This window comes from Streptomyces sp. NRRL F-5126, from assembly GCF_000721265.1.
Taxonomy (GTDB): domain Bacteria; phylum Actinomycetota; class Actinomycetes; order Streptomycetales; family Streptomycetaceae; genus Streptomyces.
Genome location: NZ_JOFZ01000012.1, coordinates 568540 through 625277, shown reverse-complemented (window position 1 = coordinate 625277; position 56738 = coordinate 568540). Strand labels below are relative to the sequence as shown.

Sequence of the window (56738 nt, the reverse complement as noted above, 5' to 3'; positions counted from 1 at the left end):
GAGCAGCTCGATCGCCCGGGTCTCCGGTCCCGGAGTGGTCGCGCTGCTGCTGACTTGGCTCTCGGCGGCGGCGACGATGGGCATCGACGCCGTGTCCTACTTCGTCTCCGCCGCGCTCTGCTTCTCCATCCGCAAGAACGAGGCCAAGCCGGACCACCCGGAGGGGGAGAAGAGGAGGAGCATCCTCAAGGACATCTCCGCCGGACTGCGGTTCGTCTTCCGCGAGAAGCATCTGCGTCCGATGCTGCTGTCGCAGGCGATCTTCATGCTCTTCGTCCCGGGAATTCAGGCGCTCTACGCCGCCTATGCCTACCGCGACCTGCACGTCTCGGCGAGCGGAGTCGCCTTCGTCCTCATGCTGTCCGGGCCCGGTGCCATCATCGGCTCGATACTCGGGCCAACGATCATCAAGAGGTTCGGACTCGGGCGCATGTGCGTCATCGCCGCGCTCGGCGGAAACACGTCGTACCTGTTCATACCCCTGGCGGTGAAGCCGCTGTGGCTGACGATCGCCATGCTGGGCTTCGGCCAGTTCCTTTACGGCTTCACGATGCCCTTGGGCGTGATCAGCATGACGACGCTGCGTCAGGCGTTCACGCCGAACCACATGCAGGGCCGGATAGCCGCGGCATTCCGCTGCTTCAGCATGGGAATCGCGCCGTTCTCGGCGCTCGCCGGCGGGTTCCTCGGGGCGGCGATCGGTCTCCGGACGACCATCCTCATCGATGCCGTAGGCGCTCTCATCCCGATCGTCCTGCTCTTCCTGTCGCCGCTGCCCGGGGTACGGAAGGTGTCGGACACGCGAGCCGCGGCGGTAGGGAAGGACACTGAGCGTGCAGCACATCGTTGAATTCTCCGAGGGCGGGACACCGGCTTCCGAGGCCGCGGAGGCTTGCGTGGACGCTCTGATCCGCGCACGAACCCGCGAGACGCCGGACGCCACCGCGATCATCGCGCCGGACGGGACGTTCAGCTACCGGCAGCTGGACGGGACCAGCGACAGGGTCGCGGCGGCGCTGGCCCGGCACGGCGTCGGCCGGGGCGACCGGGTGGCCATCCGCATGGGGCGATCCGCCCGGCTGATCACCACCTGGCTGGCGGTGCTCAAGCTCGGTGCCGCCTACCTGCCGATCGCGCCAGGCGACCCCCGCGAACGCGTGGAAGAGCTGCTGGCCGACGCTCGGCCGGCACTGGTGGCGTGCGACCACGCGCCGGAAGAAGTGGCCGCGACGACGGACGTCACGTTGCTCGAGATCGATGAATCCGTTCTGGGGTTCGCCGGGGATTGTCCACAGCGGAACGCCGACCCGAGCGATCTTGCGTATCTCATGTACACCTCGGGCTCCACCGGAAAACCCAAAGCGGTCATGGTCGAGCACAGGAGCATCAGTAACCTGGTGCTCGATCAGGATTATGTCCGCATCGCGCGGAACGACATCGTCCTGCATCGGGCCACTCCTGCCTTCGACGCGGCCACGTTCGAGATCTGGGGCGCGTTGCTGAACGGTGCGACGCTGGTCGTCGCACCTCAGGATCCGATCGGCGTGGACGACACCGCCCAACTGGTGTCCGATCACGGAGTCAGCATCATGTTCCTCACGACGGCCGTCTTCCATCAGCAGGTCGATGAGCGGGTCGACACCTTCCGCAATGTGCGGACAGCGATCGCGGGCGGTGAGGCGCTGTCCCCGGTTCATGCGGAACGGCTCCAAAAGGCCTTTCCCAGGTGCGTTGTCGTCAACGGCTACGGGCCCACGGAGGCTACGACGTTCACCGCGTGCCACCGGGTCGGGCAGGACGAGGACCTGGCGGCCTCCGTGCCCATCGGGATGCCGTTGCGGAACGTGCGGGTGCATCTGATCGACGAGAGCGGCATGCCCGTCGCGGACGGCAGTCCCGGGGAGCTGTGCGTCAGCGGCGCCGGCCTGGCCCGGGGTTACTGGCGAAGGCCGAGACTGACGGCGGAACGATTCATCCCGAACCCGTTCGACGAGGGGGAGAAGCCGGGCAGCCGCTTGTACCGCACCGGGGACCTGGCACAACGACTGCCTGGTGGCGAACTCGTTTTCCTCGGCCGCCTTGACGACCAGTTCAAGCTGCGCGGGATGCGTATCGAGCCTGAGGAGATCGAGCGGGTCCTCACGCGCTCGCCCGAGGTGCGGCGTGCCGCCGTCCTCGTCCGGAGAAGAGCGGAAGGTGACAATCTGACGGCTTTTCTGGTGCCGCGGGAGCCGTCGCTCGGAATCGATCGCCGAAGGCTCCGCCGCCTGGCTTCGCAATGTCTGCCAGGCCATATGGTGCCTGCCCAGTTCGTGATGGTAGATGACATTCCCGTCACCGGGCGCGGCAAGATCGACCGGGAATTCCTGGCCTCGATCCTTCGTGCGGCCGGCTGACTCGGCTGTGGGGAGTCCTTCGGTGAGCAATCCCTTCGAGAAGGAAGACGAGCTGTATCTCGTTCTCGTCAATGCCGAGAACGAGCATTCCCTGTGGCCCCAGCGGCTGCCGATTCCCGCCGGCTGGCTGTGCGCGCATCCCGCGGACGGTCGTCAGGCCTGCCTCGACTATGTCCGATCGCACTGGTTGGACCTGTATCCGACAGGAAGGACATGACGGAAGTGAACGCTTCCCCGGCAGTGGCGGAGGCCGAATGGTCCGGCTTGATGGCGGGCGTCGACGAGGGAACGCTCATCGGCAAGGCGCACCCAGGGGAGCGCGCCGAGCCGGGCCGTGCCATCCGGCGTGACCTACGGCCTGATAACGCGATGTCCCTGCACGACGCGCTCGTGAGCCGGGACCTGTCCGTGCAGACGGCTGCGAGCGGCGCCTGGGCTGTCGTGCTCGGACTCTTCGGGTCGGATCGTAGTGCGATTTTCGGAGTGCCTTCCTCGTGTGAGCCAGGCGCGACGGTCCCGGTCCGTTCGGACCTGAGCCGCCACCACACCCTGGCGGACCTGCTCGACAGCCTTCACCTCCAGCGCGCCATGACGTCGCCCCACGACCACATCGGCTTGGCGGCGATCAAGCGTCTGCTGCCCGTGGACGGCCCGCTGTTCGACACGGCGGTCATGGACATCGAAGACGTCGGGGTGAACGAAGACGTCGCGGAGACGCCGCTCACGCTCCCGCCGGGACTCGGCGTGGTGCTGTCGGTGACGCTCGCCCCTGAGGCGTCCGTCGTGATCTCCTTCGACCTGCGTTCAGTGAGCGCGGACATCGCCTCCGCACTCGCCGACGTCACAGTCCGCGTGCTCACCGCCATGGCGCACGACATGCGGTGCCCGCTCACGGCGCTTGATCTTGCTGGACCGGAGCAGGGACGCCGCGCACTGGTCACGGGGTGGAACGAGACGACGGTCGAGATTCCGGATCGCTGCTTGCACGAGTTGTTCGAGGAAGGGTCGGCACGGTGGCCGGAAGCGGTCGCGGTGATCTGCGCCGACGAGCGGATCACTTATGGCGAGCTCAACGCGCAAGCCAACCGGCTGGCCCGGTTCCTGCGCGGACTTGGTGTCCGCCCGGACGAGGTCGTCGGCGTGCACTTCGAGCGCGATGTCGGCATGGTGATCGCCATGCTCGCGGTCTGCAAGGCAGGCGGCGCGTACACCTTGCTGGATCCGGCGTTCCCGCAGGAGCGGCTGCGGACGGTCCTGTCCACCGCCGGGACCCGCGTTGTCGTCACGCGGGCGGGCCTTGCCCCCACGCTCGACGCCGGGAACGCCGGGTACCGCGTCGTGCGTGTCGACGCGCCGGACGAGGCTCGCGCGATCGCGGCCGAGCCGGCAGCGGATCTCGGCCGCACGGCCGGCCCCGGAAGCGTCGCCGCCGTGATGTTCACATCAGGTTCCACGGGGACGCCGAAGGGCGTCGCCTCGCCGCACCGTGCGCTGGTGGGTACCTACCTCGGCCAGAGCTATCCCCGTCTGGGACCGGAAGCGGTCTTCCTGCAGGCCGCCCCCGTCTCGTGGGACGCCTTCGCGCTCGAACTATGGGGCCCGCTGCTGCACGGGGGACGCAGCATCCTGCTGCCCACGCGGCAGGCCGATCCCGCGGCCATCGCGCGGCAGGTCGCCGAGCACGGCGTCAACAGGCTGAGGCTGTCCGCCAGTCTGTTCAACTTCCTCGTGGACGAATATCCGGAAGCCTTCCAAGGCGTCGAGCTCGCGTTCACCGCGGGCGAGGCCGCCTCGGTGTCCCACGTGGCTAAGATCATGGCCGCCTACCCGCGGCTGCGTGTGGCGAACGCTTACGGTCCGGCCGAGAGCATGGGCTTCAGCGCGACCCACGAGGTGCGGCCCGCGGACCTCCGCGCGGCTGCCATCCCCGTCGGGCGTCCCGTCGCCAACAAGCGGCTGTACATCCTGGACGAGGCCCTGCGGCCGGTCCCTTCCGCGGTGACCGGGGAGATCTACCTGGCCGGCGTCGGCTTGGCGCGCGGGTACGCCGGGCAGCCCGCGTTGTCGGCCGAGCGGTTCGTGGCATGCCCGTTCGGCAAGCCCGGCGAGCGGATGTACCGGACCGGAGACCTGGCCCGCTGGACGGGACAGGGGCAGGTCGAGTACGTCGGCCGCGCGGATCACCAGGTCAAACTGCGCGGGTTCCGGGTGGAGCCGGGCGAGGTCGAGGCGGTGCTGGCGCGAGCGCCGGGGGTGGCGGCCGCCGCGGTGGTCATCCGTGAGGACCGGCCGGGCGACAGACGGCTGGTCGCCTATGCGGTGCCGGTGCGGGCAGGCGCAGTGACGCCGGACGCGCTGAGGGCGCTCGCCCGCGCGGCGTTGCCGGACTACCTGGTGCCGGCGGCGATGCTGGTGCTCGAAGCGCTGCCGCGGACCGCGAACGGGAAGCTGGATCGCCAGTCACTGCCGGCGCCGGATTACCGGCGGGCAGGCGGTGGCCGGGCCGCGGCCGGCGCGAGCGAGCGGTTGCTGTGCGAGGTCTTCGCCGAGGTGCTGGGAATGCCGGAGGTGGGAGTGGATGACAACTTCTTCGACCTCGGCGGTCACTCCCTCCTCGCGGCTCGCGTCATCAGCCGCGTGCGCGAGGCCCTCGGCCGTGAGCTGAGCCTGGCCGGCGTCTTCGACCACCCCAGCGCCGCGGCCCTCGCCATCGTCCTCGACGCGAGTCGGGAGAGCGACCGTCCTCGGTTGGGGCCGGCGGAGCGGCGTGAGGTGATGCCGCTGTCGTACGCCCAGGAGCGCATGTGGCTGGTGGGCGAGATGGAGGGGCCCAGCGCGACGTACAACACCCCGCACGTCTTCCGGTTGCGTGGGGAAGTCGAGCCGGAAATGCTGCGGGCGGCGCTTGACGACGTGGTACGGCGGCACGAAGTGCTGCGCACGGTCTACCTGCCGTCCGTTGACGGCCCCCTCCAGCGGGTCCTGCCCGCGGACGCGGTCGCGCCGGTGCTGGAGTTCTCCGAAACGACCGTGGCGGAGATGGAGGCCGATCTGGCCCGGGCGGCGTGTCACGTGTTCGACGTCGGCTCTGACCTGCCGCTGCGCTGCTGGCTGTTCCGGCTGTCGGCCCGGGAACATGTGCTGCTGGTGCTCTTGCACCACATAGCCAGTGACGGGTGGTCGATCGGGCCGCTGCTGACCGACCTGAGTGCGGCCTGCGCGGCCCGTTTCGCAGGCCGAGCCCCGGACTGGGCGCCGCTCTCGGTTCAGTACGCTGATTACGCGGTGTGGCAGCGGGCACTGCTCGGTGAGCAGACCGCGCAGGGGTCGCTTCTCGCGCAGCAGCTCTCCTACTGGCGCAAGGCGCTGGAGGGCGCTCCGCACGATCTGGCCCTGCCCACTGACCGGGCGCGTCCGCAGGTGTCCTCCTATCAGGGGGAGACCGTGCGGTTCCGCGTGGACGCGGCGTCGCACGCGCGGCTGCTCGACTGCGCGAGGGCCGGCGGCGCCACCTTGTTCATGGTCCTGCACGCGGGTCTGGCCGCGCTGCTGCACCGGCTCGGTGCGGGGGACGACCTGCCGATCGGCTCTGCAGTGGCCGGGCGCGGCGACGAGGCACTTGACCGGCTCGTCGGGTTTTTCGTCAACACGCTGGTGCTGCGCACGGATGTCTCGGGCGACCCGACTTTCGCGGAGCTGCTCCGCCGCGTCCGAGACACCGACCTGGCCGCCTTCGCGCAGCAGGACGCCCCTTTCCAGAAGGTGGTCGAGCACCTCAACCCCGAGCGCACACTCGGCCGGCACCCTCTGTTCCAGGTCATGCTCCTCCTGCAGAACAACGCCCGCGCCGCCCTGCGCATCCCCGGAGTCCACGCGGTGGTCGAGGAACGGGCCGAGCTCAACGCCAAGTTCGACCTTTCATTCCTGCTGACCGAGGAGTTCGGCGCTGACGGCAGCCCGGCCGGCCTGTACGCCACCCTCGAGTACGCGACCGACCTGTTCGACCCAGCCACGGCCGCGTTGGTCGCGGACACCTACGTCCGTACCCTCCGCGACCTCGTCGCCGACCCGCACCGGCCCATCAGCGGACTTGCGCCGGCACCCTTCCGTCGCCCCGGCGGAGGCAGGCGGAGACCTCCTCGTACCACAGCCGGCGCGAGGCGAGGATGACTGGTCCATACGGCACGGGGCGGTTGGCGCGGCCCCGGGTGTCCCGCGAGGCCCTTCCGGCAGGCGCACCGCACGAGCGTCCCCGGCCGCGCCGCGCCCTCAGCGCGCGGTGAAGGCGTACGTCGTCGTCGAGGTGTGGCGCTCGCCCGGGCGCAGGATCGTGGAGGGGAACTCCGGCCGGTTCGGGGCGTCCGGGTAGCCCTGCGTCTCCAGCGCCACGCCCGAACCCGGCGAGTAGGGCACCGGCGGGGCGAAGCCGTCCGACGTGTACAGCTGGATGCCGGGCTCCGTGGTCGTGATCGTCAGCAGCCTGCCCGTCTCCGGCGCGTACAGCTCCGCCGCCGGGCCGCCGCCGTCCAGCACGAAGTTGTGGTCGTGGCCGCCGTCGAGCTCGCGCGCCTCGCGGAAGTCGTGGTGCGTGCCGGCCACCGGCGCCGTGCCGCCCGTCGGGATGTGCGCCGCGTCCACCGGGGTCATGCGGGAGGCGCCGAGCCGCAGCGTGTGGCGGCCGACGGCGGGCCCCGACTTCGCGCCGTTCAGGTTCCAGTACGTGTGGTTCGTCAGGTTCACCGGCGTCGGGGCGTCCGCCACCGCGTCGTAGCGGAGAGTGAGCGCGCCCGCCGCGTCCAGCGTGTACGTGACGGCCACGTCGAGGCGTCCGGGGAAGCCCTGCTCGCCCGCCTCGCTGACCCGTGACATCCGCACGCCGTCCGGCACTTGCTCAGCCCGCCACACCCTGCGGTCGAACCCCTCGGGGCCGCCGTGCAGGCAGTTGGGGCCGTCGTTGGCCGGCAGTTCGTACCTGACGCCGTCGAGCGTGAACGAGGCGCCCGCGATCCGGTTCGCGTACCGACCGACCAGCGCACCCAGGTACGGCTTGGGGCACGCCGCGTACTCGGCGGCGGAACCGAGGCCGAGCACCACGTCCGCCACCTCACCCGACCGGTCGGGCACCTCGACCGACCGCACGATCGCGCCGTACGTCAGCAGCCGCACGCGCGTACCGCCGCGCTCCAGCGTCCAGCACTCCACGTCGCCGCCCCCGGGCACCGCGCCCGCCGCTTCCCGCTCCACACTCGTCACGGTCGGGCAGCCTACGTGGTCGGCCGCGCCGCCGTGACACGGGCGTACGCGATCCTCGCCAGCGTGGCCTGCCCCTGTTTGCTCGGATGGAAGAAGTCGAAGGGGCTGAGCGACTTCGCCGAGAAGCGGTAGCCGAACACCGCGCCCCCGTCGTAGCGGCACCGCCGATCGTGCGCGCACACGTCGCGCAGCACGCCGTTGTACGCCACGATCCGGTCGTACACCGTCTGCCTGCGCTGCCTGGCCGCCGCGTCGTCGCTCTGCGCGTCCCCGAGCATCGACGCGCAGATCCCGAGCTTCCACACCTCGCGTCCCAGCGGGTTCGCGCGCCCCGTGGCCCACAGCCGCCGCAGGTCGGGCACGCTCGACACGTACACCTGCGACGACGGCGACACCGCGCGCAGCTTGCGCATCGCCGTCTCGAACGACGTACGGAACGACGCGACGGACGTCATACCGTCCACCGAACTCCGGCACGCGTCGTTCGCGCCCGCCGCCACCGTCACGAGACCCGGCCTGTGCACCGCGACCCGCGCCATCTGGGCGGGCAGCGCCGCCATCGTCGCGCCGGAGCGCGCCGCGTTCCAGCTGTGGTCCCTGACATGCGCGGGGCCGAGCAGCCGCAGCGCGAGGCTGTCCACCGAGGGGTCGGTCCCTGTGGACCACGACACCGACGGGCAGTCACGCAGCAGCCCGCACGCGTCGAACCCGCGCGTGATGGAGTCGCCGACCGCCGCGACGGACGCGGGGTCGCGGTCCCAGCCGGTGGCCGCCGCCGCCGTGCGGGACGGCGAGGGCGACGGGGAGGGCGACTTGGAGGACGAGGACGAGGACGTGGACGACGACGGGGGACGCGAGGTCCCGCGCGCGTCCTGGCCGTGGTGCGGGGAGCCGCAGCCGCCGGCCGCGAGCAGCGCCGCCACAGCGGCCGCGGCGCCCACACCGCGCGCCGCCGTCCGCCTGCCCCGTCGCACGCCTCGACACCTCATGGAAACACCGCCTTTCCCGGTTGTCGGCCGGGCGAAACCGCCACTGGCCTATGCGCACTCCCGGTCCCGCACGGGCGAGTGAAAGCTTCGCGTGAATCGGGCACCGGACCGACGGTACGTCACCCTCACAGCCCCTTCGCGCGGTAACTTTTCCACGTCGAACCAGCGGCACTCGGCGGACCGCGGCTCCGGTAGGTTGCATCACGTCACATGCTGTCCCATTTGCGGAGTTCTGCTTTCGATGATGTTTACTGAGGCCGCTGGGAAGGCGAACCTCGTCCCAGACTGGAGGTCCCGGTGACGACACGTGGAGTCCTGTACGTGCACTCCGCACCGCGCGCGATGTGCCCGCACGTCGAGTGGGCGGTCGGCGGCGTGCTCGGCGTCCGTGTCCAGCTCGACTGGGTCAGGCAGCCGGCTGCCCCGGGCACCTGGCGCGCCGAGTTCTCCTGGAAGGGGCGGGCCGGCACGGCGTCCGAACTTGCCTCGGCGCTGCGCGGCTGGCAGATGCTCAGATTCGAGGTCACCGCCGAGCCGAGCCACGCGGCCGAGGGCGAGCGCTACAGCGCCACCCCTGACCTCGGCATCTTCCACGCCGCCACCGGCGTGCACGGCGACATCCTGGTGCCCGAGGACCGGCTGCGGGCCGCACTCGGCCGCTCCGGGCGCGACGAGAGCGCGCTGCGGGACGAGATCGCGACGCTGCTCGGCAAGCCGTGGGACGACGAGCTCGAACCCTTCCGCTACGCGGGCGAGGGCGCGCCGGTGCGCTGGCTCCACCAGGTCGTCTGACCGGCACACCCCGCCGGAAGGCGACCGCGCGGCGCCGCGCCGTACCGTGGGGCCATGGCTGATCACAAGAGCGTCGCCCTGCTCGGCACCGGAATCATGGGGGCCGCCATGGCCCGCAACCTGCTGCGAACCGGCCACACCCTGCGCGTGTGGAACCGCACCCGGGCCAAGGCCGAGCCACTCGCCGCCGACGGTGCACAGGTCTTCGGCACGGCGGCCGAGGCGGTCGCCGGGGCTGCCACCGTCATCACCATGCTCTTCGACGGCACCGCCGTCCTCGACACCATGCGCGAGGCTGCGCCCGGCCTCACGAGCGGCGCCGTCTGGCTCCAGTCCACGACGGTCGGCGTGGACGACGTGCCGCGGCTCGCCGCGTTCGGCGCCGAGCACGGCCTCCTCTTCGTCGACGGCCCGGTCCTCGGCACGAAGGCGCCGGCCGAGGCGGGCAGGCTCACGAACCTCGCCGCGGGACCCGACCGTGCGCGGGACGCGCTCGTCTCGGTGCACGACGCGATCGGGCAGCGCACGGTGTGGGCGGGCGACGACGGCTCCACGGCGGCGGCGACGCGCCTCAAGCTCGTCTGCAACAACTGGACGCTCGCGCTGACGCACGCCACCGGCGAGTCCGTCGCCCTCGCCAAGGGGCTCGGCATCGACCCGCAGTCGTTCCTCGACACCATCGAGGGCGGCCTCATGGACTGCGGCTACGTGCACCTCAAGGCCGACGCCATCGCCAGGGACGACTTCGCGCCCAGCTTCGCGCTCTCCAACGCCGCGAAGGACACCCGCCTGATCCTCGCCGCCGCGCAGGCGGCCGGCGTGCGGATGGACGTCACGGAGGCGGGCGCCGAGCGGTTCCGCCGGGCCGAGGCGACGGGCCACGGCGACGAGGACATGGCGGCCGGCTACTTCGCCAGCTTCGACGACTGACGCACGAGGGCCCCGCCTCCACGCGGGAGGCGGGGCCCGGAAGCGCGGGCGCGCGGGTGGGTCAGAGCGTGCGCAGCGCCAGGACCACGTTGTGGCCGCCGAAGCCGAACGAGTCGTTGACCGCCGAGATCGTGCCCTCGGGCAGCTTCCTCGGCTCGTCGCGCACGATGTCCGCGTCGACCTCGTCGTCCAGCTCGGTGACGTTGATGGTCGGCGGCGCCGTCCGGTGGTAGAGGGCGAGGATCGTGGCGACCGTCTCGATGCCGCCCGCGCCACCCAGCAGGTGGCCCGTCATCGACTTCGTGGCGGAGATGGCCACATGGTCGAGGTCGTCGCCGAACACCTGGCGCAGCGCCTTGATCTCGCCGAGGTCGCCCAGCGGCGTCGAGGTGGCGTGCGCGTTGACGTGCACGACCTCGGACGGCTTGAGCCCGGTGTTCTCCAGCAGGTGGCGCAGCGCCGCCGCGATGCCGTCGCCCGTCGGCTCGGGCGCCGTGATGTGGTACGCGTCCGAGGAGATGCCCTGGCCGAGCACCTCGCAGTAGACGCGCGCGCCGCGCGCTGCGGCGTGCTCCGCGGTCTCCAGCACGATCAGGCCCGCGCCCTCGCCCATGACGAAGCCGTTGCGGGACTTGTCGAAGGGGCGCGACGCCTTCTCGGGCGCGTCGTTCTCCTTCGACATCGCCATCATGTTGGCGAACGCGGCGATCGGCAGCGGGTGGATCGTCGCCTCCGTGCCGCCCGCGATGACGACGTCGGCGCGGCCGGTGCGGATCATCTCGACCGCGTACCCGATGGCCTCGGCGCCCGAGGCACACGCGGACACCGGGGTGTGGGACCCGGCCCTGGCGCCCACCTCGATGCTGACGTTGGCCGCGGGGCCGTTCGGCATCATCATCGGCACGGTGTGGGGGGACACCTTGCGCGGCCCCTTCTCGCGCAGCGAGTCGTACTGGTCGAGCAGCGAGGTGATGCCGCCGATGCCGGACGCCACGACGGCGCCGAGCCGGTCGGGGTCCACCGACGCGTCCTCGCCGGCCTTCGCCGTGTAACCGGCGTCGGCCCACGCCTCCCGGGCCGCGACGAGCGCGAACTGCGCCGAGCGGTCGAGCTTGCGCGCGAGGGGCCTGGCCAGGACCTCGCTCGGGTCGACGGCCGCCGAGGCGGCGAAACGTACCGGCAGGTCCGTGTAGCGCTCGCCCTCGAGCGTGCGGACGCCGGAGCGGCCCGCGAGCAGGCCCTCCCAGGTGGACGCGGTGTCGCCACCCAGTGGTGTGGTTGCGCCGATACCGGTGACGACCACGGTGCGATTGGTCGAGCTCACTGGAATTCTTATCTCCACGTTTAGAAGGCTTGAATTCATACGGCGCCACCACCGGGTGGCCTCAGAGGCTGTTGTCTTACCCCCTGCGGGGCCCGAGTCCCCTCGACCTATCCCACACTGGGCAAGACAAGAGCCTCTCCGCCGTGCGATCCGATCAGTCCTGCGCGGTGCGTCAGGACTGGTGCTTGGCGATGTAGCCGGCGGCGTCGCCGACCGTCTTGAGCTCCTTGACGTCGTCGTCGGGGATCTTGACGTCGAAGCGCTCCTCGGCGGCGACGACGACCTCGACCATGGACAGCGAGTCCACGTCCAGGTCGTCGGTGAAGGACTTGTCCAGCTGGACGTCCTCGACCGGGATGCCGGCGATCTCGTTCACGATCTCCGCGAGACCGGCAACGATCTCTTCCTGAGTGGCGGCCATGTCTGGCGCTCCTTCGATAGTGGTGGGGTTGTGCTTCGTGCCCGTTCCCTCGGCCGATGGCCTGCGGGAAAACGCACCTAGGGGAGGGTAACGACCGTCGCGGCGTACACCAGACCCGCCCCGAAGCCGATGACGAGGGCGGTGTCGCCGCTCTTCGCTTTCCCGGTCGCGAGGAGCCGCTCCATGGCGAGCGGGATCGAGGCGGCCGAGGTGTTGCCGGTGGTCTCCACGTCACGCGCGACCGTGACGCTCTCCGGCAGTTTGAGGGTCTTCACCATCGAGTCGATGATCCGCATGTTCGCCTGGTGCGGGATGAAGACGTCCAGGTCGGCGGGGCCTATGCCCGCCGCGTCGAGGGCCTGCTGGGCGACCTTCGCCATCTCGAAGACGGCCCAGCGGAAGACGGACTGGCCCTCCTGCGCGATCGCGGGGAACTTCTCGGGCCTGCCGCCGTCCCGGTAGGCCGTCCACGGCTCGGTCTGGCGGATCGTCTGGGCCTTGTCGCCCTCGGAGCCCCAGACGGTGGGGCCCATCATCGGCTCCTTCGCCGGGCCCACGACCACGGCGCCGGCGCCGTCGCCGAACAGGAAGGCGGTCGCGCGGTCGGTGAGGTCCGTCAGGTCGGACAGCCGCTCCACGCCGATCACCAGGACGTGGCCCGCGGAACCGTCCACGATCATGCCCTTGGCCAGCGTGAGGCCGTAGCCGAAGCCGGCGCAGCCCGCCGAGATGTCGAACGCGGCAGGCTTGCCCGCGCCGACCCCGTGCGCGATCTCCGTCGCGATGGCCGGGGTCTGCTTGAAGTGCGACACCGTCGAGACGATCACCGCGTCGATCTGCTCGGGCGTCACGCCCGCGTCGGCGATGGCCTTCCCGGCCGCCTCTATGGACATCGCCGCGACCGTCTCCTCCGGGGAAGCCCAGTGGCGCGACGCGATGCCGGAGCGTGATCGGATCCACTCGTCGGACGAGTCGATCGTCTCGAGGATCACCTCGTTGGGTACCACACGGGTGGGGCGGTAGCCGCCTACGCCCATGATGCGCGCGTACGGCGCACCCTTGCTGGGGTTGATCTTCGACATGATCGAGTGCTCCTTCATCCGGCCGTGGAGGACTGCTCGGTGACCAGCGCGCGGGCCGCGTCGAGCTGATCGGGGGTCTTGAGCGCGAGCGTCCCGGCTCCGGGCAGGTCGCGCTTGGCCAGGCCGGTGAGCGCACCGCCCGGGCACAGCTCCACCTGGGCGGTGGCGCCCAGGGACTGGAAGGTCTCCATGCACAGGTCCCACCGCACCGGGTTGGCGACCTGGCCCACCAGGCGGGCGAGCACGTCGGCGCCGGTGGCGACCGCTTGCCCGTCACTGTTCGAGACGTACGGCAGGGCCGGGTCGCGGGGCGCGAGCTCCTTCGTCGCCGCTTCGAGCGCGTCGACCGCGGGGGCCATGTGGTGGGTGTGGAAGGCGCCGGCCACCTTGAGCGGCACGACGCGGCGCACGCCCTCGGGCTTGTCCTGAGCGAGCGCGTCGAGCTGTTCCATGGTGCCCGCCGCCACGATCTGCGTCCTGCCGTTCACGTTCGCGGGCGTCAGGCCGAGCCGTTCGAGGTGTGCGATGGAGGTGTCGCGGTTGCCGCCGAGCAGCGCGGCCATGCCCGTCTTCGTGACGGCGGACGCCTCGGCCATCGCGAGGCCGCGGGTGCGCACCAGGCGCAGCGCCTCCTCGTCGGTCAGGACCCCGGCGAGCGCGGCGGCGGCGAGCTCGCCGACGCTGTGGCCCGCGACGGCCCCGACGGCCGCGGTCAGGTCGTCCGTCGAGGGGAACAGCTGCCGCGCGGACAGCAGCGCGGAGGCGACCAGCAGCGGCTGGGCCACCGCCGTGTCGCGGATCTCCGCCTCGTCGGCCTCGGTGCCGTAGCGCACGAGGTCAAGATCGATGAGGGCCGACCACTGCCGCAGCTTCTCCTCCGCGCCGGGGAGGTCGAGCCAGGGGGTCAGGAAGCCGGGCGTCTGAGCGCCTTGGCCGGGAGCGACGAGTACGAGCACGCTTCCACTCTCTCTTGTCGGCGGTCCATTGGACCCGTGGGGACAGGGACGAAGAACCGCAAGGGGAATTGTGGAGAACTTACAAGCTCAGAACTGTACGTCGGCGTCGGCGAGCCGCCCGAGGATCAGCGCGATCCGCAGCGTGAAGGCGGATCGCACGTCGGAGGGGGACCACCCCGTGACGTCAGTCACACGGCGCAGGCGGTAGCGCACGGTGTTGGGATGCACAAACAGCATGCGCGCCGCGCCCTCCAGGCTGCTCGCCTGCTCAAGGTAGACGCTCAGCGTCTCGAGCAGCGCGGAACCCGCCTCTTCGAGCGGTCTGTAGATCTCCTCCACCAACTGCTCGCGCGCGGCCGGATCGGCGGCGATCGCGCGCTCGGGCAGGAGATCGTCCGCGAGCACCGGGCGCGGCGCGTCCTGCCACGCGGAGCATGCCTTGAGCCCGGCGGCCGCCGCCTGCGCCGAGCGCGTCGCCGCTTGCAGGTCGGGCACCACGGGACCCGCGACGACGGGGCCCGCCGCGTACGGGCCGATCAGCGACTTCGCCACCTGCAGCGGGTTGTCGGAGCCGCCGGCGATCACCACGAGGCGGTTGCCGAGCACGCCGGTCAGCACCTGGAGCTTGGCGTGCCGCGCGGCGCGCCTGATCGCCTCGACCGTCAGCTCGCTGTCGCCCTCGGGCGCCGTGCCGAGCAGCACGCACACGTGGTCGGGGGAGTTCCAGCCGAGCGCCGCGGCACGCGAGACCGCGCCCTCGTCCGCCTCGCCGGAGAGCACCGCGTTCACCACGAGGGACTCCAGGCGGGCGTCCCACGCGCCCCGCGCCTCCGCGGCCTGCGCGTACACCTGCGCGGTGGCGAACGCGATCTCGCGCGCGTACAGCAGCAGCGCCTCGCGCAGGACGGACTCGTCGCCCGGCGCGGCGATCTCCTCCACGGCCGACTCCACGACCTCGATCGTGGTGCGCACCATCTCCACGGTCTGCCGCAGCGTGATCGCCCTGGTCAGTTCGCGCGGCGCGGTGCCGAAGACGTCGGTCGAGATCGCCTGCGGCGTCTCGGGGTGCCGGAACCACTCGGTGAACGCGGCGATGCCCGCCTGCGCGACGAGGCCGATCCACGAACGGTTCTCCGGTGGCATCGCGCGGTACCACGGCAGCGTCTCGTCCATGAGGGCGATGGCGTTCGCGGCGAGCCGCCCCGACGACTGTTCGAGGCGGCGCAGGGTGGCTGCGTGCGGATGGGGTTCGTTCGCGGGTACAGGCACGGGACAAGACTGCCTCATCAGGGCAAGTGGTCGACGTGCCGGGGCTACCGTAGGGGCGTGATGTCCGTACGGTACGCAGAGGACCGGCATCGGGGCGGGGACGCGGCGGCCGGGATCGAATCCCTGCACGCCTTCTCGTTCGGCAGCTTCTACGACCCCGGCAACCTGCGCTTCGGCGCGATCGTCGCCTGCAACGAGGAGCGCCTGGCGCCCGGCGCGGGCTTCGACGAGCACCGGCACAGCCACACCGAGATCGTGACGTGGGTGGTGTCCGGCGAACTCACCCACCGCGACTCGGCGGGCCACGCCACGGTCGTCCGTCCGGGCGACGTGCAGCGCCTCGGCTCGGCCTCCGGCGTGCGGCACAGCGAGCGCAACGAGGGCGACGCGCCCCTCGTCTTCGTGCAGATGTGGCTGGCGCCACTTGAGCCCGGCGGAGACCCCGCCTACGACATCGTGCGCGGCATCGCCGACTCGACGCCGTACGCCCTGCCCGAGGCCGGGGCCATGCTGCACGTGCGCCGGCTGCGCCCGGGCGAGCGGTCCGCGGTGCCGGACGGGGCGTACGTCTACGTGCACGTGGTACGCGGCGCGGTACTGCTCGACGGCGAGGAGCTGCGGCCGGGTGACTCGGCGCGCCTCACGGACACGCGGGGCCTGGAACTGGCGAACCCGGAAGACGGCGCGGGCGGCGCCGTGGCCGAGGTCCTCGTCTGGGAGATGGCGCCGCCGGGCTGACCCGCGCATGGGGCGCCACGTCCGTCTCGGCGGTGACGGGCCTCGGCCGCTGCCGGGTCTCAGGTCCAGCCCCGGCGCCCCTGCCCCGGGCGGCTCCGAGCGACGGGGGTCTGCGCCGTACCAGCGGTGGCCGGGGAGCCGACGGGCCTGACCACGAGTCCGGCGGCGCCTTGGCCGCCTGCGCGGGCCGTTCCGCGACGCCGGAGCCCGTCGCCGGGGCCCGGGCCGTCGCAGGGCGCCCGCCGCGTGCGGCGGCTGAACGCGGGGGCGCGAGAACGCACGGGCGCGCGGGTGCGCCCCGCGCGGTCAGGACGTGCGCAGCTCGGCGAGGACGGCCTCCGTCAGCGGGGGCCAGGCCTCGATCGCCCACGGGCCGAAGTCCCGGTCGCTCAGGGCCACGCACGCGGCGCCCGCGTCCGGGTCGACCCACAGGAACGTGCCCGACTGGCCGAAGTGGCCGAACGTGCGGGGCGACGACGAGGCGCCCGTCCAGTGCGGCGACTTGGAGTCGCGGATCTCGAAGCCGAGGCCCCAGTCGTTGGGCCGCTGGTTGCCGTAGCCGGGCAGCACACCGGCAAGGCCCGGGAACTGCACGGTCATCGCCTCGGCGACCGTACGCGGGTCGAGCAGCCGCGGCGCCTGGAGCTCCGCCGCGAACCGCGTCAGGTCGTCCACCGTCGAGACCGCGTCCCGCGCGGGGGAGCCCGTGCCCTCAAGCGCCGTATCGGCCATGCCGAGCGGTTCGAGCACGGCCTCGCGGAGGTAGTCGGAAAACGCGATCTCCGTGGCCCGCGCCACGTGTTCGCCCAGCGTCTCGAACCCCGCGTTGGAGTACACGCGCCGGGTGCCGGGAGCGGACAGCGCGCGGCGCTCGTCGGGCGCGAGGCCGCTCGCGTGCGCGAGGAGGTGGCGGACCGTCGAGCCGTCGGGTCCCGCGGGCTCGTCGAGCTCGATCGCGCCCTCCTCGTACGCGACGAGCACGGCGTACGCGGCGAGTGGCTTGGTCACCGAGGCGAGCGGGAAACGCCGGCCGGCCGGCCCGTACGTCCCGGCGACGGTCCCGTCGGCGCGTACGACGGCGGCCGCCGCGTGCTCCACGGGCCACTTCTCGATCTGCTCCAGGCACTGCATGCGACCGACCCTATTTCAGGGCTGCCGCAGGCGGTCCGCGGGACCGCCGTTCACAGCATCAGGCGCATCGAGGGCGCCGGAGTGCGCACGAATCCCAGTGACGCGTACAGCGGCTCACCCTCGGGTGAGGCGTGCAGGTCGATCTTGACCACGCCCCGCTCGCGGTACCAGGCGAGCAGCGCCCGCATGCAGGCGCGCGAGTAGCCGCGCCGCCGCATCGCCGCGTCGGTGACGACGCTGAACACGTGGCCCGACAGGCCCGCGTGGTTGCCCGGCGCGCCGAGCCGCTGCTCCACGGTGCCGACGGCGCACGCCGCGAGCACACCGGAAGCGCCGGGTGCGTCCACGACGAACGCGGCCAGGCTGCCGCCCGGTTCGGCGAGCCGCTCGCGCAGGACGGCCACGCTCGCGGGCTGCCAGGAGTCGTCGTCGCAGGGGCGGAGCGAGCCGAGCATCACGGCGCGCAGGCGCACGAGCTCCTCGGCGTCCGAGGCCCGCGCGGCCCGCACGGGCGGATCGGCCTGCGTGCCTTCGTACGTGCCCTGGCCGGTGGGTGCGCGGTCGGCGGGGGATGCGGTGTCCATGGGCCGCAGCGTAAGGCGTCCGCCGCGCGTATTGCCTGGAGTGCACTCCAAGGAATTAGCGTGGAGCCATGACGCTCACCGAGAGCACACCCGCGGGGGCACAGGGGCGGGACGACGACCGCGCCTCGACGCCGGCCGCGCACCCGCGGCCCGACGGCGAGGACCAGTACACGATCAGCGAGGTCGTCGCCGTCACCGGCCTGACCGCGCACACCCTGCGCTGGTACGAGCGCATCGGGCTGATGCCGCACGTCGAGCGGTCGCACACCGGCCAGCGCCGCTTCAGCAACCGTGACCTGGACTGGCTCGCCTTTGTGGGCAAGCTGCGGCTCACGGGCATGCCCGTGGCGGACATGGTCCGCTACGCCGAGATGACGAGGCAGGGCGACTCGACGTTCGAGGCGCGCCAGGAGCTGCTGCGGCGCACCCGGGGCGACGTCCTCGCGAGGATCCGGGAGCTCCAGACCACCGTCGCCGTACTCGACCACAAGATCGACTTCTACGGCAACGCACGCCTGGCGTGGGAGGCGAAGGCCGCGGGGACCGCCCGTGCCCGAAGGCAACCCCGCTGAGGCGGGCGCCGCATGCGTCAGAGCTCGGCGAGCAGTTGCGCCTTCTTCGTGCTGAACTCCTCGTCGGTCACGAGCCCCGCCCGGTGCAGCTCGCCCAGGTGGCGGATGCGGTCCGCCACCGCGCCCGACGGGTCGGCCGCGGCCGGCACCACCGCGTGGGTCCGGCCACCGCCGCCGCCCCGCACCGCGGCGAGCACCGCCGCCGCGAACGGCAGCGACTCGTGCACGGGCCCGTAGCCGAGGCCGAAGACGACGGCGGCCGGGTCGTGGTCGGCCTCGGCGCGCCGCTCCGCCTCGGGGGACTCGGGCTGGCCGGGGATGTTGCCGCGCAAGGCTCCGTGCGCGGGCCCTTGGGCGCTCTCGCGCCGCACGAGGCGCAGGTAGCCGTCGAACGCCTCGGGTGAGCGCCACTCGACGCCCTGGAGGTCTCCGACGTGGAACGTCTGGTCGCCCGCCTTCCACTTCTCCGTCGACGCGCCCGTCCAGGACCACCGGAAGGCGACCCGGCTGCCGTCGAACGTCGCCTTGCCGTCGTAGGCCTTGAAGCCGAGCGGCGCCTCGGGCGCGGCCACCAGGCGCGCCTCGGCCACTTCCGCGCCGTCCGCGCCGCCGGACAGCACGGAGCGCAACTCCTCGGCGTAGTACTCCGCGAGCGTCTCGCGCCCGGCGGGCAGCACGAGACGGTAGGGGTCGTACGCCTCCTTGAGCTGGCCCGCCGCCACGTCCATCAGCGGGTCGGCGCCCGGACGCACGGTGGCGCGCAGAACGACCGTGCCACGTCTGCCGGGTGACACGCTCACCGATGCCAGCGCCGCATGGGGGATGCGGCGCTCGCGCAGCGCCTGGAAGAGTCTGGGCGTGCGTATCCCGCGTCCGAAACGGATCAGCACGGAGTCGCCCTCGAACTCCCAGGTGGCGTGGAAACCGGCCAGTACGTCACCCATGTGCCACATCGTAGGCCGCGATTCCCCGTACGTCTCCTGTCAAAGCACGAAAATCTACGCGCGTCAGGCGGGGTCCTCGACGTGGATTCCACTGTGGCAGCCCGAAACGCCCCGCGCGCACGCGACCGCGCCGAAGTCGCCGACACCGATGTCGGCGAAGTTGTCGAGGCTCGTCGTCCCCGGCTGGAAGTAGCCGCTGTGGCCCTGCGCACCGGCCGCCGACACGACGCGCGAGCCGAAGCCGCGGGAGACGGGGTCGGCGCCGTGGCCGAGGCCGACGACGTCCACGTAGGGGATGTCCTGGATCCAGTCGCCCGCGTCGCGCATAGCCCACACGCGCGCCCGGGTGTGCAGGCCGCGCTCGCTGCCCACGCGCATGCCGGGGCTGCCGGCGACGGCGACGTCCCGCACGCGCGGCGGCAGCGTGCGCGCGGCCATGCCACACACCACGGAGCCGTAGCTGTGGCAGAACAGCGCGATCGGCGTCCTGCCGGGCAGCGCCTTCGTGAGCGCCGTCAGGCGCACGGCCCCTGCCTTCGCGAGCGTCCCTATGGCCGCGTCCATGCCGAGCCCCGCCGGTGCGGTGTAGTCGGCCCAGGCGATCACCGCGGTGCTCGTCGCCGGGGAGGCGGCGCGCTCCGCCGTGTACAGCGCGGAGCCCATGCCGGACGGCGCGCTGTACCACTTGCCCGTCTTCTGGAATGTCAGCACGTTGGTGTCGACGCCGGGCACGACCACGGAGACCCGCTGCGCGTGCGCCAGATCGCCGAACACCTCCGCGACCCGCCCGCTGCCCGAGGGGTCGAAGGCCAGGAACCTGCGGCCGGGCGCCAGCATCGCCTGGTAGGTCAGCATGGTCTGCAGGGCGTGCGAGCGCCCGTCGCGCGAGAGCAGTTTGTCCTGCGAGCGGTGCCGCTCGACGGCCGCCTCCTGGCGCAGCGCGATCCGGTTGGCGCGGTAGCGCAGTCTCACCGGGGCGCCGTTCATGTTTCCGACGGCCAGCGGGTACGTGTCGACGAGCCTGGTCTGCTGAGCGGCCGTGAGCGATCCGAAGAACGTGGCGAGCCGGCCGGGCGGTGAGTGCGGGTCCGGCAGGTGCCGGTGCCCGACCGACCCCCTGCGCCAGGCCGCGACGGCGGCCTTCAGCGGATCGACCGGTCTTTGGCCCCGCTGCACGGCGGTCCACCCCGTGGTCGCGAGCATCACGAAGACCACGGCGAGTGCCAGAAGAGCCCGCCAGGCCATCACGGTCGGGGAGGAGCCGAAAGGAGTCACTGAGCTATCACCTAGGAGGCGCGTCGACGTCCGCGCCTACGGGTGAGGCAGGTCACGCGCGGATCACGTACAGGTCACATCGCGGCCAGGCTAGCCCACGGGAACGTCATCGCGACACACGTGGCGCCCGGTTCGTGGCTCACGCGCCCCGTGCCACGGTCCGGTCAGCGACGGCGCGAGGGCGTCGAGATACGTCTCGGTGAGGGCGGCGAGCGCCTCGACGCTGGTCTCGTGCCCCGGCTGTCCCCAGACGCGGCCCGCCATCCGCATCACCCCGCACACGGCCGCGACCGCGACGCGTGGGCGCGGGTCGGACTCGACGTCGAGGTGCTCGCGCGCGGCGATGATCCCCACGATCTCGTCCTCCGTCTCGCTGCCGCGCCGCAGCGCGGCGGAGAGCAGGGCGGGGGTCGACTCGATCATCCGGTAGGCACGCATGACCAGTTCGACGGGGGCGACCTCGTCGATGGTCTCGCCCATCAGCTCCCATGCGCGGACCACCGCCCTGCGCATGGCGAGGATCGGGTCCTCGCCCGCGGGGCGCAGCCGCAGCTGCTCGACGAACTGGCCCTCCACCAGGGAGGCGACGCCGAACGCGACGTCCTCCTTGCTGGCGAAGTAGCGGAAGAACGTGCGCTGCGAGACCTCGACGGCGTCGGCGATCTCGTCGACGGTGGTGGCGTCGTACCCCTGCGTCGTGAAGAGTTCGAGGGCCACGCGCATCAGGTCGTCGCGGGTGCGCTGCTTCTTCCGTGCGCGCAGCCCCGCCGGCCGCTCTGCCGCTGTGTCCTGCCCGACGCTCACTGCTGGGGACCTCGCTCGTCTGTGCCGGTGTGCCGCTGGTGCCGATGTGCCTGTTCGCCGCTCCCGCCGGCCGCTCGCCGAGCGGACGCTCGCGCCCCTGTCCACGGTAGTGGAGGCCGCTGTGAGCTACGTGACAGTTACCGACAGGTGAATTGGTTTGTCAACTGTCAGCGGCTGACACTAGCGTGTGCGGTATGACAAGTCAGACCACCGTCGACTCGGCGCCTCCCGTCACGGCGCCTTCCAAGAAGGGACTGCGCGGCCACCCCTGGCTGACGCTCTTCTCCGTGGCCATCGGCGTCATGATGGTGGCGCTTGACGGCACCATCGTCGCCATCGCGAACCCGGCCATCCAGAAGGACCTCGGCGCCTCGTTCGCCGACGTCCAGTGGATCACCAACGGCTACTTCCTCGCCCTCGCGGTGGCCCTGATCACCGCGGGCAAGCTCGGTGACCGCTTCGGCCACCGCCAGACGTTCCTCATCGGGGTGATCGGGTTCGCCGCGGCGTCCGGCGCCATCGGCCTCTCCCACAGCATCGGGCTCGTGGTCACCCTCAGGGTGTTCCAGGGCCTGTTCGGCGCCCTGCTGATGCCGGCCGCGCTCGGCCTGCTGCGCGCCACTTTCCCCGCCGAGAAGCTCAACATGGCCATCGGCATCTGGGGCATGGTCATCGGCGCCTCCACCGCGGGCGGCCCGATCCTCGGCGGCGTGCTCGTGGAGCACGTGAGCTGGCAGTCCGTGTTCTTCATCAACGTGCCGGTCGGCGTCATCGCGCTGGTGCTCGGCGCGTTCATCCTCCTCGACCACCGCGCGGAGAAGGCGCCGAAGTCGTTCGACCTGCCGGGCATCGGGCTGCTGTCCGCCGCCATGTTCTGCCTGGTCTGGGCGATCATCAAGGCGCCCGACTGGGGCTGGGGCAGCGGCAGCGTCTGGGCGTTCATCGGCGTCTCGATCCTGTGCTTCGTCGCCTTCGCGCTGTGGGAGAACCGGGTCAAGGAACCCCTGATCCCGATGGGCCTGTTCAAGTCCGTCCCGGTGTCGGCGGGCGTGCTGCTGATGGCCCTGATGGCGATCGCGTTCCTCGGCGGCCTGTTCTTCGTGACGTTCTACCTGCAGAACGTGCACGGGATGTCGCCCGTCGACGCGGGCCTGCACCTGCTGCCGCTGACCGGCATGATGATCGTCGCCTCGCCGCTCGCAGGCGCGGTCATCACGAAGGTCGGGCCGCGCATCCCGCTCGCCGGCGGCATGGTCTTCACGACCGTCGCCATGCTCGGCATGTCCCGGCTCGGCATCGACACCGGCACCGGGACCATGTCGCTGTGGTTCGCGCTGCTCGGACTCGGCCTCGCCCCCGTCATGGTGGGCGCGACCGAGGTGATCGTCGGCAACGCGCCGATGGAGCTCTCCGGCGTGGCCGGCGGCCTCCAGCAGGCCGCCATGCAGATCGGCGGCTCGCTCGGCACCGCGGTGCTCGGCGCCGTGATGGCCTCCCGCGTCTCGAACGAGCTGCCGGGCAACTGGACGAAGGCGGGGCTGCCGCCCCTGAAGCCCGGCCAGGTCGGGCCCGCCTCGGAGGCCGTCCAGGTCGGCACCGCGCCCGTGCCCAAGGGCGTGCCGGCCGCGATCGCCGAGAAGATCACGTCCGTCGCGCACGACACGTTCATGTCGGGCATGACGCTGGCGTGCCTGGTCGCCGCGGCTGTGGCGTTCGTGGCGATCTTCGTCGCGCTGCTGACGAAGCGCGGCGAGAACGCGGACGCGGCGAACGGAGCGGCGCACGTCTGACGTCGAGTCGACGCGCGCCCAAGGCCCCGCCGGATCGCTCCGGCGGGGCCTTTTGCGCGCCCGAGTGCGCACGACCGGGCCGAAGCCGCCGCGAGTGGACGGGTGTTCGGCGGGTACGCGGCCGCGTACGCGCGTGAGCCCCCGCTCGCGCGGCCGGACGAGGCCGCGTAACGGGCCGGACCGCGAGACGTCCGGGATCATCGGCCCGGTCCGGGCGATCGCCGGATTCTTCGTCCTGGGGATCGCGCAGGGCCCGGCCGCACCCGGCACCGGGTGGATCGCCACTGGTCCGCCGCATCCGACGGCCGCGGCGGGCCGGGCAGCGCGCGGCCGTCTGTGGGTCGTCACCCACCGGGGCCGCCGCGCGCCCGCCACCGGACGCTACGCGTCGCCGCCCGCCGTACCCGGGTCCGCCGCCGCCACGTCCATCAGCCGGTAGCGGTCGAGCGCCTGCTTGAGGGCGGAGCGGTCGACCTTGCCCTCCTTCGCCAGTTCCGTGAGCACCGCGAGCACGATCGAGTGCGCGTCGATGTGGAAGAAGCGCCGCGCCGCGCCGCGCGTGTCGGCGAAGCCGAAGCCGTCGGCGCCCAGCGACCTGAACGCGCCGGGCACCCACTGCGCGATCTGGTCGGGCACCGCACGCATCCAGTCCGACACCGCCACGAACGGGCCCTGCGCGTCACTCAGCTTCCGCGTCACCCACGGGGTGCGCTGCTCCTCCTCCGGGTGCAGCAGGTTGTGCTCCTCGACCGCCATCGCCTCGCGCCGCAGCTCCGTCCAGGACGTCGCGGACCACACGTCGGCCCGTACGTCCCACTCCTCGGCGAGGATCCGCTGCGCCTCCTCCGCCCACGGCAGCGCCACGCCCGACGCCATGATCTGCGCGGGGATGGAGCCGCGCTCGCCCCGCCAGAGCCGGTGCACGCCCTTGAGGATGCCCTCGACGTCCACGTCCTCGGGCTCCGCGGGGTGCTTGACGGGCTCGTTGTAGACGGTGAGGTAGTAGAAGACGTTCTCGCTCTCCTCGCCGTACATCCGGCGCAGCCCGTCCCGCACGATGTGCGCGATCTCGAACGAGTACGCGGGGTCGTAGGCCACGCACGCCGGGTTCGTGGACGCGAGCAGGTGCGAGTGGCCGTCCGCGTGCTGCAGCCCCTCACCGGTCAGGGTCGTGCGGCCGGCCGTCGCCCCCAGCACGAAACCGCGCGCCATCTGGTCGGCCATCTGCCAGAACTGGTCGCCGGTGCGCTGGAAGCCGAACATCGAGTAGAAGACGTACACGGGGATCAGCGGCTCGCCGTGTGTCGCGTACGCCGAGCCCGCCGCGATCGCGGACGCCGTGCAGCCGGCCTCCGTGATGCCGTCGTGCAGCAGCTGGCCCGTCTTCGACTCCTTGTACGACAGCAGCAGCTCGCGGTCCACCGACGCGTACTGCTGCCCCTGCGGGTTGTAGATCTTGGCGCTCGGGAAGAACGAGTCCATGCCGAACGTGCGGTACTCGTCCGGCGCGATCAGCACGAAGCGCCTGCCGATCTCCTTGTCCCGCATCAGGTCCTTCAGCAGCCGGACGAACGCCATCGTCGTCGCGATCTGCTGCTGCCCCGATCCCTTCCTGACCGTCGCGTACGCCTTGTCGCCCGGCAGCGCCAGCGGCTTCGCACGCACCACGCGCGTCGGCACGAACCCGCCGAGCGACCTGCGGCGGTCGTGCATGTACTGGATCTCCTCCGAGTCGCGGCCCGGGTGGTAGTACGGGGGCGCGCCGCCCTCGAGATCCTTGTCGGGGATCGGCAGGTGCAGCCGGTCCCTGAACCGCTTCAGGTCGTCAGCCGTCAGCTTCTTCATCTGGTGCGTCGCGTTGCGGCCCTCGAAGTTCGGGCCGAGCGTCCACCCCTTGACCGTCTGCGCGAGGATCACCGTCGGCTGCCCGCGGTGCGCCTTGGCGGCCGCGTACGCCGCGTACACCTTGCGGTGGTCGTGGCCGCCGCGTCCCAGGTGGAGGATCTGCTCGTCGGTCATGTTCTCGACCATGGCGCGCAGCCGGTGGTCGTCGCCGAAGAAATGTTCGCGGATGTACCCGCCGGTCTCGGTCGCGTACGTCTGGAAGTCGCCGTCGGGCGTCGTGTTCAGCCGGTTGACGAGGACGCCGTCCGTGTCCTGCGCGAGCAGCGGGTCCCACGTGCGGTCCCACACCAGCTTGATCACGTTCCAGCCGGCGCCGCGGAACACCGACTCAAGCTCCTGGATGATCTTGCCGTTGCCGCGCACCGGGCCGTCGAGGCGCTGCAGGTTGCAGTTGACGACGAACGTGAGGTTGTCGAGGCCCTCGCGGGCGGCGATGGTCAACTGGCCGAGCGACTCGACCTCGTCCATCTCGCCGTCGCCCAGGTACGCCCACACGTGCGAGTCCGAGGTGTCCGCGATGCCGCGCGCCAGCATGTAGCGGTTCATCCTGGCCTGGTAGATCGCGCCGAGCGGGCCGAGGCCCATCGACACCGTCGGGAACTCCCAGAAGTCCGGCATCAGCCGCGGGTGCGGGTAGCTGGACAGTCCGTTCGGCGCCTTCGACTTCTCCTGCCTGAAGCCGTCGAGCTGCGCCTCGGTGAGCCGGTCGAGCAGGAACGCGCGCGCGTAGATGCCGGGGGACGCGTGGCCCTGGAAGTAGACCTGGTCGCAGCCCCTGCCTCCCCCGTTCTCGGCTCCGCTCGAACGGGAGGTACCCCCATCCTTCCCGCGGAAGAAGTGGTTGAAGCCGACGTCGTAGAGCGACGCGGAGGACGCGAAGGTGGCGATGTGGCCGCCGACGCCGATGCCGGGCCGCTGGGCGCGCGAGACCATCACCGCCGCGTTCCAGCGCGTCGCGTTGAGGACCTTGCGCTCGATCTCCTCGTTGCCGGGGAAGAACGGCTCGTCCCTGGTGGCGATGGTGTTGACGTAGTCCGTGCTGCGCATCTCCGGCACGGCCACGCGCTTCTCACGCGCGCGCTCGATCAGCCGGAGCATCAGGTACCTGGCGCGTTCGCGGCCGCGCTCGTCCACGGCGGCGTCGAGCGAGTCGAGCCACTCCTGGGTCTCTTCGGGGTCGAAGTCCGGGACCTGACTGGGAAGGCCGCCAATGATGATCGGGGTGCGATCTGATCCGGAAGCCACGCTGTTCCCTCACTGTCTGTGGCGTTGTCTGTGGCGCTGTCTGTGGGTGTCGTACGTCGCAACCCATCGTGTACCGCGACATACGCGAACGTCACCTGTGCACCGGGAAGGTAACGGTGCGGCGGGCCGCCTCGTGGCGGGCGGGCACGGCGCACGTACCGTGTCCCTACCCGGTCCGTACCCCGTCCCGCGCGGCTCTACCGGCGTTGTGGCGTGCCACGCCCGGGCGACACCGTCCACCGGCGGTTCTCACTCGAATGGCGCAGGCCCGCGGCATACCATGGCGAACATGGAGAAAAGACAAGGCGCCCGTCACGCACGGTCGCCGGGCAAGTGCCGCAGCACGCGGGAGAGAGGCCCGGAACGTCACCGTTTCGGCGGTCTCGGCCGTCGGGTACTTGCGCGATCCGTCCCGCCCGTGTGGACTACGGCCATCGCCTCGCGTGTGCGCGAGGCCGAAGCAGACACCGCAACATGATCAGGAGGCAATCCGTGAGCGCGACCGCGGACCACGCGGAGGAGCGGACCCAGCAGGCGGCTCGTCTGGGGTTCGAGCCCGGAGAGGTGGTCCAGGAGATCGGTTACGACGAAGACGTCGAGCCGGAGCTCCGAAAGTCCATCGAGGCCGTCATCGGCCAGGAGCTCGTCGACGAGGACTACGACGACGTTGCCGACGCCGTCCTCCTCTGGTTCCGGGACGAGGACGGCGACCTTACGGACGCGCTGGTGGACGCGATCGGTCTGATCGAGGACGGCGGCGTGGTCTGGCTGCTGACACCCAAGACCGGCCGTGACGGCTACGTCGAGCCGAGCGACATCAACGAGGCCGCCCAGACGGCCGGCCTGTCGCAGACCAAGAGCGTCAACGCCGGCAAGGACTGGACCGGCAGCCGGCTGGTCACACCCAAGTCGAAGCGCTGAACGCGCGCCCGGGGTCCGCACCGCCCTGCGGGCGGGCCCCGGGCACCCGTACGACCGCCCCCGCCGCCGACGTCGCGGCGGGGGCTCACCTGTAGCCTCGCGTCGCGTAGGCACGCGTACGCGCGAAAGGACAGCTCCCATGGCCGTCGAGGCCGGTGCGCAAGCACCCGACTTCGCGCTCCAGGACCAGCACGGCAGGACCGTGCGGCTCTCCGATTTCCGCGGCCCCGGCGGGCGCCATGTGGTCCTCGTCTTCTACCCGTACGCGTTCAGCACCACCTGCACGGGCGAGCTCCAGGAGCTGCGCGACCGCACGGACGCCTTCGCCCGCGCCGGCGCGCAGCTGCTGGCCTGCTCCGCCGACTCCGTGCACGCCCTGCGTGCCTTCGCCGAGCAGGAGGGCATCGACTTCCCGCTGCTCGCCGACCACTGGCCGCACGGCGCCGTGGCGCGCGCCTACGGCGTGCTGGACGAGGAGCGCGGCCGTGCCGTGCGCGGCACGTTCGTCATCGACACGTCGGGGACCGTGCGGTGGAGCGTCGTGAACCCCGTGCACGAGGCGCGCGACAGCGAGGACTACATCAAAGCGCTCGCCCGGCTGTGAGGTGACGGCCTCTGCGGCGTACGGCGCACTCCGCGCGGGAAAACGCGCGGCCTGAGGGAACCCGTCACTAGGATCCAGACGTTGATCCGAATGCAACGCACCAGGGGGCGTGAGGCCCGCGGCAGCTGCCGCTGACCATGGCCGCCGGCCCCGACAACCAATGGGAGGACTCGTGGGAGTCAGCCTCAGCAAGGGCGGAAACGTCTCGCTGACCAAGGCCGCGCCCAACCTGACCGCGGTCACCGTGGGTCTTGGCTGGGACGCCCGTACGACGACAGGGCAGGACTTCGACCTCGACGCCAGCGCCCTGCTGGCGAACGCCGAGGGCAAGGTCGCGCAGGACGGCAACTTCGTCTTCTTCAACAACCTCAAGAGCCCGGAAGGCTCCGTCGAGCACACCGGCGACAACCTCACGGGCGAGGGCGAGGGCGACGACGAGGTGATCAAGGTCAACCTGGCCGCGGTCCCCGCCGACGTCGAGAAGGTCGTCTTCCCGGTCTCCATCTACGACGCGGAGACCCGCCAGCAGTCCTTCGGCCAGGTACGCAACGCGTACATCCGCGTCGTCAACCAGGCCGACAACAACGAGCTGGCGCGCTACGACCTCACCGAGGACGCCTCGACGGAGACCGCGATGGTCTTCGGCGAGCTGTACCGCAACGGCGCGGAGTGGAAGTTCCGTGCCATCGGCCAGGGGTACGCGTCGGGCCTGCGCGGCATCGCGCAGGACTTCGGCGTCAACGTCTGACCCGTACAACACACCGCGTCCGGCGCCGCACGCACAGCTGTCCGTGCGGCGCCGGGCGCGGCCCGTGTACGCCGGGCGCCCGCAGGAACCGTTCGGGGCGCGATCGGCGTGCAGTGCATAGAGGCCGTACGACCGGGCATGACGTGAAACGCGCCGTGCCCGCGCAGGACGCGCATGACGCGCAGCACGCACAGGACCACCATCGGGGAGGACTCAACATCATGGGCGTCACACTCGCCAAGGGGGGCAATGTCTCCCTCTCCAAGGCCGCACCGAACCTCACCCAGGTGCTCGTAGGGCTCGGCTGGGACGCACGCTCCACCACCGGAGCGGATTTCGACCTCGACGCGAGCGGGCTCCTGTGCCGCGAGGGCCGAGTGCTGGGCGACGAGTACTTCGTCTTCTACAACAACCTCAAGAGCCCCGAGGGCTCCGTGGAGCACACGGGCGACAACCTCACCGGCGAGGGCGAGGGCGACGACGAGTCGCTGCTCGTCGACCTCTCCCAGGTGCCCGAGCAGTGCGACAAGATCGTCTTCCCGGTCTCCATCCACGACGCCGACAACCGCCGCCAGACGTTCGGGCAGGTCAGCAACGCGTTCATCCGCGTCGTCAACCAGGCGGACGGCCAGGAGCTCGCCCGCTACGACCTGACGGAGGACGCCTCCACGGAGACGGCCATGATCTTCGGCGAGCTCTACCGGCACGGCGGCGAGTGGAAGTTCCGGGCAGTGGGCCAGGGGTACGCGTCGGGTCTGCGGGGCATCGCCCTAGACTTCGGGGTCAATGTTGCGTAAAGCGACGCTCTGCACGGGGGAAAACCCGTACCACCGGATGGGGAAGCAGTGATCCTGAAAACCTTTCGCTGGCCGATGGGCATCACCGCCCTCGGCCTGGCCGCGGCGGCCGTCTTCTGGGGGTGGGAGGCGTTCGGGGTCGTCCTGATCCTTTCGATCCTGGAGATCTCCCTCTCCTTCGACAACGCCGTCGTCAACGCCGGCGTGCTGAAGAAGATGAACGCCTACTGGCAGAAGATCTTCCTCACCGTCGGTGTGCTCATCGCCGTCTTCGGCATGCGGCTGGTCTTCCCCGTCCTGATCGTGGCGATCACGGCCAAGGTGAACCCGGTCGAGGCCGTCAAGCTCGCCCTGAACGACCCCAGCCGCTACGAGTCGCTGGTCACCGACGCCCACCCGGCCATCGCCGCCTTCGGCGGTATGTTCCTGCTGATGATCTTCCTCGACTTCATCCTTGAGGACCGCGACATCAAGTGGCTCGCGTGGCTGGAGCGCCCGCTCGCCAAGCTGGGCAAGGTCGACATGCTGTCGGTCTGCGTCGCGCTGATCGCCCTGCTCGTCGTCTCGCAGACGTTCGCGGCCCACGCGCACACCAGCTCGGGCCACGCCGTGGACAAGTCCTCGACGGTGCTGCTCGCCGGCGTCGCCGGGCTCATCACGTACCTCATCGTCGGCGGTCTGTCCGGCCACTTCGAGAACTCCCTCGAAGAGGAGGAGGAACGCGAGGAGGAGGAAGAGGCGAAGGCGCGCGCCGCGGGCAGGACGGTCTCCGCCGTGGGCCTCGCGGGCAAGGCCGCCTTCTTCATGTTCCTCTACCTCGAGGTCCTCGACGCGTCGTTCTCCTTCGACGGCGTCATCGGCGCCTTCGCCATCACCAACCACATCTTCTGGATGGCGCTCGGCCTCGGCATCGGCGCGATGTACATCAGGTCCCTGACCGTGTACCTGGTGCGCCAGGGCACCCTGGACGACTACGTGTACCTGGAGCACGGGGCGCACTACGCGATCGGTGCGCTGGCCGTGATCCTGCTCGTCACGATCCAGCACGAGATCAACGAGGTCATCACCGGCCTGGTCGGCGTCGTCCTCATCGGCGCCTCGTTCTGGTCCTCCGTGCGCAGGAACAAGAAGCTGGAGGCCGAGGGCGGCGACGCGGGCGAAGGCCCCCACGAGTCGGAGGAGCACGCGGGCGCGCGCGCCTGACGCGGACGCGCCGGCGCGACCCGCGGGCGCCCGAGCGTGCGGTGCCGGGCGCCCTTGTCGCACGGATATGCCCGTACGCGACAGGGGCGCGACCCCGTGCGACCCCGTGTGACCCTCAGGACGGGCGTCCCGGGGTGTGCGGCCCGGCGGAGCGAGGGAACGCTCAAGTGCGGGGGGCGGTGCACGGGCCTTCGGGCCCGCGGACCGCCCCACGACGCACGGCCGGACGCACACGTAGCGACAGGGGTGGGTGAGCATGTCTTTCTGGGACGGCCTGCGGCCGGGAGGAAGGGCGGCACAGTTCGATTCGGGCAACTCGGCGTCGAACTCCATCGAGCTGACCCGGCGCCATCCGGCGGTCTCGCTGACGAAGCAGGGCGCGGCGACGGGCAACCTGCGCGTCAACCTGTCGTGGCGGATGCGCACGTCGGACATCGAGGGCAGGTCGAAACAGGGCAGTATGCTGCGCCACCCGTTCAAGCTGTTCCAGCCCGACGTGGTGCAGGCGCACACGCAGGGCGTGGTCAACGTCGACCTCGACCTCGGCTGCCTCTACGAGCTGACGGACGGCAGCAAGGGCGTCGTCCAGCCGCTCGGCAGCTTCTTCGGCGACCTCAACATCGCCCCGTACGTCAAGCTCAGCGGTGACGACCGGTTCGGCGCGCCGTCCGGCGAGACGATCTTCGTCAACCTCGACCACCGCGAGTCGATCAAGCGCCTGCTGTTCTTCGTCTACATCTACGACCAGACGCCGGCCTTCGACCGCACGCACGCGAAGGTGACGCTCTACCCGAGCAACGGCCCGCGCGTCGAGATCGAACTCGACGAACGCGCCCCCCAGGCGAGGTCCTGCGCGGTGTTCGCGCTGGAGAACGTGAAGGGCGACCTGCTGGTGCGGCGCGAGGTCAGGTTCGTCTACGGCTTCCAGGCGGAACTGGACCGCCTGTACGGCTGGGGCCTGCAGTGGGGCAGGGGCTACAAGACGAAGGCGTGAGGGCCCCTTCAGGCGCCGTGCACGAACTGCGGGCCCATCGGGGGCAGGCGGAAGGACGGGTCCTGGGCGGGGCCGTCGGGGAGCGCCGCGGCTGCCGGCTGGGGGTAGCCGTAGCCGTAGGGCTCGGGGGAGGTCGGCTGCGGGTAGCCGTACCCGGCGGCGGGTGAGGGCGCGGGGGCCGGCGCCTGGTGCGGGTAGCCGTAGGCCGGTGCCGGTGCCGGTGCCGGTGCCGTCTGCGGCATGGGCGGGGTGTGGGACCCGGCCGTCGGCCCGGGCGGTGCGGGGGCGGTGGCCGGGTCCGTCTCGTCCACGGAGACGCCGAACGCTGTGGCAAGGCCCACGAGGCCGGTCGGGTAGCCCTGGCCGACCGCCCGGAACTTCCAGCCGTCGCCCCTGCGGTACAGCTCCCCGCAGATGATGGCGGTCTCCTCGCCCGTCTCCGGGTGCACGTCGAAGACCGCGACGGGCTCGCCCTCGGGCGCGGCGGTGTCGTACAGCAGGATCCGCAGGTCACGCACGTGCCCGAAGGGCTCTCCGTCGGACGAGGCGGCCAGGAGGACCTGGTCGACCGACGGGTCGAGCGCCGCGAGATCGGCCTCCACCGAGTCCGTGAGGCCGTCAGGACGCTGCTTCTTCGACAGCCGCCGCACGGCGCCCGACGGGTGCCTCGGCTGGTTGTAGAAGACGAAGTCCTCGTCCGAACGCACCCGCCCGTCGTGGCCGAGGAGCAGCGCCGACGCGTCCACGTCGGGGATGCCGGTGCCCGGCGTCCACCGCAGCACGGCCCGTACGCCCCTCACGCCGAGGGGGACGTTGGAGCCCTTCGTCATCGCGTGCGTCATGCGGGCCATCCTGCCTTCCGCCTCCGGGCCGGGACAACGCGGCACAGGCCCCGCAAGGGGACGGGAGGCGCGCGTCCGTTCCGGCCGCGCCACCAGGATTTCACGTGCCGGGGGAACCGGCGCCACCGGTTCGTACGTACTATTACCGGCCATGTGAACGAATGTTCCGAAGAGCACCACGGGTAGTACGGGGGAGGATGTATGCGTCATTTCGGGCACGTCCCGCCGGAGGACAGGCAGCGGTTGTTCCATCAGGAGCCCGCGGAGTTCACCGGGGACGCCCCGGCCCGGGTGCTGTCGGCGGCGCTCGGCGCCACGCTCTACAGCCCGGCGACCCGGCCCCGCCTGGCCGACGACATCGTCAAGCAGGAGGCCGCCGGGGTGCGGTCGATGGTGCTGTGCCTGGAGGACTCCATCGGGGACGGCGAGGTCGCGCACGGCGAGGCCAACCTCGTCGCCCAGCTGAGCGACCTGGAGACGCGCGGCGCGGCCCTGCCGCTCCTCTTCGTCCGGGTCAGGGCCGCCGAGCAGATCATGGACCTCGTGCGCAGGCTCGGCCCCGCGGCACGCCTGCTGTCCGGATTCGTGCTGCCGAAGTTCACGTACGAGCGCGGCGAGGTGTTCCTGTCGGCGCTCGGTGAGGCCGAGCGTGCGTGCGGGCGGCGGCTTTTCGCCATGCCGGTGCTGGAGTCGCCCGAGCTGCTGCACCTGGAGACCAGGTCGGAGACGCTGCTCGACATCGCGCGGATCGTCGACAAGTACCGCGACCGCGTCCTGGCGCTGCGGCTGGGCGTGACCGACTTCTGCTCCGCGTACGGGCTGCGGCGCGCCGCCGACACGACGGCGTACGACGTGCGGATCGTCGCGAACGTCATCTCGGACGTGGTGAACGTGCTGGGCAGGGCCGACGGCACCGGCTTCACGATCACGGGACCCGTGTGGGAGTACTTCCGGCTGCACGAGCGCATGTTCAAGCCGCAGCTGCGCAGCAGCCCCTTCCTCGCCGGGCGCGCGGAGTCCCTGCGTACGGCACTGATCGAGCACGACCTCGACGGGTTGCTGCGGGAGATCGAGCTCGACCGCGCCAACGGCCTGCTCGGCAAGACCTGCATCCACCCCTCGCACGTCATGCCCGTGCACGCGCTGTCGGTGGTCAGCCACGAGGAGTTCGTGGACGCCGTGGACATCCTGCGGCCGGAACGCGGCGGCGGGGGCGTGGTGCGGTCCGCGTACACGAACAAGATGAACGAGGTGAAGCCGCACCGCGCCTGGGCCGAGCGGACGCTGCTGCGCGCCGAGGTGTTCGGCGTGGCGCGCGAGGACATCGGCTTCGTCGAGCTGCTCGCGGCGGGGCTCGGCCGGTGACGCGGGGACGAGCGGCCGGCCGCGGGCCGGCGCCGGGCGCGACGCCGGAGGAGCGCGGCCGCCGCGCCGGGGCGTGTGACCGTCGAGCGGGAGGAGGCGCGCGACATGCGTGACGTACACGACGCGGTGACGGCGGCCCGGGCGGCTTCCGAGCCGACACGTGGAGACGACGCCTCCGGTGCCGCGGGGGCGTCGGGCGGCGATGGCGGTGTGGCGGGCGTGCCCGTGCGCGGCGATGGGGATGCGGTGGCGACCGGGCCGGGTGGTGCCGGTGCTGGCGTGGCGGGTGCCGCGGGGGCGTCGGGCGCCGAGGGCGGTGCGGTTGGCGGTGCTGGGCGTGGCGGCGACGCGGCGCCTGCAAGCGTGCCGGGCGGCGATGGCGGTGTGGCGGGCGCGCCCGTGCGCGGCGGTGGGGATGCCGTGGCGTCCGGGCCGGGCGGCACCTCGGCCGGTGCGCCGGCGCCTCCAAGCGGACCGGGCGACGGCGGTGGGGCAGATGTGTCCACGCCCGGCGGCTCCGCCGCCGGGGCGGACGTCTGGCCGGGCACCTGGGTGGCCGGCGCGCTCGACGTGCGGCTCGGCGGCGACCCCGCCCTGCGCGGCCTGCTCGGCCTCGCCCTGCGCGACAACCCGAAACGCGCCCACCTGCTCGTCTCCAACGTCCTCGGCAAGCACGTGCCGCAGAGCCCCGCCGTCGTGCGCGACACCGGCCTGCGGCTCGGGGAGCGCGTACGCGCCCTGCTGGGCCCCGCCGCCGCGGACGCTGTCGTCCTCGGCTACGCCGAGACCGCGACCGGGCTCGGGCACTGCGTCGCCGACGGCGTGCGCGACGCCCCGTACCTGCACTCGACGCGGCGTCCCGTCCCGGGCGTCGAGCGTGCGGGCGGGTTCGAGGAGTCCCACTCGCACGCCACCTCCCATCTCCTGCTGCCCGAGGACCCGGCGCTGCTCGCGGGCGACGGGCCGCTGGTGCTGGTGGACGACGAGTTCTCCACGGGCAACACCGTGCTCAACACGATCCGGGCGCTCCACGAGCGCCGGCCGCGCGCCCGGTACGTCATCGTGGCGATCGTGGACATGCGCTCCGACGGCGACCGCGGCCGGCTCGCCGCGTTCGCCGGCGAGATCGGGGCCCGCGTCGACCTCGTCACCCTCGCGTCGGGGACCGTGCGGCTGCCCGACGGCGTGCTGGAGCGCGGCACGGCGCTCGTCCGCGCGCACGAGGAGGCCCAGACGCCCCCGCGCGCGGCGCTCGCCGCGGCGCCCGCACCCGGCCCCGCGGCCGTCACCCGCGTGCGCCTCGACTGGCCCGGACGCCTGCCGGACGGCGGACGGCACGGCTTCCTGCCCGTGCACCGCGACGCGCTGGACGCGGCGGTGCCCGCCATGGCGTCGGCGGTCGCGGCGGCCCTGCCGCCTGGGGCGCGGCGCGTGCTGGTGCTCGGTTTCGAGGAGCTGATGTACACGCCGCTGCGGCTGGCGCAGGAGCTGGAGCGCACCGCGCCGCCCGGCACCGAGGTGCGGTACTCGACGACGACCAGGTCGCCGGTGCTCGCCGTCGACGACCCCGGCTACGCCATCCGCAGCCGCCTCGCCTTCCCCGCGCACGACACCGCCGCCTTTCCCGAGGGCGCCGCCGACGGCGCGGGCGTGCGCTACGCGTACAACGTGGCGGGCGCCGGATTCGACGCGGTCGTACTGGTCGTGGACTCGGCGGGAGACTCGCCCGAGCTGTGCGCGCCCGGCGGCCTGCTGGCCCAACTCGCCGCGCATGCGGGGCCAGTGGTCCTCGCCGTCGTCCCCACGTACGTGCCGCCCGGCGCCGCACAACGCCTCGCCACGGGCGGCCGGCGGCCGCACCCACCCGAGCGTCAGGACACCACCATGCTGCCCGAGCCACTGCGTGGCCCCGCCTTCTCCTCCTACGCGCCCGACGAGGTGGGCTGGCTGCTCCAGGACCTGTCCGACGTGGAACTCGAGGCGCCGACCGAGGAGCGCGAGGAGGCCATCCAGAGCGGGGGCGCGCACTACGCCGAGTCGCTGCCCGTCGAGTACCAGCCGAACGCCGCGTACCAGGAGCTGTTCAGGGCCGCGCTCGACACGTCCGCCGCCCGGATCGCGCGTGCCGTCGGCGCCGTCACGGAAACGGTGCTCGCGGAGCGCTCGCCCCGCCCCGTCCTGGTCTCGCTGGCCCGCGCGGGCACCCCGGTGGGAGTGCTGATGCGGCGCTGGGCGGCGCACCACCACGGCGTCGAGCTCCCGCACTACGCCGTGTCGATCGTGCGCGGGCGCGGGATCGACACGACGGCGATGCGCTGGCTCGCCGCCCACCACGACCCGGCGGACGTCGTCTTCGTGGACGGCTGGACCGGCAAAGGCGCGATCACCCGCGAACTCGCGGCCGCGATCGGTGACTTCGAGGGATTCGACCCGGAGATCGCGGTGCTCGCCGACCCCGGCGGCTGCGTGCGCACGTACGGCACGCGCGAGGACTTCCTCATCCCGTCGGCCTGCCTCAACTCGACGGTGTCCGGGCTCGTCTCGCGCACGGTGCTGCGCGCGGACCTGGTCGGCCCCGACGACTTCCACGGCGCCAAGTTCTACCGCGAACTCGCCGGCGCGGACGTGTCAGGGCTGTTCGCGGACGCGGTGTCGGCGCGGTTCGACGAGGTGGCGGACGCGGTCGGCGCGGACGTCAAGGAGCTGCTCGCGTCGGACCGTTCGCCCACCTGGGCGGGGTGGGCGGCGGTCGAGCGGATCAGCGAGGAGTACGGGATACACGACGTGAACCTCGTCAAGCCGGGCGTGGGGGAGACCACCCGGGTGCTGCTGCGGCGGGTGCCGTGGCGGATCCTCGCGCGGCGCGGCGCGGGCGCCGACCTCGACCACGTAACGATGCTGGCAGGGCAGCGCGGCGTGCCCGTCGAAGAGGTGGACGAACTGCCCTACAGCTGTGTGGGGTTGATCCATCCCCGGTACACACGCGGCGCGACGGGCGCGGACGGCACGGCGGTGTCGCCGGGCGCCGCGGAGCCCGGATCCGCCGGGGCGGCGTCGTGACGCCCGCGGCGGACCGAGACCGTGAGCGCCCCGCGGTGGTCGCCAGCGACCTGGACCGCACGCTCGTCTACTCCGCGGCCGCCCTCCAGCTGACGGGCGCCGACGCCGACGCGCCCCGCCTGCTGTGCGTGGAGGTCTACGAGGGCAGACCGCTGTCGTACCTCACCGAGACCGCCGCACGCCTCCTCGACGCGCTCGCCCGCGCCGCGGTCTTCGTGCCCACCACGACCCGCACACGCGAGCAGTACGCGCGCATCCGGCTGCCCTGCCCGCCACCGCGGTTCGCGATCTGCGCCAACGGCGGGCACCTCCTGGTGGACGGCGTGCCCGACGAGGACTGGCGGGCGCTCGTCGCGAAACGCCTGGGGGAGGAGTGCGCTCCCCTCGGCGAGGTGCGCGAGCATCTGCTCGCGGCGGCGGACGGGCGGTGGCTGCTCAAGGAGCGCGTGGCGGAAGACCTGTTCGCCTACCTGGTCGTCGACAGGGCGCGGCTGCCGGCCGGCTGGGTCGAGGAGCTGTCCGGCTGGGCGGCCGAGCGCGGCTGGACGGTGTCCCTCCAGGGCCGCAAGGTGTACGCGGTGCCGGGGCCGCTCACGAAGAGCGCGGCTCTCGCCGAGGTCGCACGGCGTGCGGACGCGTCCCTCACGCTCGCCGCGGGCGACTCCGTGCTGGACGCCGACCTGCTCGCCGCGGCCGACCTGGCCTGGCGCCCAGGCCACGGCGAACTCGCCGAAGCCGGCTGGACGGCGCCCGGGGTGACCGCGCTCGCGACGGCGGGCGTCCTGGCGGGCGAGGAGATCCTCCGCGCGTTCCTGACCGCGTCCGGCCCGACCGCGTCCGGCGGCCGTATGCCGCTGTGACGTGCGGCATATCGTTTGGAAACCCGGTCGGGCATGTCTACGGTGTTGTGCGCTTGGCAGTGTCGCGCGCGGCGCGCGCCCCGTGCCCCGTGCCGCGGCGGGCGGGTGAACCGCCGTCCTGCGTCGATGCCCGGAAGAACCATCTCGGGTACGCAACAAGGGAGTCGCCCATGACCCGCACGGCGAGCACATCCTTCGACGCCGTCGACCTCGGCGTGCTGCGCAGCAGGCACCACACCAAGTGGCTCGGCGTCCCGGACGACGTGATTTCGCTGTCCGTCGCCGAGACCGACTACGACCCCGCCCCGCCCGTCGCCGAAGCCCTGACCCGCGCGGTCGCCGTCGGCGACTTCGGCTACGCGCCGCCCGACGCGCTCGAACTCCCGGCCGCCTTCGCGGCGTTCGCGGACCGGCACTGGGGGTGGCGGCCCGACCCGGACGCGTTCGTGCCCGTCTCCGAGATCATGGTCGGCGTGGTGGAGGCGCTGCGCGTGCTGACCGCGCCCGGTGACCGGGTGATCGTCGACACGCCCGCGTACGGCCCGTACTTCCGGGCCTTGCAGGAGGCGGGCCGCACGCTCGTCCCCGTGCCCCTGCTGCGCACCCCGGACGGTGTGCGCAGGGACGTCGAAGGGCTGCGCCGGGCGTTCGCCGACGGGGCCACCGCCATGCTCCTGTGCAATCCGCACAACCCGACCGGGCACCTCGCCGGCCGTGCGGAGCTCACGGAGGTCGCCGCGGCGGCGGCGGAGCACGGCGCGGCCGTCATCGCGGACGAGATCTGGGCGCCCCTGGTCCTCGACGACCGTGCCTTCGTCCCGTACGCGACCGTGCCGCAGGGCGACGGCGCCCGGTCCGTCGTGCTGACATCGGCGTCCAAGGCGTACAACGTGCCGGGCCTCAAGTGCGCCCTCATGCTGCCGGTCACCGGCCGGGCGGCCGAGGCATTCAGCGGCCTGCCGGAACTGCTCCCGTTCAGGATCTCGCTGCTCGGGGTGCTCGCCGGGCAGGCCGCCTTCGCGCAGGGCGACGCATGGCTCGCCGGCCTGCGCGCGTACCTGCGGTCCAACCGCGACCTGCTGACCCGCCTCCTCGCCGAGCACGTACCGGCCGTGGGCGGTCCTGCCGCGGGCTACGTGCCGCCCGCCGCCACCTACCTGTCATGGCTCGACCTGCGGCCGCTGCTGCCGGACGGCGCCACGGCCGCCGACCACGTGGAGGGGCACGCGCGGGTGCGGCTCACGGACGGCGGATATTACGGCGCTCCCGGCTGGGCACGGCTCAACTTCGCGACAAGCGCGACGCTGCTTGAGGAGGCGGTGCGCCGGCTGGGCACGCTCTGACACGCGCCCGCACGTCCTGACGCCTGCGCGCCCGCACGCCCTGACGTCCGCCCGTGTGCCCGCCCCGCCTCCGCGCTACGGCTCAGCCGCCGCAGCCGCAGGCACCGCCGCAGCAGCCACCGCCGCCACCGGCGGCGGGCGCGTCGCCGCCCTGCGCCGAGCCGCCCACGGAGACGGTCGACAGCAGCTTGACGGTGTCGCCGTGTCCGGCGGGGCAGGGTGCCGGGGCGTTGGACTGCGCCATCGGGCGCCGGAGTTCGAACGTGGCGCCACAGGCGCGGCAGCGGTACTCGTAACGAGGCATGGCACGAGCGTATCCGGTACGCCGTCGGCACGTGGGCGACGCCGCTCGTCCCGCCCCGGGCTCAGCGGCGCGGCGCCCGGTTGCCCGCCCGTTCCTCGCGGATCTCGTTGACCACGTGCGAGGCCGTCGCGCGCACGGCCTCCATCTCCGTCAGGAAGTGCCAGTAGTCGGGGTGCCGCCCCTCCAGGCCCGCCAGCGCGCGATCCACGCGCCCGACCGCCTCGTCCAGCGGACGTGCGTGCCGGGGATCGGGCGTGGCCCGCCCCGCCATCGCCAGCCGCTGGGCGTCGCGGACCGCGAAGCGCGTGCGGTCGACCTCCTGCTGCGGGTCCTTCTGCACCGCGTTCAGCCGCTGCAGGCGGTCCCCGGCCGCGGACACCGCTTCGTCCGTGTCGTTCAGCAGAGCGCGCACGGTGCTCAGCAGGGCCGTCGCGTCCGGCCAGCGCTGCTCCTCGCGGGCCTTCGCCGCCTCCTTGAGCTTGGTCTCCGCCTGCCGGACGCTCTCGCCGGCCTGCGCGGGCACCGGCTGGAGGTCCTGCCAGCACGCGGCGGAGAAACGGCGACGCAGCTCGCTGAGTACCGGCTCGACCGCCCCCGCGCGGTTGGCGAGCGCCTGGGCGCGCGTGCGCAGCGACACCAGGCGGCGATCGATCTCCTTCGCGCGCTCGGGCAGCCGCTCGGCCTCCGACCGCACGGCCTCGGCCTCGCGCAGCACGCGGTCGGCCCGCTGCAGCGTCTCGCTGACGCCGTGCCTGCCCGCGCCCTCGTTGAGACGGGTCAGCTCGGGGGAGAGCTTCGCGAGCCGCGCGGCGAGGTCGTCGGCCCGCAGCCCCGAGCCACGCACCGTGTCGAGGGCGTTGCTCGCGGCGAGCAACGCCTGCTTGGCGCGCTCGACGGCGGGAGCGAGCCGCGCGAGCTGCGTCTCGGCGCTGTCGAGCAGCGAGCCGAGGCCCTGCGCGAACCGGTCGAGCTCGCCCTTGACCCGGACCAGTTCGTCCTTCGCCTTCGTCAGCTCGTTGTGGGCGCGGGTCGCCGTGGCGATGTCGAGATCGTGGCGGTCCAGGTCGTGCGCGTCGACCGCCGTGATGTAGATGGAGCTCGCCTCGTCGATGCGGCGGCCCAGCGTGGCGAAGCCGTCGAGGGCCTTGCGTGCGCGCGGTGTGCTGTCCACGGCGCCGATGGTCTCGATGGACAGCCGCAGGTCACGCTGGGCGGTGTCCAGCTCGTAGAAGGCCTCGGCCGCCGCGTCCTTCGCGGCCTGCGCGGCGGCGCGCTGGTTCTCGCTGCCGCGCCCGCCGCCGAACCAGCGCCGTCCGCCACCGCCGCCGCCACCGCTCGCGAAGGCGGCGGGCAGCGCCGCGACGAGGAGGGGCAGGGGCAGCAGGACGGGCACGAACACGGCCGCGAGCAGCCCCGCGCCACGGCGCCAGGAACCGGCGCGGCGCGCACCGGCCCCGCTCATCCTCGCCCCAGAGTCTCCGGAGTCCCCAGAGTGCGGACGCGCGTGTGTCACATGCCTCTCCCGTGCCGGTTTCGCCCTGCCGGTACATTGTCCCACCCGGCAGGGACGAACACACGGGTCGTTCAGTCGGCAGCGCGCACGGAGATCCCCCCGTTGTCGGAGTGCGCCTTCACCGTGTGCGTGCTGGAGCCGTCGCGCGGGACGCCGATGCGCGTGCTGCCGTTGCGCACGGTGGCGTCGACCGCGTACGCCGTGTGCCCGGCGGGCAGATCGATCCGGACGGACCCGTTCCGGCTGGTGGCGTCGACATGGTCGGGCACGGCCGAGAATCCGAGCTGGATCCTCCCGTTGTCGGAGCTCGCCGTCACCTTCTTGCCGGAGATCCCGTACGCGGCCACGGAACCGTTGCGCGAGCGCAGCGTCACGGGACCTGAGCTGTTCCGTGCCTCCGCGCTCCCGTTGTCGGTGCGCAGGGACAGGGGAGTGGCGAAGCCGGACGCCTTGACCTTGCCGTTGCGGCTCTCCACGGTGACGGCCACGTCGCGCGGCACGGTCACCGACTGCCGCGCCCCGCAGTCGGCGGCGAAGCCCGAGCACTTCACGTCGAGGGTCAGCGTGTGCCCGTCGAGGCGCCACGTCGCGTCGGGCCCGTGCCCGAACACCACCCACCCGTGGACCTGCCGCTTCACATGGACGCCCTTGACGTCCCCGGGCACGACCTGCACCCCGGAGTCGTCGGCCTTGATGGTGAGCTTCTTCCCGGAGAAGGCGAAGGTGTGCTTCTGCACGGGCCCGCCGTCCCCGTCGTCGCCGCACCCGCTGACGGTCGCCGCGACGGCGACAGCGCCGCAGACGGCGAGTGCGGCGCGGATACGGCGGCGTGCGCGTGCGGTGGTCACGGTGATCGGTCCCCTTGAGGTTCGGCCTGCGGTTCGGCGGCGTGCGGTACAGCCACCGTAGAAGCACACGCGCGCCGTGCCGATCCGGCCGACCACCGTCCACGGGGTAGGGCTATCCCCCGCCCACCCCCACCACGCCACGGGTTTGCCGCCCGGGCCCGCGCGCCATGTACGCTGTGCTTTCACTGACGGGCGCGTAGCTCAGGGGTAGAGCGCTGCCCTTACAAGGCAGATGTCGGCGGTTCGAAACCGTCCGCGCCCACCGCCGCGAAGGCACGTCAAGGCCCAGGTCACCCGGTACGAGACCGGAGACCTGGGCCTTGAACTTTCCCTGCCGCTCGCAGGCGCCCCTTGCGGGTGAGCCGGGTTCCAGCAGAACTGGGCTCGGCGTCGCCGGCGTGCAACATGTCATCTGCGCGTGGTGTGCCAGGTCTTGAGCTGGGCGATTGCGCACTCACCTGGGGCGGGGTGTCGGGCGTGGCTCCTCAGCAAGCCAGCATCTTCTGAATGGCCTGACGCGTCACGCCGAGCTCGCGGGCGATGTCGACCCGTGATACGCCCTCGTCGATGAGGCCCTGCATCAACTCACGCCGCTTTGCTGCGCACTCCTGAGCCAGGCGGGCATGGTGGAGTGCTTGCTCGCGCATCTCCTTTATGCGGCTGAGGGTCGGCTGATGCGCGGAGAGGTCCTTGGTGTCTGCCATGCCGACAGAATGACAACGGGGGGTTGCCGTGTCAACCCCCCGTTGTCAATCAATGTCGCAAGGGCCTGCGGACACTGCCTGGGCCTGGAAGAACCGGGTGAGCCGGGAGGCGAACCAGGGCGGGTCCGCCAGATGTGCGCGCCGGGGGCGCTACGGTCACTCCGCCACAGACCTTGGGGGTTCACGTGAACTGGGACGACCAGCAGTAACCGCCGACGGCGGAGCCGGAGCAGCAGCGGGACTACGGCCGGCGCCCTGGCCGGACCCTCAAACGGTTCGTCATCCCTGGGGCCGTGGCCCTGTTCTTCGTCGGCGTCGCCGTCGGAACATCGGGCGGTGGCGGTAGTGCGACGACGAGAACGACGGCGGACGCGAAGCCCGCGTCCGTGCCGACCGTCACGACCACCGAGACGGTCACCGCCAGGCCTGCCGCGGAGCCGCCCGATGACCGCACGGCCGTCCCCAAGTTCGTCGGCATGGGGCTTCAGGCAGCCCAGGACAAGGCCCAGTCCGTCGGTTTCTACCTTCTGAAGTCGCACGACAGCACCGACCTCGCCCGTCGGGCGGTTTCCTCTGCTATGAACGGGCCATGGCACTGAAGATCGAACGGACCGACGCCCGCACCTGGCCCGATGAGCAGATGAAGGAGCTCTTCAGCGAGGGCTTCCCGCAGTTCATCGTCGCCGACCGGCTCGTGAGCGACTACCTGGGCAGGGTGCAGGAGTACTTCGCCGAGCTGGACCTCATGCTGATCGACGAGAACAACGTGCCGGTCGCGGGGGGATGGGGCGTGCCGATCCGGTGGGACGGTACCGAGGAGGACCTGCCCACGGGGTACACGCAGTCGCTCGTGCGGGCCGTCGAGGGCCGGGAACAGGGCGTGGAGGCCGACACCCTGGTGGTGTGCGCCGCGATCGTCACGCCGTCGCTCAAGGGGCGCGGGCTCGCCGGCGAGGTCATCACCGCTCTGCGCAGGGCCGCCGGCGAGGCCGGGCTCGCGCGGGTCCTCGCGCCGGTCCGGCCGACCACGAAGGCCCGGTACCCGCTGGCCCCCATCGAGACGTTCATGGCGTGGAAGCGCGAGGACGGCATGTCCCTCGACCCGTGGATACGGACGCATCAGCGTCTCGGCGCCGAGCTCCTCGCGGCGGCGCCCGTCTCCCAGACGATGACCGGCACGGTCGCCGAGTGGGAGGGCTGGACCGGCATGGTGTTCCCCGAGTCGGGCGACTACGTGATCCCGGACGGCCTGAGCCTGCTCACCGTTGATCGGTCCGCCGACCAGGGCACGTACCGCGAGCCCAACGTCTGGATGCGGCACAAATGACGGGCGGCCTCGCGGCCCGGCTGATAGCTTGCGATCGGCCGCGGCCGGCGATCGACGCCATTGACGTCACGGACGCGGATACGAACAGCCATGCATGCACCGCGATTCACCGGCCCGCCGTCCTTGAACGGTTCGAACGGAATGACCGAGCGCGACTTCACCGTGGGCGACGTCCCCGGCGTTCTCCGGTCGCCTGCCTCCGGCGCCGGTCGCGCGCCGCTCGTCCTGATGGGGCACGGCGGCGGCAACCACAAGAAGCACCCGGCCATGCTCGGCCGTGCGCAGCGCCTGGTGGCCGGCTGCGGCTTCCACGTCGCCGTCATCGACGCCCCGGGCCACTGCGACCGGCCACGCTCCGCCCACGACGAGCGGGAGATCGCCTCGCTGTACGAGGCACGGGCGGCGGGCGAGCCGGTCGGGCCCATCGTCGTCCGGTACAACACCCACCTCGCGAGGCTCGCCGTGCCCGAGTGGCAGGCGACCCACCGCGATCGGAGTGCCGCTGGTCGCAGCCGAGCCCAGGATCACGGCCGCGGTCTTCGGGCAGCACTGGCCCGACGCCCTGGCCGGCATGCGAGGCGGATCACCGTCCCGGTCGAGTTCGACCTGCAATGGGACGACGAGCACATCCCCCGCGAGGCCGGTCTCGCTCTGTTCGACGCCTTCGCCTCGGCGGAGAAGACGCTGCACGCGAACGCCGGCAGGCACAAGGAACTGCCCAGGTTCGAGGCGGACAGCGCGGTCCGCTTCTTCGCCAGGCACCTCGGCCGGCATCCCGGCGGGGCGGTCACCTCGCCGGCCTGACGCGGGCCGGGTGGAAACCCGCGTGTCCGCGAGGCGCCTGCCCGGTACGGTCGGACGGTGCCCGAGCTGAGACGACTCCATGCCGACGACGAGCAGGCCGTACTGGCCTTCGAGCTCGCGAACCGCGCGTACTTCGCCGCCTCGGTCACCGATCGCGGCGACGCGTACTTCGAGCAGTTCGGCGACCGGTTCAAGGCCTTGCTGGCTGAGCAGGACGCCGGTGTCTGCGTCTTCCACGTGCTGCTCGACGAGGACGGTTCGGTGCTCGGCCGGTTCAACCTGTACGACCTGGAGGACGGCGTCGCCGTGCTCGGCTACCGGGTCGCGCGGCGCGTCGCCGGTCGCGGGGTGGCTACGGGGACCGTACGCGAGCTGTGCCGCCTGGCGGCGGTCCGGCACGGGCTGCGCACCCTGCGGGCGGCGGCCTCGCACCACAACGTCGGGTCCCAGCGGGTGCTGCTCAAGGCCGGGTTCGTCCGGGTCGGCCCGGCCGAGCCGTCGGAGCTCGGCGGCAAGCCCGGCGACTGGTACCGGCGAGAGCTGGTGCCCCTGCCGTAAACCACGCCTCCTGCTCCGGATATGGGGGCCGGCCCGTATGGAAACCGCCGAGCCGGCGCTCGCCGCCAGGCGCTACCGGGAGGCCGCTGCCACCGCCTGAACCGTCAGGCCGCGACCGCCGTGACCGCGGCCACGAGCTGGGTGAGGCTGTCGACCGACCAGTCCGCCGCGTCCAGCACCGTCGGGTCGTCGGCCCAGAAGTGGCCCCAGGGGCCGCGCCTGAGGTGGGCCGTGTGCAACCCCGCCGCCCGGGCGGGGAGGATGTCGTTCGCCGGGTGGTCGCCCACGTAGACGATCTCGTCCTCCTCGGCCTCGGCCGCGCGCTGGACGCGGTGGAAGAACTCCGGGTCCGGCTTGGCGACGCCCCAGTCGCCCGACGTGGCGACCAGGTCGGCGGGCAGGTCGAGGCCGCGCAGCAGTTCGCCCGCGCGTACCGTCTGGTTGCCCGCGACGACGACGCGCAGGCCGCGGGCCTGCAACTCGCCGAGCGCCGGGCGCACGTCAGGGTAGAGGTCGCTCTCGTCGAGGTGCTCGCCGCGGCCCGCCGCGTCACGGGCGGCGTACGAGGCGCCCACGTCGATCCCCGGGCTGATCAGCCGCAGCGCGTCCGCGTGGTCCCTGCCCTGCGCGACGACGGCGCCCACGAGCGCGGAGACGGTGTGCCGTGGGACTTGCAACCAGTCGGCCCATGAGGCCCAGTACCGGTCGTCTCGGACGAGCGTCTCGCCGATGTCGAGGACTACTGCGCGGATCATGACGGTCAATCTAGGGCAAACGGCGTGTCCGTGAGGGACGGTACGGCCACGAGGCGTGTTTCCGCCGTCACGTCAGCCCTTCCAGACCAGTGCCTTCACCACCGCGGCCGCCACCTTCAGCGGCGTGGGCTGGAAGGCCTTCACGCGGATGCGCATGCCGTGCCCCGCCGGGAGGTGGTTGGTGATCGGCACCGTCGCGTAGGTGTTCCCCTCGGTCGCGATGATCTCCGCGATCGGGTGGTCGAGCACGTACGTGCCCTTCGCGTCCACCTCCGACTGGCGCACCTGGATCTGGGCCCCGGCCGGCGCGCCTTCGAGTACGAGGCTGACCGTGCCCGTGAAGCGTGCCTTGCCGCGGACGAAGACGCTGCCGCCCTCCGAGTGGTCGCCGGTCTCGTCCGTCCACTCCTTGGTGAACTCGATGGCGTCCCAGTCCTGCCCGGGGGCGATGGTGTAAGGCCTGGCCAGGGCGAGATTGACGTACTGGGGCATGTCGTCCTCCGGGGCGTCGGCGCCCGCGGCCCAGGCGCGCAGGGCGGTCGCGGACAGGTAGCACAGGGAGCGGTCGATGGGCGTGCTGGTGAACTGCCAGACCAGCGGCGAGCGCCCGGACGGCCGCGGCCGCGCCGCCGCTTCCGCCTTCGCGTACGAGACGGCCGTCGAGCCCCACGTGTACGCGGGGTACCACAGCGGTACGTCCGCCGGCACGTGTCCTGCGGCGAGGTCGGAGCCGGACGTGTAGACGCCGACCCGCTGCCCGGGGAAGGCACGGCGCACGGCGGCCAGCCACTCCGTCGCGTATGCCTTGATCTGCGCGGCGGACCTGCCCGTGTAGTTGCGGCCGTCGGGGTAGCGCTCCAGGTCGAGCCAGTGGCAGAACCCCTTGCCCGCGTGCGGTTTGACGACGGCGACGTAGTTGGCCGCCTCTTTCGCCGCCGACTGGTTGGGCCAGGCGAAGTGGTAGGCGCCGGGCACGAGCCCCGCCCTCTTGATGCCGCCGATGTGCGTGGCGAACCGGGCGTCGTGCGTGGTCTGACCCTCGCTCGCCTTGGCGAACGCGAAGACGACGCCTTCGGCCTTGCGGGCGGCCCAGTCCTGGACGCCCTGGTACGCGGATACGTCGACTCCTCGGCTGGTGGCCATGCGGTCTCCTCGGGGACCCGGCTCGCTGACTACGTCATCCGTACCAGAAGCCTTACCCCTCCCGCGCCCTGTTGTCCGGATCTACGCGAAGCCGACAACTCTTGTGCGTGCCGTGCGCGTTGCGCTTCCGTATCCGATCGGGAGCGGTACGGGTCGGACAGCGCCACCACGCCGCCCGGCCCGCCCCGCCCCGCCCGGCTCCGTCGCCGCGCCGCCCGGCTCCCGTCACCGAGTCGCCCGGCCCCTGTCACCGCGTCAGGCGGGTCCCGCAGTCCCGCCGACGGTGAACCGCGGGTGCAGCGCGCGGGTGTGGTCCACCTGCCGCACGGGCCCGTAAAGCTCCGCGTCCGCGCTCAGCCGCACGTCCCCGCTCGACGCGCCGAGCCGCAGCTGGAGGGCGCCGGGCTCCACGATCCGCCGGCCGTCGGAGCCGGTGAACGACGCGAGGTCCGCGGGCACGGCCACCCCGACCCTGGTCTGCTCGTCCGGCGCCAGAGTCACCCGCACGCACCCCACGAGCCGCTGGACGGGGCGCACGACCGAGGCGACAGGGTCGTGCAGGTAGAGCTGGACCACCTCGGTGCCGGGACGGCCCCCCGTGTTGCGGATCGTGAACGCCAGGCCGAGCTCGCCCCCGGTGGACGCGCGCGCCGTGGACACGCTCAGGTCCGACCACGTGAAGTGCGTGTACGTGAGCCCGTGGCCGAAGGGGTACGCGGGCGTCGGGTCGATGCTCGACACGGTCGAGCGCGCGGCGAGCGGCGCGGCCAGGTACGTGGACGGCTGGGCGCCCGGCAGGCGCGGGACGCTCACCGGCAGCCGGCCCGACGGCGCGACGCGCCCGGACAGCACCCCCGCAAGCGCGCGGGTGCCCTCCTGGCCGGGGAAGAACGTCTGCACGATCGCGGCCGCCTCGTCCACCGCGCGGCCGAGCGCGTAGGGGCGGCCGGCGATCAGCGCGGTGACCACCGGCGTGCCCGAGTCCAGCAGGGCGTCGAGCAGCCGCTGCTGCACGCCGGGCAGCGCCAGGTCGGGCGCGTCGCATCCCTCGCCGCTGGTGCCGCGGCCGAACAGCCCGGCGCGGTCGCCGAGCGCGGCGATCACCACGTCGGCGTCCCGTGCCGCGGCCACGGCGCCGGCGATGCCGTCCGTGTCCGGTGTGTCGATGCCGCACCCCTCGGCGGCGACGATCTCGCTGCCGGGGAATTCGGCGGCCAGCGCCTCGCGCAGGGTGGGCAGTTCGATGCCGAACGGCATGTCCGGATGCTGCTCCCCGATGTGCACGGGGAACGAGTAGCAGCCGAGCACGGCGGTCGGCGACCCGGCCTGCGGGCCGACGACCGCGATACGGCGCGGGGCCCGGTGCCCCGCCGCCGCGCCCTCGCGGGAGGACTGCCCGGCCTGCGGCCCGCCGAGCGGCGGCTCGGCGGCCGCCGACTGCCCAGGGACGTTTGTCGCGCCGCTCGCCGCGCCGGCACAGGCCTCCGCGCCGACCACGGCCGCCTCGGTCCGGGGCCGCCCGGCCGCGGACGGGGCCGCGCGGCCGTCGTCGCCCAGAGGCAGCGTCCCGTCGTTCGACAGCAGCACCACCGCCTCCTCGGCGAGTCGCCCGGCGATGTCCTGGTTGGCCGGCGTGTCGAGGTCCACCGTCCCGCGCAGGCGCTCCACCGCTGCCGGGTCCGCCAGGCCGCCGGCTCCCCCCTCGGCGTTCGCCGCGCCCGCCAGCGCCTGCGGCACCGGGCTCCAGTCCTCGTCCAGCAGGCCGAGTTCGGCCTTCTGCGTGAGGACGCGGCGCAGCGCGCGGTCGACCGTCTCCTCGGGCACCCGGCCCGCTTCCACCGCTTCACGCAGCGGAGCCCCGAACGTCTTCACTGTCGGCAGCTCGACGTCCACGCCCGCCGTGAGCGCGGTCGCGGCCGCCTGGCCGTCGTCCGCGGCGACCGCGTGCAGGGTGCGCAGGAACTCCACGCCGAAGTAGTCGGCGACGACCGTGCCCTCGAACCCCCACTCGTCCCGCAGGAGGCCGGTCAGCAGCTCGCCGTCGGCCGCGGACGGCACCCCGTCGGTGTCGGTGTACGCGTGCATCACGGAGCGCACGCCGCCCTCGCGCACCGCCATCTCGAACGGCGGCAGGACGACGTCCGCACGTTCCCTCGCGCCCATGCTGACGGGCGCGAGGTTGCGGCCCGCGCGGGAGGCCGAGTAGCCCGCGAAGTGCTTGAGCGTCGCCACGACGCCCGCGGACTCCAGGCCGCGCACATAGGCCGTCGCGATGACACCGACCAGGTACGGGTCCTCGCCGATCGTCTCCTCGACGCGGCCCCACCGTGCGTCGCGCACCACGTCGAGCACCGGCGCGAGGCCCTGGTGCACGCCGACGGAGCGCATGTCGCGGCCGATGGACTCCGCCATCTCCCGCACCAGTTCCGGGTCGAAGGACGCACCCCAGGAGAGCGGTACGGGGTAGGCGGTCGCGCCCCAGGCGGCGAAGCCGGCCAGGCACTCGTCGTGCGCCAGCGCGGGAACGCCGAACCGGTTCCTGCTCGCGATCAGCGCCTGCGTGCGGGCCAGTGACAGGGCGCCGAGCGCCGGGTCGACGGGCGCGGTGCCGAACGGCCGTGTCAGCTGGCCGAGTCCGGTGGGCAGCAGCTCGTCGAGCGTCGGCGGCCGCTCCATCTCGTGCTGGTGCGGGGCGACTTCCGCGCCGTCGGACGAGGCGCCCGCCCACAGCCCGTACAGCTGTGCGAGCTTCTCCTCCACGGTCATGGCGGCGATCAGCTCCGCCACCCGGGCCGCGCGGCGGGCGAGCAGCGCCTCGGACACACCGCCGGAGCCCCGGTCCGTGTGCGTCTCGGAGGCGCCGGGCAGGGTCAGGTTCTCGTTCACTTTCCTCCGACTCCCATGAGCCCCTGGACGAGCGCTCTGCGGGCGAACAGGTAGACGAGCAGGACGGGCACGGTGGACAGCACCACCGCGGCGAGCAGCGCGGGGATGTCCGTCCCGTACTGCGTCTGGAAGTTGTACAGGCCGAGGGTGAGGACCTTGGAGCTCTCCGACTGCGTGAGCACCAGCGGGAACAGGAAGCCGTTCCACGCCTGGAGCGCGGAGAACACCACGATCGTCGAGAGGCCGCCCTTCGACAGCGGCAGCACCAGCTGGAAGAACACGCGCCGGGTGTCGGCCCCGTCGATGGCCATTGCCTCGAACAGCTCGCCGCCGATGTCCCGCATGGTCCCGGTGAGGATCAGCGCGCACACCGGCAGGCAGAACGCGGCCGTCGGCAGGATCACACCGATGAGGTTGTCGTACAGCCCAGCCTTGCTGATCAGGTAGAACATCGGCACGATCACGGCCTGCGCGGGCACGGCGAGCCCGAGCAGGAACAGCCGGAACACACCGGAGGTGGCCCGTCCCCTGTTGCGCACGATCGCGAACGCCAGCGGCGGCACGAGCAGCAGCACGATCGCCACGACGCTCGCGGTGACCACCGCCGTGTTGAGGAAGTACCGTCCGAACCCGCTGGAGAAATCGCGGGTGAAGGCGCCGAATCCGAAGGTGCCAGGCAGCGACATCGGGCCGCCCGCCGTGTAGTCCGGCTTGGTGCGCACGGACGCGCCGAGCATCACGTACACCGGCAGGCCAACCATGCACAGCCACAGGAACGCCCCGGCGCCCGCGAGGTAGTTGGGCCTGCTGCCGACCACACTGCCCGCCGCGTCCGCCCTTCGCGCGGACCGCCTGGCGGACCGCGCCGCACGCGGGCCCGCGGCCGGGGGCCGTACCGCCGCACTCATGACAGTCCCTCCTGCGTGCCGGTCATCCGGTCGTACCCCGACAGCCGCACCACCACGAGCGAGATCGCCGTCGCCACCACCACGAGCAGCAGCGCGATCGCCGCGCCCGCCCCGTAGTCGAAGCTCTTGAACGCCTTCTCGTACATGTAGAAAGCCGTGATGGTCGTGTCGGTCCCCGGGCCGCCCTGGGTGAGGATGAGCACCGAGTCGAAGGTCGTCAGGCCCCCGACGACCATGAGGATCACCGACGTGACGATCGCGTTGCGCAGCTGCGGCAGTGTGATGTGGAAGAACTGCCGTACCCGCCCTGCCCCGTCGACGGCGGCGGCCTGGTAGAGCACCTTGGGGATCGCGCGCGTCGCCCCCTGGTAGATCAGCGAGTGCAGCGGCGTGTACTGCCAGGCGCTCACCAGCACCAGCACACCGATGGCCCCGGTGCGCGAGCCGAACAGGTTGCCGTCGCCGAAGAGCCAGCGGGCCTGCGCCGGCACGCCGAAGTTGGGGTCGAGCAGTGCACGCCACAGCACGGACACCGCGGTGACGGACAGCAGCAGCGGGATGAAGAACACCGCCGCGAGCACGGCACGCCCGCGCTGCGGTCCCGCCGCCCACACCCCGATCAGGATCGACAGCGGGGTCTGCACCACCACGCCGAGCCCGGTCAGCAGGACGCTCAGCCAGAGGCTCTGGATCATCACCGGGTCGTGGAACAGCTTCGTCCAGTTGGTGAGCCCCGCGAAGGACGGCGAGCCGAGCCCGCTCCAGTTGGTGAACGAGAGCACCGCCACCATCACCAGCGGCACCAGCGCGAACAGGCCGAAGAACACCACGGCCGGCAGCGCCCAGCCGATGCCTGGACGCGCGGTGCCGCGGGCGGCGGCGCTCCTGCGCGGGGCGCCGCCGCCCCGGCCACGGCCACCGAGGCCCATTCGGAGGCCGCGGCCTCCGCCGCCTCCGCGCGACGAGTGGGGGGCCGTCCCGCCGGGCTGTGAGGCCGTCACACCGGGGCGGGGGGCCGTCATGTCGGGTTGTGCGGGCGTCATGTCGCCTTCCGTCCTGCGTCCGTCCTCTTCCCGGCCGCCGTCAGCTCGCGTCCAGGGCCTGCATGTCCTTGATGAAGGCGCCGGCGTCGATCTTGCCGTCGGTGAACTCCTGGACGGCCTGGTAGATCGCCGTCATCTGCGAGGGCGGGTACGCCTGGTCCCAGGAGACCTGGAACGAGGGGGCGTTGGACACCAGGTTCAGCTGGTACTTCGCATACGCCGGGTCACCCGTCGAGTCGAGGAACTTGTCGGTGTTCGTGGTGGTCGGCAGGTTGCCGATCGACAGCTGAGCCTTGACGAAGTCGTCCGAGTACATGAGCTTGAGGAACTTCGCGATGGCGGCGCGCTGCTTGGTCTTCTTCATCACGGAGTAGAAGTTGTTGGTGTTGCCCACCAGGTCGGCGGTGTCGCCCTTGCCGCCCGGCACGCTCGGGAAGGTGGTGTACCCGAGACCGTGGGCCGCGAAGTCGGGGCTGCTCTCCTTCTGCGAGGAGTACTCCCACGACCCCATCAGCTCGAACCCGGCCTTGCCGGAGGCGAGGAGCTGCGCCGAGCCGCCACCCGTCCACTTCACCGAGTCGTAGTTGGAGCCGAACGCGCCCGAGTCCACCAGCTGCCGGAACATCGACAGCGCCTTCTTGCTGTCGGCGCTCGCCCACGCGCTCTTGTCCCCGGACACGGCCTTCTGGAACAGGCCGGGGCCGGCGACGCGGTCGTATAGGTACTCGAACCACATCATGGTGGTCCACTTGTCGCCGCCGCCGAGCGCGATGGGCGTGACGCCCTTGGCCTTGAGCTTCTTCACGTCCGCCAGCAGGTCGTCCCACGTCTTGGGCGCGGTGACGCCCGCGTCGGCGAGCACCTTCTTGTTGCTGAACAGCAGCACGGGCTGCGTCCCGCGCATCGGGATGCCGTAGGCCTTCCCGTCGATCTTCGCGGTGTTGTAGACGGACGGCAGGAAGTGGTCGCCGATCTTCGGGTCGTTCTTGAAGACGTCGTCCAGCGGCATGAGCAGCCCGGCCTTGACGTACGGCCGGATGGAACCGCCGCCCCAGTTGTAGAACACGTCGGGGGCCTGCGGTGTGTTGATGATCGTCTGGAGCTTCTGCTGGTAGTCGGCGCCGGGGATGGTGTCGAGCACCGCCTTGACCTTCGACGTCTTGTTGAACTCCGCGACGATCTTCTTCTCGACCTTGTTGCCCGCGTCGCCGTAGACGAGGACGTGGAACTCCTGGGAGCCGCCGCCCGAGCCCGAATCGCCACCACCGCAGGCGGTCAGGGACGTGCCGAGCAGCAGGGCGGCGCCGCCGCAGGCGACGGTGCGTGTGATGCGTGCCCTGGCCGGGGCGGATCGCATCGGTGTCCGTGTCGGTATCCGCTTCCGCGTCGACATCCGCATGAAGTCCCCTCCGAAAGTGTCGGCAAGATTACCGAAAGCTCTATGGCGTGGGACCGTAGAGTCGGCGTGCGAAGCCGTCAACAGCTGCACAGGCCTGCGCGCATGGCCGCAATCAAACCGTTACCGAATGGCGGTGCTCTATCCTTCTGCCATGGCAGATGACAGGAGCGCGGGCCGCACCACCCTGGCCCAGGTCGCGACGCAAGCCGGTGTGTCGCTCTCGACAGTTTCGAAAGTCCTCAATGGGCGGCCGGACGTCTCAGCACCCACGCGCGTCAAGGTCGAGGAACTGCTCGACGAACACGGCTACCGGCGCTCCGCGCCGACGCCGCCCGAGGCGCCGCTCCTCGAGATCGTCTTCCACGAGCTCGACAGCATCTGGTCGATGCAGCTGATCAGGGGCGTGCAGAACATCGCCCGGCAGGGCGGCATGAGCGTGGTGCTCACCGAGACCGGCACCCGCCACTCGCCGGGCGCCGACTGGGTCGAGGGCGTGCTGCGCCGCCGTCCCCTCGGAGTCGTGCTCGTCTTCTCCACACTGCCGGACGAGCTCAAGAAGAAGCTCTGGTCGCGCGCCATCCCGTTCGTCATCGTCGACCCGGCGGGCGACCCCGAGCCCGACGTACCCTCGGTCGGCTCGGCCAACTGGGCCGGCGGCCTCGCCGCGACCCGGCACCTCATCGACCTGGGCCACCGCAGGATCGCGATGATCACGGGCCCCGAGGACATGCTCTGCTCCCTCGCCCGCCTCGACGGCTTCCGCTCGGCGCTCGGCATGGCAGGCCTCGCTCCCGACCCCGCGCTCGTGCGCTACGGCGACTTCCATGTCGCGGCGGGCCGCGAGCACGCACTCGACCTGCTGCGCGCGCCCGATCGCCCCACCGCGATCTTCGCGGGCAGCGACCTCCAGGCACTCGGCGTGCTGGAGGCCGCACGCCTGCTGGGCCTGCAGGTGCCTCAGGACCTGTCGGTGGTCGGCTACGACGACATACCACTGGCCCAGTGGTCGAGCCCCGCGCTCACCACCGTCAACCAGCCGCTGGAGCGGATGGCGGAGGAGGCGGCGCAGATGCTGCTGCGGCTGCGCGGCGACCGCGGCCAGACACGGCCCGACGCTCGCGCCGGCTCCGACGGCCGTACGGACGGATCCGCGGGCACGGCGGCCGGCCCGGAGACCCGCATCGAACTGGGCACACGCCTCGTCGTGCGCGACAGCACACGCGCCCCGCGGGAGTCCGCGGGCGCGCAGGACTCCGCGGGCGCGCAAGGCTGACCGCGGGAGGGCCGCACGCGGCACACTGGAGACATGTGCCGAAGCATCAAGACACTCCGTCCGCCCGTGCTCCCCGAGGAGGCCACAGAAGAGGAGATCGGCGCGGCCGCGCTCCAGTACGTCCGCAAGGTCTCCGGCTTCCGCGCCCCCGCCGCACACAACCGCGAGGTCTTCGACCGCGCGGTGGCCGAGATCACCGACGCCACCGCACGCCTCCTCGCCGACCTTGAGGTCCGCGGCCCACACGGCTCGGCCGCGGCCCGCGGGACAACGGCCGTCCGACGGTGAGCGAGCAACTGCCAAGCGGTGGAGTTGAGTTGTCACCCGACGCGATCAGATCCCTGGACGCGAGGTGGTCGTCCTGCTGGACGCCGAACGAGGTCGCGCGGCGGCTGGCCGGGCTCGGCACGCCCTGGTATGTGGCCGGAGGCTGGGCGCTCGACCTGTTCCGCGGCAGGCAGACGCGCCCGCACGCGGACATCGAGATCGCCGTTCCGGCCGCGGGCTTCCCCGAGGTCCGCCGCCGCTTCCCGGGCCACGTCTTCGACGCGGCAGGCAGTGGCCACATCTGGGAGGGCGCCCCGCCGGAGGCACTGGCCGCCGTGCACCAGACGTGGCTGCGCGACCCGGCCACCGGGAACTACCTGCTCGACGTGTTCCGCGAGCCGCACGACGCCGACACCTGGGTCTGTCGACGCGACGAAGCCATCCGGCTTCCCTACGGTGACATCGTCCACCACACCCGGGACGGCATCCCGTACCTCGCACCCGAGCTGGTCCTGCTCTTCAAGGCCAAGCACGCCCGCGCCAAGGACGGAGCGGACTTCGAGGCGACGGTCCCGCACATGGCCCCGGCACAGCGCAAGACCCTGGCCGGGCTGCTCGCCCGCGTGCACCCTGGCCACCCTTGGGCCTCGGCTCTGCATCGACCCGGCCCGAAGGCCCCCGTACGCTGCGGCCGGGCCACGGGAGGGACACCGGATGCCTGAGCGCCCCGAGCATGCCGAGGCGAGCCCCGGGACGCAGGCCCGGATCCGCGAGAGCTTCGCCCGCCAGGGCCTGATGCGGCACCTCGGCGCCCGCATCACGCACATCGCCCGGGGCCGCGTCCACATCACCCTGCCCAACCGGCCCGAAGTGTCCCAGCAGCACGGCTACGTCCACGCCGGCGCCACCAGCGCCATCGCCGACACCGCCGGCGGTTACGCCGCGCTCACCCTGTTCCCCGAAGGCACCGAGGTCCTCACCGTCGAATACAAGATCAACCTCCTCGCACCCGCCGCCGGGGACCACCTCGAAGCGATCGGCACCGTCCTGAAGCCGGGCCGGACCCTGACCGTGTGCCGACTCGAAGTGTTCGGTGTACAGGATGGCGAGTCCACGCTCGTCGCGACCGGCCAGCAGACGCTCATCCGCATCGCGGACCAGCCAGGCGCGGCGCCGCGCTGACACCGACCCGCGGGCCTTGCCGGTCCTGCCGGGGCGAGCAGTAAAGCCGTTGGCCCCTGGAAGAGTTGGCGGATAACTTGCTGCCGTGACCCGCCGCCGTCCCGGGGGCAGCCCAACCGAGCAGCAACCCGGGCTGTTCTCCCGCACCTACCTGGCCGCCACCGCCAGCTTCGCGGCGGTGATGTTTCTGACCGGGTTCGCCGCGCTCGCCGTGATGCCGTTGCTGCCGGTGGCCGCCAAGGACCTCGACGGGGTTGCCCTGTACCCACTGGTGGCAGGGGCTTTTGTCGCTGCGAGCCTGCTCGGCGGCGTACTGGGCGGGACCTGGGCCGACCGCGGCGGTGCCCGCCGGCCGCTGACGGCAGGGGTGGCCCTGACCGTCGTCACACTGCTCATCTCGGCCACCAGCACTTCCATCTGGCAGCTGGCACTCGGGCGGTTCACGGACGGTATCGCGGCGGGACTGGTGGCGGTGTCCGTCAACGCGGCCATCGGCCAGTCGTACCCCGACCACGTGCGAGCCCGTGCCCTGGCCCTCATGAGCGCGTGCTGGATCGTGCCCTCGCTCGCCGGACCACCGCTCGCCGGGCTCGTTGCCGCGTGGCTGTCCTGGCGAGCCGTGTTCTTCGGCCTCGCGGGGCTCACACTGATCCCCGCCGCCGCGGCCGTGCTGCTGCTGCGCGGGCA

The 56738-nt window shown here is 72.1% G+C and carries 50 protein-coding genes, 1 tRNA gene and 2 pseudogenes (2 of these 53 only partly in view); 29 read left to right on the top strand and 24 right to left on the bottom strand.

Translation table 11 applies throughout. The features are described from left to right. The 4 genes in view from IH48_RS0127640 to IH48_RS0127630 are tightly spaced (at most 22 nt apart) and all read left to right on the top strand, a layout consistent with a single transcriptional unit that may run on beyond the window. Positions 1 to 850, top strand: partial view of an MFS transporter gene (locus IH48_RS0127640; RefSeq protein WP_158710357.1) — the 3' portion only. The gene continues 506 nt to the left of window position 1, outside the view; only the last 850 of its 1356 coding nucleotides appear in the window; the start codon falls outside the window, past its left edge; the stop codon is at positions 848 to 850. After that, positions 834 to 2396 carry an amino acid adenylation domain-containing protein gene (locus IH48_RS0127635; protein WP_051840677.1) on the top strand — a complete coding sequence of 521 codons (1563 nt, stop codon included), beginning with the start codon at positions 834 to 836 and terminating at the stop codon, positions 2394 to 2396. Before IH48_RS0127640 ends, IH48_RS0127635 begins: the two co-directional genes overlap by 17 nt. Positions 2397 to 2418: 22 nt before the next feature. After that, positions 2419 to 2613 (top strand): MbtH family protein, encoded by a 195-nt coding sequence (locus IH48_RS35330; protein ID WP_078850077.1) that lies wholly within the window; start codon positions 2419 to 2421, stop codon positions 2611 to 2613. Continuing rightward, the gene (locus IH48_RS0127630) at positions 2610 to 6566 is read left to right on the top strand and encodes a non-ribosomal peptide synthetase (protein WP_078850076.1); all 3957 of its coding nucleotides are present in this window, start codon (positions 2610 to 2612) and stop codon (positions 6564 to 6566) included. The genes IH48_RS35330 and IH48_RS0127630 overlap by 4 nt, the downstream gene beginning before the upstream one ends. Positions 6567 to 6665: 99 nt before the next feature. Here the strand turns inward: IH48_RS0127630 and IH48_RS0127625 are convergent, their stop codons facing one another. Together IH48_RS0127625 and IH48_RS0127620 are read right to left on the bottom strand one after the other, a co-directional pair. Beyond that, positions 6666 to 7640, bottom strand: a complete 975-nt coding sequence (locus IH48_RS0127625; protein ID WP_037843314.1) for an aldose epimerase family protein — start codon at positions 7638 to 7640, stop codon at positions 6666 to 6668. Positions 7641 to 7660: 20 nt separating this feature from the next. Beyond that, positions 7661 to 8638: a GDSL-type esterase/lipase family protein gene (locus IH48_RS0127620; protein ID WP_030910343.1), complete on the bottom strand. Its 978-nt coding sequence runs from the start codon at positions 8636 to 8638 to the stop codon at positions 7661 to 7663. Between the two features lie 297 nt (positions 8639 to 8935). Between IH48_RS0127620 and IH48_RS0127615 the strand changes: the two genes are divergently transcribed. After that, positions 8936 to 9430, top strand: a complete 495-nt coding sequence (locus IH48_RS0127615) for a DUF3145 domain-containing protein (protein ID WP_030910341.1) — start codon at positions 8936 to 8938, stop codon at positions 9428 to 9430. Between the two features lie 54 nt (positions 9431 to 9484). Continuing rightward, positions 9485 to 10360 carry an NAD(P)-dependent oxidoreductase gene (locus IH48_RS0127610; protein ID WP_030910340.1) on the top strand — a complete coding sequence of 292 codons (876 nt, stop codon included), beginning with the start codon at positions 9485 to 9487 and terminating at the stop codon, positions 10358 to 10360. A gap of 61 nt (positions 10361 to 10421) precedes the next feature. On the opposite strand, the gene fabF is transcribed toward IH48_RS0127610, so the two are convergent. From fabF to IH48_RS0127585, 5 genes are all read right to left on the bottom strand, one after another. Then, a complete protein-coding gene (gene fabF, locus IH48_RS0127605; protein WP_030910338.1) occupies positions 10422 to 11684 on the bottom strand; it encodes a beta-ketoacyl-ACP synthase II in 1263 nt (420 codons plus the stop codon). Between the two features lie 172 nt (positions 11685 to 11856). Continuing rightward, positions 11857 to 12105 (bottom strand): acyl carrier protein, encoded by a 249-nt coding sequence (locus IH48_RS0127600; protein WP_030910336.1) that lies wholly within the window; start codon positions 12103 to 12105, stop codon positions 11857 to 11859. Between the two features lie 77 nt (positions 12106 to 12182). Continuing rightward, the gene (locus tag IH48_RS0127595) at positions 12183 to 13187 is read right to left on the bottom strand and encodes a ketoacyl-ACP synthase III (RefSeq protein ID WP_030910334.1); all 1005 of its coding nucleotides are present in this window, start codon (positions 13185 to 13187) and stop codon (positions 12183 to 12185) included. A 14-nt stretch (positions 13188 to 13201) separates the two neighbouring features. Continuing rightward, the gene (locus IH48_RS0127590) at positions 13202 to 14143 is read right to left on the bottom strand and encodes an ACP S-malonyltransferase (protein WP_030910333.1); all 942 of its coding nucleotides are present in this window, start codon (positions 14141 to 14143) and stop codon (positions 13202 to 13204) included. 87 nt (positions 14144 to 14230) lie between these two features. Further along, complete coding sequence (locus IH48_RS0127585) at positions 14231 to 15430, bottom strand: PucR family transcriptional regulator (RefSeq protein ID WP_030910332.1); 1200 nt, start codon at positions 15428 to 15430, stop codon at positions 14231 to 14233. A gap of 42 nt (positions 15431 to 15472) precedes the next feature. On the opposite strand from IH48_RS0127585, the gene IH48_RS0127580 reads away from it, so the two are divergent. Continuing rightward, on the top strand, positions 15473 to 16150 hold the full coding sequence (locus IH48_RS0127580; protein WP_030910331.1) for a pirin family protein: 678 nt from the start codon (positions 15473 to 15475) through the stop codon (positions 16148 to 16150). A gap of 306 nt (positions 16151 to 16456) precedes the next feature. Here the strand turns inward: IH48_RS0127580 and IH48_RS0127575 are convergent, their stop codons facing one another. Both IH48_RS0127575 and IH48_RS0127570 read right to left on the bottom strand, forming a co-directional pair. Continuing rightward, complete coding sequence (locus IH48_RS0127575) at positions 16457 to 17281, bottom strand: serine hydrolase domain-containing protein (protein WP_030910330.1); 825 nt, start codon at positions 17279 to 17281, stop codon at positions 16457 to 16459. Between the two features lie 50 nt (positions 17282 to 17331). Next, positions 17332 to 17865, bottom strand: coding sequence for a GNAT family N-acetyltransferase (locus IH48_RS0127570; protein WP_078850075.1), 534 nt, complete (start codon positions 17863 to 17865; stop codon positions 17332 to 17334). Positions 17866 to 17933: 68 nt separating this feature from the next. On the opposite strand from IH48_RS0127570, the gene IH48_RS0127565 reads away from it, so the two are divergent. Continuing rightward, a complete protein-coding gene (locus IH48_RS0127565; protein WP_030910328.1) occupies positions 17934 to 18437 on the top strand; it encodes a MerR family transcriptional regulator in 504 nt (167 codons plus the stop codon). A 17-nt stretch (positions 18438 to 18454) separates the two neighbouring features. Here the strand turns inward: IH48_RS0127565 and IH48_RS0127560 are convergent, their stop codons facing one another. From IH48_RS0127560 to IH48_RS0127550, 3 genes are all read right to left on the bottom strand, one after another. Then, on the bottom strand, positions 18455 to 19381 hold the full coding sequence (locus tag IH48_RS0127560; protein ID WP_030910326.1) for a DUF4429 domain-containing protein: 927 nt from the start codon (positions 19379 to 19381) through the stop codon (positions 18455 to 18457). A 63-nt stretch (positions 19382 to 19444) separates the two neighbouring features. Continuing rightward, a complete protein-coding gene (locus IH48_RS0127555; RefSeq protein WP_030910323.1) occupies positions 19445 to 20656 on the bottom strand; it encodes an alpha/beta hydrolase in 1212 nt (403 codons plus the stop codon). A 90-nt stretch (positions 20657 to 20746) separates the two neighbouring features. Next, positions 20747 to 21460 (bottom strand): TetR family transcriptional regulator, encoded by a 714-nt coding sequence (locus tag IH48_RS0127550; RefSeq protein WP_051840672.1) that lies wholly within the window; start codon positions 21458 to 21460, stop codon positions 20747 to 20749. 194 nt (positions 21461 to 21654) lie between these two features. Between IH48_RS0127550 and IH48_RS0127545 the strand changes: the two genes are divergently transcribed. Beyond that, on the top strand, positions 21655 to 23250 hold the full coding sequence (locus tag IH48_RS0127545) for an MFS transporter (protein ID WP_030910317.1): 1596 nt from the start codon (positions 21655 to 21657) through the stop codon (positions 23248 to 23250). A 381-nt stretch (positions 23251 to 23631) separates the two neighbouring features. Here IH48_RS0127545 and aceE read toward each other — a convergent pair whose 3' ends face one another. Next, entirely contained in the window at positions 23632 to 26400 is a 2769-nt protein-coding gene (gene aceE / locus IH48_RS0127535) for a pyruvate dehydrogenase (acetyl-transferring), homodimeric type (RefSeq protein ID WP_030910309.1), read from the bottom strand. Between the two features lie 492 nt (positions 26401 to 26892). Between aceE and IH48_RS0127530 the strand changes: the two genes are divergently transcribed. The 6 genes from IH48_RS0127530 (at position 26893) to IH48_RS0127505 (ending at position 31667) form a co-directional block, all read left to right on the top strand. Continuing rightward, on the top strand, positions 26893 to 27321 hold the full coding sequence (locus IH48_RS0127530) for a DUF3052 domain-containing protein (RefSeq protein WP_030910306.1): 429 nt from the start codon (positions 26893 to 26895) through the stop codon (positions 27319 to 27321). A 139-nt stretch (positions 27322 to 27460) separates the two neighbouring features. After that, positions 27461 to 27925: a peroxiredoxin gene (locus IH48_RS0127525; RefSeq protein ID WP_030910303.1), complete on the top strand. Its 465-nt coding sequence runs from the start codon at positions 27461 to 27463 to the stop codon at positions 27923 to 27925. A 172-nt stretch (positions 27926 to 28097) separates the two neighbouring features. After that, entirely contained in the window at positions 28098 to 28673 is a 576-nt protein-coding gene (locus IH48_RS0127520; protein ID WP_030910300.1) for a TerD family protein, read from the top strand. 221 nt (positions 28674 to 28894) lie between these two features. Continuing rightward, complete coding sequence (locus IH48_RS0127515) at positions 28895 to 29470, top strand: TerD family protein (protein WP_030910296.1); 576 nt, start codon at positions 28895 to 28897, stop codon at positions 29468 to 29470. 48 nt (positions 29471 to 29518) lie between these two features. Next, entirely contained in the window at positions 29519 to 30673 is a 1155-nt protein-coding gene (locus IH48_RS0127510; protein ID WP_030910293.1) for a DUF475 domain-containing protein, read from the top strand. A 256-nt stretch (positions 30674 to 30929) separates the two neighbouring features. Further along, a complete protein-coding gene (locus tag IH48_RS0127505) occupies positions 30930 to 31667 on the top strand; it encodes a TerD family protein (RefSeq protein ID WP_030910290.1) in 738 nt (245 codons plus the stop codon). A gap of 8 nt (positions 31668 to 31675) precedes the next feature. Here IH48_RS0127505 and IH48_RS0127500 read toward each other — a convergent pair whose 3' ends face one another. Then, the gene (locus IH48_RS0127500) at positions 31676 to 32509 is read right to left on the bottom strand and encodes a TerD family protein (RefSeq protein ID WP_030910286.1); all 834 of its coding nucleotides are present in this window, start codon (positions 32507 to 32509) and stop codon (positions 31676 to 31678) included. Between the two features lie 201 nt (positions 32510 to 32710). Here IH48_RS0127500 and IH48_RS0127495 point away from each other — a divergent pair, with 201 nt between their 5' ends. The 4 genes from IH48_RS0127495 (at position 32711) to IH48_RS0127480 (ending at position 39137) form a co-directional block, all read left to right on the top strand. Beyond that, a complete protein-coding gene (locus tag IH48_RS0127495) occupies positions 32711 to 33874 on the top strand; it encodes an HpcH/HpaI aldolase/citrate lyase family protein (protein ID WP_030910282.1) in 1164 nt (387 codons plus the stop codon). Positions 33875 to 34372: 498 nt separating this feature from the next. Beyond that, a complete protein-coding gene (locus IH48_RS0127490; protein ID WP_030910280.1) occupies positions 34373 to 36934 on the top strand; it encodes a phosphoribosyltransferase in 2562 nt (853 codons plus the stop codon). A 35-nt stretch (positions 36935 to 36969) separates the two neighbouring features. After that, positions 36970 to 37794 carry a hypothetical protein gene (locus IH48_RS0127485; RefSeq protein WP_030910277.1) on the top strand — a complete coding sequence of 275 codons (825 nt, stop codon included), beginning with the start codon at positions 36970 to 36972 and terminating at the stop codon, positions 37792 to 37794. 170 nt (positions 37795 to 37964) lie between these two features. Further along, the gene (locus IH48_RS0127480) at positions 37965 to 39137 is read left to right on the top strand and encodes a MalY/PatB family protein (RefSeq protein ID WP_030910274.1); all 1173 of its coding nucleotides are present in this window, start codon (positions 37965 to 37967) and stop codon (positions 39135 to 39137) included. 82 nt (positions 39138 to 39219) lie between these two features. On the opposite strand, the gene IH48_RS0127475 is transcribed toward IH48_RS0127480, so the two are convergent. The 3 genes from IH48_RS0127475 to IH48_RS0127465 form a co-directional block, all read right to left on the bottom strand. Further along, positions 39220 to 39441: an FmdB family zinc ribbon protein gene (locus tag IH48_RS0127475; protein WP_030910271.1), complete on the bottom strand. Its 222-nt coding sequence runs from the start codon at positions 39439 to 39441 to the stop codon at positions 39220 to 39222. Positions 39442 to 39502: 61 nt separating this feature from the next. Then, entirely contained in the window at positions 39503 to 40903 is a 1401-nt protein-coding gene (locus IH48_RS0127470; protein ID WP_051840667.1) for a hypothetical protein, read from the bottom strand. Positions 40904 to 41025: 122 nt separating this feature from the next. After that, on the bottom strand, positions 41026 to 41802 hold the full coding sequence (locus IH48_RS0127465) for a DUF4097 family beta strand repeat-containing protein (RefSeq protein WP_234434400.1): 777 nt from the start codon (positions 41800 to 41802) through the stop codon (positions 41026 to 41028). A 190-nt stretch (positions 41803 to 41992) separates the two neighbouring features. Here IH48_RS0127465 and IH48_RS0127460 point away from each other — a divergent pair. Then, positions 41993 to 42064 (top strand) — tRNA-Val (locus IH48_RS0127460). Between the two features lie 223 nt (positions 42065 to 42287). On the opposite strand, the gene IH48_RS0127455 is transcribed toward IH48_RS0127460, so the two are convergent. Then, a complete protein-coding gene (locus IH48_RS0127455) occupies positions 42288 to 42506 on the bottom strand; it encodes a hypothetical protein (RefSeq protein ID WP_030910262.1) in 219 nt (72 codons plus the stop codon). 293 nt (positions 42507 to 42799) lie between these two features. Here IH48_RS0127455 and IH48_RS33665 point away from each other — a divergent pair, with 293 nt between their 5' ends. From IH48_RS33665 to IH48_RS0127435, 4 genes and pseudogenes are all read left to right on the top strand, one after another. Further along, entirely contained in the window at positions 42800 to 43105 is a 306-nt protein-coding gene (locus tag IH48_RS33665) for a hypothetical protein (protein WP_030910259.1), read from the top strand. After that, positions 43096 to 43833, top strand: coding sequence for a hypothetical protein (locus tag IH48_RS0127445; RefSeq protein ID WP_030910257.1), 738 nt, complete (start codon positions 43096 to 43098; stop codon positions 43831 to 43833). Before IH48_RS33665 ends, IH48_RS0127445 begins: the two co-directional genes overlap by 10 nt. Before the next feature lie 90 nt (positions 43834 to 43923). Next, a pseudogene (locus IH48_RS33660) lies at positions 43924 to 44637 on the top strand (alpha/beta hydrolase). Between the two features lie 57 nt (positions 44638 to 44694). Continuing rightward, positions 44695 to 45195, top strand: a complete 501-nt coding sequence (locus IH48_RS0127435) for a GNAT family N-acetyltransferase (RefSeq protein ID WP_030910254.1) — start codon at positions 44695 to 44697, stop codon at positions 45193 to 45195. A 104-nt stretch (positions 45196 to 45299) separates the two neighbouring features. On the opposite strand, the gene IH48_RS0127430 is transcribed toward IH48_RS0127435, so the two are convergent. The 6 genes from IH48_RS0127430 to IH48_RS0127400 form a co-directional block, all read right to left on the bottom strand. Beyond that, positions 45300 to 45950 carry an HAD family hydrolase gene (locus IH48_RS0127430; protein WP_030910251.1) on the bottom strand — a complete coding sequence of 217 codons (651 nt, stop codon included), beginning with the start codon at positions 45948 to 45950 and terminating at the stop codon, positions 45300 to 45302. A gap of 72 nt (positions 45951 to 46022) precedes the next feature. Further along, positions 46023 to 47093 carry a glycoside hydrolase family 25 protein gene (locus IH48_RS35325; protein WP_078850074.1) on the bottom strand — a complete coding sequence of 357 codons (1071 nt, stop codon included), beginning with the start codon at positions 47091 to 47093 and terminating at the stop codon, positions 46023 to 46025. 255 nt (positions 47094 to 47348) lie between these two features. Further along, a complete protein-coding gene (locus IH48_RS37175) occupies positions 47349 to 49916 on the bottom strand; it encodes a beta-glucosidase (protein WP_420705552.1) in 2568 nt (855 codons plus the stop codon). A gap of 59 nt (positions 49917 to 49975) precedes the next feature. Next, positions 49976 to 50740, bottom strand: coding sequence for a carbohydrate ABC transporter permease (locus IH48_RS0127410; RefSeq protein ID WP_051840756.1), 765 nt, complete (start codon positions 50738 to 50740; stop codon positions 49976 to 49978). Between the two features lie 143 nt (positions 50741 to 50883). Then, positions 50884 to 51816 (bottom strand): carbohydrate ABC transporter permease, encoded by a 933-nt coding sequence (locus IH48_RS0127405; protein WP_030910240.1) that lies wholly within the window; start codon positions 51814 to 51816, stop codon positions 50884 to 50886. 154 nt (positions 51817 to 51970) lie between these two features. Continuing rightward, a complete protein-coding gene (locus tag IH48_RS0127400; protein ID WP_030910237.1) occupies positions 51971 to 53287 on the bottom strand; it encodes an ABC transporter substrate-binding protein in 1317 nt (438 codons plus the stop codon). A gap of 193 nt (positions 53288 to 53480) precedes the next feature. Between IH48_RS0127400 and IH48_RS0127395 the strand changes: the two genes are divergently transcribed. From IH48_RS0127395 to IH48_RS33655, 5 genes and pseudogenes are all read left to right on the top strand, one after another. Continuing rightward, positions 53481 to 54602 (top strand): LacI family DNA-binding transcriptional regulator, encoded by a 1122-nt coding sequence (locus IH48_RS0127395; RefSeq protein ID WP_030910234.1) that lies wholly within the window; start codon positions 53481 to 53483, stop codon positions 54600 to 54602. A 33-nt stretch (positions 54603 to 54635) separates the two neighbouring features. Continuing rightward, positions 54636 to 54890 carry a DUF2277 domain-containing protein gene (locus IH48_RS0127390; RefSeq protein ID WP_030910231.1) on the top strand — a complete coding sequence of 85 codons (255 nt, stop codon included), beginning with the start codon at positions 54636 to 54638 and terminating at the stop codon, positions 54888 to 54890. Further along, on the top strand, positions 54887 to 55591 hold the full coding sequence (locus tag IH48_RS0127385) for a nucleotidyltransferase domain-containing protein (RefSeq protein WP_051840663.1): 705 nt from the start codon (positions 54887 to 54889) through the stop codon (positions 55589 to 55591). The genes IH48_RS0127390 and IH48_RS0127385 overlap by 4 nt, the downstream gene beginning before the upstream one ends. After that, positions 55584 to 56051 (top strand): PaaI family thioesterase, encoded by a 468-nt coding sequence (locus IH48_RS0127380; RefSeq protein ID WP_030910226.1) that lies wholly within the window; start codon positions 55584 to 55586, stop codon positions 56049 to 56051. The genes IH48_RS0127385 and IH48_RS0127380 overlap by 8 nt, the downstream gene beginning before the upstream one ends. Positions 56052 to 56232: 181 nt before the next feature. Beyond that, a pseudogene (locus tag IH48_RS33655) lies at positions 56233 to 56738 on the top strand (MFS transporter) (it continues 864 nt past the right edge of the window).

Coding starts and splice junctions, on each gene's coding strand:
- IH48_RS0127630 (WP_078850076.1), top strand. CDS start 2,610: ATGACGGAAGTGAACGCTTCCCCGGCAGTGGCGGAGGCCGAATGGTCC.
- IH48_RS0127620 (WP_030910343.1), bottom strand. CDS start 8,638: ATGAGGTGTCGAGGCGTGCGACGGGGCAGGCGGACGGCGGCGCGCGGT.
- IH48_RS0127610 (WP_030910340.1), top strand. CDS start 9,485: ATGGCTGATCACAAGAGCGTCGCCCTGCTCGGCACCGGAATCATGGGG.
- IH48_RS0127600 (WP_030910336.1), bottom strand. CDS start 12,105: ATGGCCGCCACTCAGGAAGAGATCGTTGCCGGTCTCGCGGAGATCGTG.
- IH48_RS0127595 (WP_030910334.1), bottom strand. CDS start 13,187: ATGTCGAAGATCAACCCCAGCAAGGGTGCGCCGTACGCGCGCATCATG.
- IH48_RS0127585 (WP_030910332.1), bottom strand. CDS start 15,430: ATGAGGCAGTCTTGTCCCGTGCCTGTACCCGCGAACGAACCCCATCCG.
- IH48_RS0127580 (WP_030910331.1), top strand. CDS start 15,473: ATGTCCGTACGGTACGCAGAGGACCGGCATCGGGGCGGGGACGCGGCG.
- IH48_RS0127575 (WP_030910330.1), bottom strand. CDS start 17,281: ATGCAGTGCCTGGAGCAGATCGAGAAGTGGCCCGTGGAGCACGCGGCG.
- IH48_RS0127570 (WP_078850075.1), bottom strand. CDS start 17,865: ATGGACACCGCATCCCCCGCCGACCGCGCACCCACCGGCCAGGGCACG.
- IH48_RS0127565 (WP_030910328.1), top strand. CDS start 17,934: ATGACGCTCACCGAGAGCACACCCGCGGGGGCACAGGGGCGGGACGAC.
- IH48_RS0127560 (WP_030910326.1), bottom strand. CDS start 19,381: ATGGGTGACGTACTGGCCGGTTTCCACGCCACCTGGGAGTTCGAGGGC.
- IH48_RS0127545 (WP_030910317.1), top strand. CDS start 21,655: ATGACAAGTCAGACCACCGTCGACTCGGCGCCTCCCGTCACGGCGCCT.
- IH48_RS0127525 (WP_030910303.1), top strand. CDS start 27,461: ATGGCCGTCGAGGCCGGTGCGCAAGCACCCGACTTCGCGCTCCAGGAC.
- IH48_RS0127515 (WP_030910296.1), top strand. CDS start 28,895: ATGGGCGTCACACTCGCCAAGGGGGGCAATGTCTCCCTCTCCAAGGCC.
- IH48_RS0127505 (WP_030910290.1), top strand. CDS start 30,930: ATGTCTTTCTGGGACGGCCTGCGGCCGGGAGGAAGGGCGGCACAGTTC.
- IH48_RS0127500 (WP_030910286.1), bottom strand. CDS start 32,509: ATGACGCACGCGATGACGAAGGGCTCCAACGTCCCCCTCGGCGTGAGG.
- IH48_RS0127495 (WP_030910282.1), top strand. CDS start 32,711: ATGCGTCATTTCGGGCACGTCCCGCCGGAGGACAGGCAGCGGTTGTTC.
- IH48_RS0127480 (WP_030910274.1), top strand. CDS start 37,965: ATGACCCGCACGGCGAGCACATCCTTCGACGCCGTCGACCTCGGCGTG.
- IH48_RS0127475 (WP_030910271.1), bottom strand. CDS start 39,441: ATGCCTCGTTACGAGTACCGCTGCCGCGCCTGTGGCGCCACGTTCGAA.
- IH48_RS0127470 (WP_051840667.1), bottom strand. CDS start 40,903: ATGAGCGGGGCCGGTGCGCGCCGCGCCGGTTCCTGGCGCCGTGGCGCG.
- IH48_RS0127455 (WP_030910262.1), bottom strand. CDS start 42,506: ATGGCAGACACCAAGGACCTCTCCGCGCATCAGCCGACCCTCAGCCGC.
- IH48_RS0127445 (WP_030910257.1), top strand. CDS start 43,096: ATGGCACTGAAGATCGAACGGACCGACGCCCGCACCTGGCCCGATGAG.
- IH48_RS0127430 (WP_030910251.1), bottom strand. CDS start 45,950: ATGATCCGCGCAGTAGTCCTCGACATCGGCGAGACGCTCGTCCGAGAC.
- IH48_RS35325 (WP_078850074.1), bottom strand. CDS start 47,093: ATGGCCACCAGCCGAGGAGTCGACGTATCCGCGTACCAGGGCGTCCAG.
- IH48_RS0127410 (WP_051840756.1), bottom strand. CDS start 50,740: ATGGTTGGCCTGCCGGTGTACGTGATGCTCGGCGCGTCCGTGCGCACC.
- IH48_RS0127405 (WP_030910240.1), bottom strand. CDS start 51,816: ATGGGCCTCGGTGGCCGTGGCCGGGGCGGCGGCGCCCCGCGCAGGAGC.
- IH48_RS0127400 (WP_030910237.1), bottom strand. CDS start 53,287: ATGCGATCCGCCCCGGCCAGGGCACGCATCACACGCACCGTCGCCTGC.
- IH48_RS0127395 (WP_030910234.1), top strand. CDS start 53,481: ATGGCAGATGACAGGAGCGCGGGCCGCACCACCCTGGCCCAGGTCGCG.
- IH48_RS0127390 (WP_030910231.1), top strand. CDS start 54,636: ATGTGCCGAAGCATCAAGACACTCCGTCCGCCCGTGCTCCCCGAGGAG.
- IH48_RS0127380 (WP_030910226.1), top strand. CDS start 55,584: ATGCCTGAGCGCCCCGAGCATGCCGAGGCGAGCCCCGGGACGCAGGCC.